The following is a 57,671-nucleotide window of genomic DNA, read 5'->3' on the forward strand; positions in this document are numbered from 1 at the left end:
TTTCCCGTTCTTTTTGTTGATGTTTCCAACGCTCATTATGGCGATCAAGCTTGCTTAAAATATGCACCATCTTCTGTAAAATACCCATTGGAAAAGCCCCCGATCCACAAGCCGGATCGAGAATCTTACAATTATCCAAAGCCTGAATTAAACGCTCTACTTCGGCATCTGTAAACTGGTGTGGCTCATCGGTATAGGAAAGTAAGTGGCGAAGTCTGCCCTCATCCCCCCGGCCCCCTTCTCCCTGGGGAGAAGGGGGAGTAAGACTCTGGCTCTCCTCTTGCTTCTTACCCTCCTCTCCCTGGGGGAGAGGGGCTGGGGGTGAGGGCAAATAATTCTTAAGATAAGCAATTAAACTCTCATCCACCATGTAATTCACAATCTCACGGGGCGTATAAAAAGAACCCGTTTGTTTCCTAGCTGTTGTCTGAGTTTCTGGATTATAAGCCGCCAATAAATTCTCAAAAACTTGACCTAATAATTCAGGATCAAGCGCCACATCTTCCTCAAAAGGTGTATTTTCAGCGATCGTAAACTTATAACTCTTAAAAATTTCGACTAAACCCCGTACCTGATATTTCTTGCGACTCGTCCCAAAATCTGCATTTAGATCCACATCCTGAAAATTACCAAAAAATAACTCATTAGGAACTGACAAAGAATTTTTAGAATTATCACTAAATCCGTCAATTCTAATCTCTGGTTCAGCCTTATTTTTCTGCGGCGGAATATCCAAACACTCAAACAAACCACCATTTAAAAAAGGAATACCCGCAAAATAGCGATCAATTACTTGATCAGGTTCTTGGAAATAGCTCTCATAGCGAAATACATTATGCACCATGTAATGATGACTCTGACTACCAGAACGCTTAATAAACGCCCGATCTTTTTCTGTATTCAGGGTTGCAAAGAATAAATTCTGCAAAATTGCCTTGTAATAGGTGCTTTCCTGCGGTTCTAAACTCTTGAGAAGCGATCGCATATCTTCGTGATCAAACAAAGCATCAGGAACTAAGCCCTTTTCCTTCAAAAACCATACAAACATTAACCGTGTAATTAACCTAATTAAACTCTCTTGATTGTCCTTAGCATCCTTGGGGAAAACCACCTGCTTACAAGCATGAAAATACCAAGCTGAAACCTCTTGATAAAACTTTTTATTTAACAGATTAACATCAAGAACCTTCCGCCAATATTTATATAACTTCTCAAAGGAATCTACCCGATCTTTACCCACAGTTGGAATCTTGAGATCCGCTAAAATTCTTTCATGTCCCGTATGGGGCTGCCTAATATCAATATCCCTTAAGAGTGTCACCTTTCCTGCCTTCTCACCTTCACGATTATCCTTATATTTCAATCTCTCCGTATTGGCAAACGCCAGATATTCACCATACTTAAACACAACTACCACAGGTGTATAGCAAAACTCCCGATTAAAAGCCCGTGATATTTCTGCTAACTGCGATCGCGTTGGCAATAAACTATCATCACACCCCCGCAAAGTTATCCCAAAAATCAATATCCCATCATAATCCGACTTAATTTTATCAATTGCTAAACTCTTACCACCCTTGAATGCTGCATCATCAACCATCCCCAAAAAATAAACATCATCAATGAGACGAAAAGATTCCATATCTTTGTAACTATTTTCCAGAATTTCCCTAGCAGGAATTGGCGCATCCGTTAGAGAAGCGATCGGTACTTGCAACTCCGCAAAAAAAGCCCGTAAAGCAGGCAAAAAGTCTAATTCATTAAAAATAGTGAGTTTCATATCAAAACAAAGCCACAATCACGGATTATGCGGATTAAAGGATTTCACGGATTTTACTTATTTTTATCATATAGCTTTCAACAAAGAAAATCCCTTAATCACTCTTAATCCAAAAAATCCGCGAAATCCGTGTAATCCTCTTAATCCTTGTTTAACTCCTCTCAAAAAATACGGTAAACTGAACAATGGTTAATATAGGCTCCACTTTTCATGACAAATCCTGATCCATCCCAAACTAATCCCAATCTTTGGCCGCAATTATTACAACAACTGTTAGACCGCCAATCCCTTTCTATCACCCAAGCCTCACAATTAATGCAGGGATGGCTCTTAGAAACAATTCCTCCCGTCCTTTCTGGGGCGATTTTGGCGGCGATACAAGCCAAAGGAGTATCAGCGACGGAATTAACCGGAATGGCCTCGGTTTTACAATCCTTTGGCTCCTCGGATACCCTCACCAAAAGCAATTCCGGCATCATTTCTAACTATCGCGTGATTGATACCTGCGGCACCGGGGGTGATGGAGCTTCCACCTTCAATATTTCCACCACCGTTGCCTTTATTGCGACCGCAGCCGGGGTTCCCGTGGCAAAACATGGAAATCGTTCGGCATCGAGTAAAGTTGGCTCTGCGGACGTATTAGAAGCCTTGGGGATTAACTTAAAAGCACCTTCGGAAAAAGTCAAACAGGCATTATCAACTGTCGGAATCACCTTTTTATTTGCCCCAGGTTGGCATCCCGCCCTCAAAGCCGTGGCCCAACTACGTCAAACTCTGAAAGTCCGAACCGTATTTAATTTATTAGGGCCATTGGTGAATCCCCTATATCCAACCGGACAAATTATTGGGGTTTTTGATCCTAAAATGCTCCCAATTATTGCCCAAGCCTTAAACCAATTAGGTACGGAGGTTGCGATTGTTTTACATGGACGAGAAAGACTTGATGAAGCGGGATTAGGAGATATTACCGACTTAGCAATTTTATCCCAAGGAGAGGTTAAAGCAGCCACTCTCAACCCCCAGGAATTGGGGTTAACTTTCGCTCCCCTAACAGCCCTGAAAGGGGGAGAAGTGCAGGAAAATTCGGAGATTCTAAGAAATTTATTGCAGGGAAAAGGTACACAGGCCCAAAAAGATGTCGTAGCCCTGAATGGGTCTTTAGCCTTACAGGTTGCGGGTGTTGTACCTATGGGCGACCATCAGCACGGAATTCGTTTAGCCCAAGAGATTTTACACAGTGGTGCGGCTTGGTCAAAACTGGAAGAATTGGTTAAATTTCTTCAGGATTAATGTTAACGCACGAAACAGGCAACAGGCAACAAGCAACAGGCAACAGGGGGAATGGTTCACTTATATTTAACTGGCTTCTGTAGTTGGTAAAGTTAGGGGAAGATCCGGTTGAATCGGTGGGGCTTGAAAGACATCTCTTAATGCTTCTTCTAAGGTTGGTCGCATCACAATCCGGTTTTCACTAGCAACAATTACTCGAACTAAGGTGGGTAAACTATTTTCCTCTGCTTCTAAATATAAAGGTTCAACATAAAGTAGGGATTGTTCAATGGGAATCACTAATAAATTCCCTTGAATTACCCGTGATCCTTGACGACTCCAGAGGGAAATCTGCTCGGAAATTTCGGGTTCTTGATTAATTAAAGCTTCTACCTGTTCCGGCCCAAATACTAATCGTTGTTTAGGAAAACGATATAATAGTAAACTGCCATAATGTTCGAGATCAGAGCGAGCGGCTAACCAAGCGATTAAGTTATTCCGACTAGCTGGAGTAAAAGGCAGCAGCAGCATAAATTCCTCGGTTTTTTCCGTCGGTAATCGCATGATTAAATAATAGGGTTCCATGGGTTGTTGTTTACTCGCATAAATTTCTACTGGAACCCGCCAGAGGTCTTCCCGATTATAAAAAACAATCGGATCACTCATGTGATAAGTGAGTAAATGTTGAGATTGAACACTAAATAAATCAACGGGATAGCGAATATGTTGACGCAGGGTGAGGGGCATTTCTTCAATAGAATTAAATAAATCGGGAAAAACCTGTTTCAGTGTGGATATGATCGGATCTTGATCTTCCTCTAATGAATAGAATTTAACCTTACCGTTATAAGCATCAATAATCACTTTCACCGAATTTCTAATATAGTTAAATCCGGCTCCTTCAGGATCGGAATAGGGGTACATATTACTGGTAGTATAAGCATCAATCATCCAATATAAATAGTTATGGTCAATGGATGGCGAGTTAGAATCAGCAACTACTAGATAGGGGTTACTATCATAATGTAGAAAAGGGGCGATCGCTTTTACCCTTTCTAAAATATTGCGCCGAAAAAGTAATTTAGTTTCGGGGGTGAAGTTATCCGTAAATAACATTTGCCAATTTTTTAAATAATAGGCAAATAACAACCGTTTCCATCCAGTTCCAATCACAATTCCGCCCTCGCCATTGTAGATGTTATAAACATTCTCATTTCCTAGGGGAAAATCGAGTTCTTTTACTTTAGTTGAAGTCATTATTTGAGTATTGGTAAGTAACCCGTAATAAAGTCGAGGTTTACCAATAGGAATTATATTTTTAATACGGGGAGAAACTTCTAAGGTTGTATCTTGATCTAATCGTGGATCAGCACCAATATTTTTCACAAAAAATTCAGGAAGACCACCCTCCGCAACCCGATTAACCGGGGAGAGAGTAAAACCATAACCATGGGTATAAACCAAATGTTCGTTAACCCAAGTTTTGGCTTTTTCTGGGACTAATTCATAGTTTAATTCCCTGGGAGAAATGAGTACCTGTTGTTTTTGTAAACCTGTATTGAACTTTCCTAAAAACTTATCGGGTAGAATAGAATAGCGATCATAATCGGCGTCGGAAAATTCATAATAGAGGCGAATTTGTTGTAATTGACGATTAGTTTGTAATAACGGTCGTTTATCCCAAAGACGAATATTATCGATCGTTAAATTATTATTTTGAATATCGGTATAACTTAGTTTAGCATTTGGATCAAAAGTTTCAACATTAATTTTATCTAAATTAAATCCTTGGCGAGTATATTTAATACTGTATTTAATATAAGGTAATTCTCGTTCTAATTCATTAGGTTGAACAATTAACTGTTGAACTAAATTTGGTATAATACTTACTACCAGAATCGCAAATCCTAAATACCAAGTAAATATTACTCTAAGGGAATAGCTATCTGCGAATAATTTATCTCGGCGTGAATTTCGGTTTTTAATTAGAGATAGTACCCCTATTTTTCTTAAAAAAATATCAATATATGGTCTAACTTTTTTAACCGAAAAAAGAGATTGCCAAATCAGAAAAATAGAAAGAAATATAGCAATTATAGATAACAATAAATAACTGGGTTTTAAGATATTGACATCAGTAAAATCTGCCCCAAATACTACCCCCTGAGTGGAGTATAAAAGTTCATAACGGGCTAACCAATACCGCATCGCACAACTGAACATCAGAAGCCCTGCTAATCCGTGCAGGTGACGTTGCTGAGGGTGAGAAAAACTTGGGAATCGTCCTTGACTGATACTATTTCCAGAGAGTAAATAGATTAAACTACAAGTAATGAAACTAACTGAAAACAATCCAATTAACCAAAATTCTAGGAGGTGAGCAATGGGGAGACTAAAAATATAAAAGCTAATATCTCGATTTAATAAGGGTTCGATTTGGTTAAAAGAAGTGGGATGAAAATATTGCAAGAAACTTGCCCAATGACTGGATAATAATAAGCTGAAACCAAAACCAAAGATTAAAGCAATAAAACTAAAAATAATTAGAGGATTCCAGATAATAGAAATTACTAAAATTAATAAAACAGGGATTTTCCAACTGTAGGCTTTAAAATTTTTAATCCATTGCTCAAAAATATGAGGTTCAAACTGGGCGGGTAGATTAGAAAATAGAGCTTGACTCGCATCCCAATGCCAATAACTAATAAAAATCTGGCTATAATGAATAATAATCAAACCCAGCAACAGGGATAAACCCATCACCAGCATTAAAAGCGAAGGTAATCCCAAGGAAAATCGAGGTAAATTCTGATGAGATAAATCAAAAAGATGATCGGGAGGTTTATTTTGTAAATGTTGAGGTAAATATCGATGGCGTCGAGCTATAACTAAATTTCCCATTAACCAAGCTACAGTGATTAATAAACCCAATAGTGCTAACCCAACTTCTATCCATAATCTTCCTTTAAAAACCGACAAATAATCGACTTCTTCAAACCAAAGAAATTCACCCCAAAACTTAGCAGTGAAATCGAGGATAAAGCCCAAACTAAATCCCGCTAAAATCACTTTAAAAAACAGATTTTTTCTCGACATGAGATTCAATTAAGCGATGAGAAACTCTTGGGTTTTATTGTAACCGATCAAATCTACATCCTGAATTTAAACAAACCCTAGCATGGAATATTACAACCCTCACTACAGATTGCTATACCCCGGCTAACTCAGAAACGTCTACAATCAAAAGCGTATTCAGTGGAGTTGATTACCAAAAATGGATATTAAATTAATCCTGACCGTATTAACGGTGTTCTTTACCTTGGGCTGTCTGTTCTTTGGAACCAAAAACGGCTTCTATAACAGCGACGATTACCATGGTAACGGTTCCGCTCATTAATTAGAAGGGCAGGGGGCAGGGGGCAGGGGGGCAGGGGGAGCAGGGGGAGCAGGGGGAGCAGGGGGAGCAGGGGAGGTAAACTCTTACCATTACCAATTACCCATTACCCATTTATTGGACTAGCTTTCTGGACACCTTATATGGCACACTGAATTGACTAAGATCAAGATCTGGGAGTAATAATCCTCTGGCCGGGATATCTGATAACACTGTTGACTCTAGGGTTGAGGTCTTCTTCGCCCTTTGTGTCCGGTGGTGAGCTTGAAATCATGGTGTGTGTAGTGAACGAGGACGAAAAAATTGCTGCGGTCAATCAAGGGTTTTGTCAGAAGTTCGGGGCGTGGGAGTCAGTGGTCGCTTGTCGATAGCAAATTATCCCTCAAACTGAATCTGCTCAGTACATTAGTCCGAAGGGACTTAGAGGCACGATACAAAGGTTCTATTCTCGGCAACCTCTGGCCTTTATTGAATCAGTTGTCCCAACTGCTGATTTATACCTATGTTTTTTCCATTGTTCTCAAGGTCAAACTCAATCTTGAGGGTTTTCCCGATAACGAATTAGCCTTTGGCCTGTGGCTATTTGCGGGTTTAATTCCTTGGTTTGCCTTCACAAATGGATTAATTCAAGCAGCCAGTTCCGTTGTCGGACAGCCGAATTTAGTCAAAAAGGTGGTTTTTCCCCTGGGACTATTGCCCCTGGTACCTATTTTCTCCTCCTTTATTGAAAGCTCCTTTGGCTTAGTGGCCTTAATTGGCTTAACCGCCTTGTCTTCTCAAATCCTCCACCCTACCCTTTGGTTACTGCCGTTAGTTTGGATACCCCAAGTCCTATTAACCGCCGGGTTAGGCTACTTAACAGCCGGATTGACCGTATTTTTACGGGATATTCCCCAGAGTTTAGGCGTAATTTTGAACCTTTGGTTTTATGTGACGCCGATTCTATATCCCGTCGGTAAAGTTCCTGAATCCTGGCAATTTTGGATTGTTTGGTGTAATCCGATTACTGGACTTTCAGAAAGCTATCGAGATTTAGTTTTAGTCGGGGAAATGAGACATTGGGGAGAATTAGCCATGTCCTCAATATTCGCCTTGGTTATGTTTTGTTTAGGCCTATGGGTTTATAGACGGTTGCGTCCAGCCTTTGCTGACGTTTTGTAGCGGTGACAGTTCCTCACACAACTCACACACAAACTGATCACTGATAAACCACCGAAATCAACATCGAATGACCGAAATTGCTATATCTGTTAATCACGTCTCTAAATGCTTCAAACGTTATCGCCATCCGGTGGATAGATTGAAGGAAATTTTTGTGCCTGGAAAGAGTCTGGCTCATAATTTTTGGGCATTGCAAGATATTAATTTAGAAGTTTGGAAAGGCCAAACTTTAGGGGTTGTTGGGCGCAATGGTTCGGGAAAAAGTACCCTATTACAAATAATTGTTGGAACTTTAACCCCAACTCAAGGGGATGTGCAAGTTAATGGTCGAGTTTCAGCATTATTAGAACTCGGTAGTGGGTTTAATCCTGAATTTACTGGGCGACAAAATGTATTTTTTAATGGTCAATTATTGGGATTAAAAACCCATGAAATTGAAGCCAAATTTGATAGTATTGCTGCTTTTGCTGATATTGGAGATTTTATTGATCAACCTGTCAAAACCTATTCCAGTGGAATGTATGTGCGTTTAGGATTTGCGGTAGCTACCAGTGTTGATCCTGATATTTTAATTGTTGATGAAGCGTTATCCGTTGGGGATGAAGCCTTTCAACGTAAATGTTTTAGTCGAATTCATGAAATCAAAGATCGGGGTGGAACCATTTTATTTGTCTCCCATTCAGCCCCTTCAATTATTCAACTCTGTGACTCGGCTGTATTAATGGATCGGGGAGAATTGTTACTCGAACATACTCCTAAAATGATCATTTCTAAATATCAAAAAATGATCTATGCCGATGCTGATCAAATGATCATGATTCGAGATGAAATTCAACATTTAACCCGTAAATCCTCCCAACCTTTAGAGGTAATTGAAGAAGATTCTCAAAAAAATCAGTCCCATCCTAAAAACCCAGCCTCTCCCTCCGTCCTACCTTCTTGGAATACAAAAAATGGACATTATAAAGATTATTTTGATCCAAAATTAGTTCCTGATCATCCGATTAAATATCCTTCCCGTGGGGCTGAAATTTTAGAACCCCATATTATTACTTTAGGGGGTGAAACGGTTAATCATTTAGTCGCTCGAAATAGTTATATTTACACCTATTCCGTGAAATTTGATAAACTCGCCTCCCATGTTCGCTTTGGAATGTTAATTAAAACCGTGAGTGGATTTGAATTAGCGGGAGCTTCCTTTTTAGCCACATCTCAGTCGATTAAACAGATTGAACCCGGAACAACCATTGCCATCAAATTTAAGTTTGAATGTCAATTATCACCGGATGTTTATTTCCTGAATGCGGGAGTTTCTGGTATTGTAGAGGGTGAATTCACTTATTTAGATCGCTGTATTGATGTTGGGATGTTCCGAGTTCAACCCTATGAAGATTCCTGTAGCACTGGGGTAGTGGATTTGTTGATTGAACCCAGTTTAAAAATCAAGTCCGGTTTAGTAAAAACAGCATCGGAACTATAGCAATCCGCACCGAGGTTGTAAGAATATTATCTGGTATTCCCTATTCCCCTTTTTGTGATTAAAACGCTGAAATAGAAACCCAAGACAAGAACATGATGGATACAACTAACACCACCTCTCCCGTTATTATTATTGCTGGAATGCACCGTTCAGGAACCTCTTTAACCGCTTCCCTACTGCAAAATCTAGGGGTTAATATTGGTAAACAGTTAGTCGGTGTAGACTATGGGAATATTAAAGGTCATTTTGAAAATGTTGATTTTGTAGACTTTCACAAATCTGTTTTTAAAAGCCATGATATTGATGAACTGGGGTGTGTATTCTCAGGGGAAATCTCTCTCACAGAACAACAGATAGAATCCGCTAAAAAACTGATTGAAATTAATCAAGATTCTTCTTCAGCCTGGGGATGGAAGGATCCTAGAACTACTTTATTTTTAGACTTTTGGCATCAATTATTACCCCAGGCTAAGTTTATTTTTGTCTATCGTTCTCCCTGGGAAGTTATCGACTCTTTGTATCGTCGGGCGACGGATGCTATCTTACTAGACCATCCCGAAATTGCTATCCAAATGTGGAGCAATTATAACCGCAAAATTTTAGAATTTTATCATAAATATCCCGATAATTGCCTATTAGCAAATGTTTATACTGTTGGCAATCAAACGGCTGATTTTATCAAACAAATCAATCATAAATTTAATCTTAATTTACAGGGTGAATTTTCCAATCAATTTGAACCGTCCCTATTAGTAAATCGGATTTTAGCGACTCCAAAACCCCTATTTATTAAAGCCTATTTTCCTGAATCCATCGAACTATATCAGACCTTAGAAAGCAATGCTTATCCATTAAATAGCCATTTAACGGCATTGGAATTAGAGAGTTTAAATCAACCTTTATCAGCCGATTGGGTGTTTGAAGATTGGGCAAAACTTAGAAAATTAGAAAAAAATCAAGCTATTTTGGCAAAAGATTTAGATATATTGCTCAAAGATAGAGATATTTTAGAAACGGATATTCAACAATGGCAAGAACGTTTTGACGATGCCGTTGAACGTTTAATTAAAACTGAAAATCTCCTGGGTGAAACTCAATTAAAACTCAATGGTATAGAAGTTAAAGCCGAGGAAGCTATAACTAAGTTAATCTCTACCGAAGCAGAATTAGGCAAAACCCAAGGGGAATTAGAAGGGTTTAAAACCCGATTTGAGCAGGCGGTAGATAAACTCGTCACCACAGAAATAGAATTAGGTCAAACCCAGGGGCAATTACAAGCTGTAGATGCCAAATATCAAGAAATATTAAGGCGCTGCCTTCAATCAGAAACGGAACTGGGAATTACTCAATTTCAATTCCAAGATTTAAGTATTCAATATCAAGATGGACTGACCAAACTTTTAACCTTAGAAGATGAACTAGGTCGAACTCAAATGAAATTGTTGGGGGCAGAATCTCAATTTGAACAAGCCTTAAATAAAATATTCAGTTTAGAAGATGAACTAGGTAAAGCCCAACAGGAAATTGTCGCTATGAAGTCCTCCAAATTTTGGAAACTGCGAGGAAAATGGCTGGGTGCTAAACGACTTTTAAAACAATTCCGCCGTCGATTTATTTACTCGCTGGATTTTCCCCTGAATTGGGAATTAATTGGATTTACGGAGAAATTTTTGAATATTTCCGGTTGGTGTTTTTATACTGGGAATCAACAACTAAAAGCGGTGAGAGCTAGAATAGGCAAGGATATTTTTGCCGGAGAATATGGAATTGAACGTCAAGATGTGGCGGATATTCATTCAGTTTATTCTCAGGCAAAATCATCAGGATTTTATTTGCAAATTCGCGTTCCTCAAGGCAATTCCTTAGTAGAATTAGAAGCCCAAGATAGTAATGGAAAATGGACGGTATTTGCCCGTTATCCCCTAACGGCTTCTAGCTTGAGAGCCTCCTTTGATGTGCCGTCACAGTGGGAACAACGACAGGGACAAATCCTATTTGCAGGTTGGTGTTGCCATCCGAATCAGCGAATTACACAATTAAAATTAATCCATGGAAATCAATGGGTGATTTGTGCCTATGGGTTACGTCGCGTCGATGTGGGGCAGGTTTTTCCTAATTGGATAGGAAGTGCCGAAAGTGGGTTTGAAGCCTTAATTGATTTACCCCCAGGAACTTGGGAAATTAGTTTAGAAGCGCATTTAGAAAATGGGGAAATTCTGATTTATAACTGTCCCCAAACCTTACAAGTTTCCCGCTACGGACTATTAGAAAAAAGCACCGCAAAAGTCAAACAAGTTTCTCGTTATACCGCAGCCATTCAAAAACGAATAGGAGAACGAAAACAACGTTTAGGGCGTCTTTTACCGATGCCTTGGGAAATCCCAGCAATTCTGCGGCAAATGAGCCTAATGTATCGGCAAACAACTGTTCCTCAAGGTGATTTTTTACCCCCGCAAGGCTTTGAATTACTGCAACCAATTGAACCCTATCAGGCTTGGTTAGTTGCTAATCAATGGACAGAACGCAGTTTAGAGTCTTTAAAAACTCGATTAACAGTTTATTCGCCAGAAATATTGCCTAAAATTTCCGTGGTTATGCCCGTTTATAACCCCCCGATTGAATTCTTGGAAAAAGCGATTCAAAGTGTAATTAACCAAGTTTATACTAATTGGGAATTATGTATTGCCGATGATTGTAGTACCAATACCCAAGTCGTAGAATTATTAACTGAATATGCAGCAAAAGATGCTCGAATTAAAGTCTATTTACGCACCGAAAATGGCAATATTAGCGCGGCTACTAATAGTGCAGCCAGTCAAGCTACCGGGGAATTTATTGCCTTTTTAGATAACGATGACGAATTAACCCCCGATGCTTTAGGGGAAATGGCATTATATTTAATCCAATATCCTGAAACCGATTTTCTCTATTCCGACGACGATAAAATTGATCCCGATGGCAAAAGATTTGCCCCCCAATTTAAGCCCGATTGGTCGCCCCAACTCTTGCTTTCCTATATGTATATGGGGCATTTATTAGTAGTTAGACGAGGGATTTTTGAGAAATTAGACGGATTTAGAATTGGATTTGAAGGGTCACAGGATTATGATTTTGCCCTGCGAGCAACGGAAATTTCTCGCCAGATTGGTCATCTTCCTTTAGTTCTCTATCATTGGCGCACCGCCCCCGGCTCAACGGCCGTTTCTGGAGCGGCAAAACCCGCCAGTTTTGATGCCGGAAAACACGCAATTCAAGAAGCCTTAACCCGTCTTCAAAGTTCAGGAAAAGTTTATCAACCGAATTGGGCCAGTGAACTGAATCTAGGAATTTTTTATCATCAATTTCCCGACCAAGGGCCGTCCGTAACGATTATTATTCCGACTAAAAATCAACTTAAATTACTCCAGGCTTGTGTCGAATCAATTAAAAAAACAACCTATCAAAATTATCGGGTTGTGATTATTGATAACGAAAGCGATGACCCGAAAACCCTAGAGTATTTCAAGAAAATCAGCGACACCGAAAAAATATCAGTTTTAAAAATAGCTAATCAAGGAAAATTCAACTTTGCTGCGATTAATAATCGGGCGGTGGAACAGGTAAATACGGATTATGTATTATTCCTGAATAATGACACGGAAGTGATTAATTCCCATTGGTTAACTCAGATGATGGGTTATGCTCACATCCGAGGCGTAGGGGCAGTTGGGGCGCGGTTAATTTATCCCGATGACCGGATTCAACACGCTGGAATATTACATGGACTCCATCATGGTTTGGCGGGTCATGCTTTTAAGTTAACCCACCGTCAAGATTTCGGTTATTTAGCCTATTCTAAAGTCGTCAGAAATTATTCGGCGGTGACGGCGGCTTGTTTATTAACTCCTCGTCAATTGTTCTTAGATTTAGGAGGATTTAATCAAGTTGATTTTGCCGTTGCTTACAATGATGTGGATTATGGATATAGATTATTTGAACAGGGTTATCAATCGGTTTATTGCCCCGAAGCAGAGTTAATTCACCGAGAAGGAACCAGTCGCGGTTATAAAGATGACCCGAAAGAAGTGGCAAAATTCCGTCGCCAATATGCCGATAAAATTGATCCTTTTTATAACCCTAATTTATCCTTAGATAATGAATGGTTTCAAATTCAACCTCGACGCTATCAATTAAAATTGACTGCTAATTTTGCCCCCATTCCTAAAGTTTTAATGTGCAGTAATGCCCTGGAATATACGGGCGCACCGTTGCATCAATTTGAAATTGTGGTTAAGTTAGTCTCAGAAGGAAAACTAGAACCGACAATTTTCTGTGTTGATGATGGGCCGTTACGCTATGCCTATGAACAGCAGGGAATTAGAGTTATTGTTCGAGAACATCCTCTGGCTAATATTTATCAACAGGAAGCCTATAATACTGCTATTGAAAGTTTGGCAAATGAACTTCAAATAGAACAATTTGATCTAGTTTATGCTAATACTTTAGAAACATTTTTTATAGTCGATTGTGCTAAACAAAAATCAATTCCTTGTGTGTGGAATATCCATGAAAGTCAGGCTTGGCAAACCTATTTTAATGGATTGGGTTCGGAAATTTCAGCCCGAGCCTTAGAGTGTTTTCAATTCCCCTATCGGGTGATATTTGTTGCCGATGCAACCCGCCATCTTTATCACTCTTTAAATAGTCATCATAACTTTACGGTGATTCATAATGGTTTAGATATTCAAAGGTTACTGAAAACATCGGAACAGCTAACTCGAATTGCAGCCAGAACCGCGTTATCAATAGCAGAAGATGAAATTGTGATTCTGTTACTAGGAACGGTTTGTGAACGCAAAGGACAAAAGGATTTGCTCGAAGCGTTACCCCTATTATCAACGGAATATCATCACAAAATTCGTTGTTTTATTGTTGGCGATCGCCCCAGTATTTATAGCACCGAATTAGCTCGATTAAAAACCCAACTTCCCGATGCTTTAAAACAGCGATTAACCCTAGTTCCCGAAACTCCAGAAACCGCCCAATATTTCCTGGCTGCGGATATTTTCGTCTGTACTTCTCGGATTGAAAGTTATCCTAGAGTGATTATGGAAGCCATGGGATATAACCTACCAATTATCACGACCCCCGTATTTGGAATTCCTGAACAGGTGCGTCCTGAAATTAATGGTTTATTTTACACTCCTCACCAACCGGAAGAATTAGCAAAATGTCTTAACTCGCTATTAGAAAACCCCGATTTAAGACAGGAATTTGCTCAAAATTCCCAGTATGTTTTGGAGTCTCTGAATACCTTTGAGGAAATGACTCAAAGTTATTTAGAAATCTTCCAAGAAGCCTATTTTATTAATCCCTATCCGGCTTCTAATTCCTTCTTTTCTTCCCAATCCGTTGAATCCTTAGAGATTCAGATTAACCCCCCTGCTCCGGTCAAGATTTCCGCCGTCGAAGTCAATCATCCTGAACCTGAAATTGCCGAACCTCAAGCGAAAAATTATTGGGAAACAAATCCTAATGCCGCCGCCAGTCAATGGGTTTCTAATCCGATTATTGCGGATACTATCCATCAACGAATGTCTGGAGGTCAAACCCAAAAATATTGGTTACGGTGGTTAATTGAAGATTATTTTGTGGGTCAAAACTTTAATCATCTGATTTCCTTGGGATGTGGGATTGGGAATCATGAAATTTTGATGGCGGAATTGGGATTTGCTCAACACATTGATGCCTTTGACTTTTCGGAATCTTCCTTAGAAATTGCGCGAAAAGACGCTGAAAAAGCTGGAGTTAAGGTTAATTTTTATCAGGAAGATTTTAATACCTTTAACCTGAATCCAGAGGTTAAATATGATGTAGCATTTTGTTCCGGTTCTCTGCATCACGTTCGGGAACTAGAACGCTTTTTAGAAATGGTTCATAAGGCGTTACATCCCCAGGGCTATTTCATTATTAATGAATATGTTGGGGCTAATTATTGCATCTACAATAAACGCCAGGTGGAACTAATTAACCGCCTATACCAATGTTTCCATAAATTAATTCGTTCTGGGATTATGGAAAATAAATTTATTAATCCCAGTATTCATCAAGTCTTTGCCACTGACCCATCAGAAGCGGTTCGTTCTCAACTGATTTTACCCTTTATTGAGTATTATTTTGATATTGAACTATTCAATCCGTTTGGGGGCGCAATTCTTCATCCTCTGTATCCTTTATTAGATCATAATCAGTTTTTACCCGGTGATCCCAAAGGCGAAACACTAATTAAACTTTTGTTGGAATTTGAACAAATATTAATGGAAATTCCTGGGGGTTTAGAATCGGATTTCTGTTTGTGTGTATTGCGTCCTAAACGCTTTTAAATCAGTTATCAGTCATCAGTCATCAGTTATCAGTGAAAGAGTTAAGCTTTTACGAATAAATTCCAGCTACAACTCTTTCGGTGTTACCTGTTCCCTGTTCCCTACTATACTTTTCTGATGATAGTGATCAGTTCATTCCAATTATCAAAAATCTTTTCCAAAGTAAAAGGAAACCCAAGTTGGTGTTTTAAGGTGAGCAGAAAATCCACAAAATCGGCAGTTGTCCAAACATGAAAATGGATACTAAAATCTCGCCTCATCAATTCTTTAACCATCCATTCTGCTTTGGTTTCATCTGTTTCTTTTTCTACTAATTCAATCCATTCTTCATAATGATTTTGTCGAGACCATTCCGCGCCCTGTTGGTAATCTTTTAATAAATGTTCAATAGAAGTGACTGGGCGATCGCAATCAAAACAAGTTCGTTTTTCGGGAACAGCTAAATATAAAATCCCGTCTTTCTTAATCACCCGTAATAAATTTTCAATCGTCAGGATCGGGTTTTGGCAATGTTCAATAAAATGATTTGCAATCACAAAATCCTGGGTTTCATTCTCAACTGTTTTTAGGAATTCACCATTATCAATAATATCGACAGGAACTAAATTAACATCAGCTAACTCAGGATAATGTTTTCTTAAATCAGGAACACTCATCCGATCCACATATTGAACATGAGCGGATAAAGGAACCTCCAGAGGATGATTTAATGCTCCAACTTCAATGCCATTTCCCTGTAAATATCGGTTGGCAAAAAAACGACGAAACGTATAAATTGGAGAAAGTGTTTCAGCATCAGCCGTGAGTGTCATAATTTAATGTCCTCAGCAGTTCATTCTTAATTTACATTTAATTTTCAGTCAATTCATAACCGAAACAGTTAACCCTTTAGAGTATAATCCTAAATTGAGTTGAAAATTTATTCAATTTTGTTCAGTTCCTGCGGTGCGAAGTTATCTTGATTTGGACAGGCGGAAAATTGAACGAATGGGAATTATTCCCGTTGATGATTTAACTCTCAATCTGGAGGCATATCACCGTTGATTCAACAAGCAAGGACAATTGATTCAAAACCGATCACTGCACCCCAGTTTATCATTCTTGGGGTACAAAAGGGGGGAACCAATTCCCTCTATCAATATCTATGTCAACACCCTCAAATTGTAGCGGCAACCCAAAAGGAAATCCATTTTTTTACGCTAAATTATCAGCAGGGTTTAGAATGGTATGAATCCCAGTTTTCCCCGGAAGCTGATGGAAAGCAATTGATTAGCGGGGAAGGTTCTCCCTATTATTTCTTTCATCCCTTAGTACCCCAGCGAATTTATGAATTTTTTCCTAAAACTCGGTTTATTGTATTATTGAGAAATCCGGTAGATCGGGCGATTTCCCATTATTATTGGGAAGTGAAACTGGGGTATGAATCTCTCTCTTTGGAAGATGCGATCGCCCAAGAAACTCAACGGCTACAAGGAGAAGCCGAAAAAATGGGTTCAGATCCGACTTATTTTAGTTTTAACCATCAACATTATTCCTACCTTTCCAGGGGAATATATATTGATCAACTACAAAGATGGATGAATTTTTTTCCCAGGGAACAATTTTTGATTCTGAGGAGTGAAAATTTATATTCAGATTCCGAAAAAGTGGTAAATCAAGTTTTTGATTTTTTAGGGATACCAAATTATCAATTATTGAGTTATGATAAATACAATGTTAATAGTTATCCCAATATTGACCCAATTATTCGTAAGCAGTTACAAGATTATTTTCAGCCGTTTAACCAAAAATTAACAGATTTTTTAGGTCAAGATTGGAGTTGGGAAATCCCCAATAGTTTCTCTAATTCAACGCCTAAATTACTAGATTCATCTGAAAATACAAGTTCTCAACCCATCTTAAACTCAGTTAAAATCATGAAAAAAGTTGATTATGAATCCGCCTGGGATGACTATGCTAAAAATTGGCAAAGTGTCAGATCTGAAGAAGTTTATAGAGGAGATGAATGGATTGGATTTGCTGCGGGTGCAGCGACTTCCTTAGCGGAATATGAAGCCCTAATTGAAAACCAATTTATTGCCCCTTATATTCAGAAACACCATCAGGTTTTAGAAATTGGTGTGGGGGGAGGAAAAACGGCAGCTTTGCTCCTGAAATATTGCGATCGTCTGGTCTGTGCTGATATTTCCAAAGAACTCTTAAAGGCGACCCAAAACCGCTTAGGAGATGAACGGGTTAGATATGTTAAATTAGATGGTTTAACCTTAGATGGAATTGCGCCTAACTCCCTAGATGTTTGTTTTTGTTATGACACCCTGGTACACATAGAACCACGAGATATTTTTAACTATTTAACTCGAATCCCCGCTTTATTAAAAGGCGATCGCATCTGTATTTTTCACCATACCAATCTATTAAGTGAATTAGGCTGGGAAAAATTCTTACAGGATTGGGATAAAAACCTATTGGGAAACCGACATGGAACCGCTTTTTCCTTAATGACTGATACCATTATGGAGAAATTTTTAACCCATCTTAACTATGAAATTATCCGAAAAGATAATGAGTCTGTACCCAGAGATTGCGTTTGGGTTTGTCAAGCACCCGAAGTTATCAGTGATCAGTGATCAGTGATCAGTGATCAGTTTAAGAGTTAAAATTACCAATTACCCATTACCCATTACCCATTACCCATTACCTATTCCCTATTCCCTGTTCCCTATTCCCATGAAAGCATTATTTTTACACCCTAACTTTCCCGCCCAATATCGCCATATTATTACAACATTAGGTGCAGATCCCAATAATCAAATTGTATTTGGGACAAAAAACGAACGTCCTGAATGGAGTATTCCCGGAGTTGAAAAAGCTGTATTTAATCCTAGTCGAGAACCCAGTGCAGACACCCATCAATATGTCCGGGTTTTAGAAAGTGCAGTATTACAAGGACAAGCAGTATTTAGAATGGCTGAACAACTCAAAGCCAAAGGATTTGTCCCCGATATAATTTGCGGTCATTCCGGTTGGGGGCCAACTTTATTTGTCAAAGAAGCCTTTCCAAATACCCCATTATTATGTTATTTCGAGTGGTTCTATCATGCAGAAGGTTCAGATGCGGACTTCGATCCGTCTGACCCCCTGAGCATTGATGATAAAGCCCGAATTCGGGTTAAAAATACCCCAATTTTAATTGATTTATATTCCTGTGATTGGGGACTTTCACCCACCCATTGGCAACAATCCCAATTTCCCCCGGAACTGCGCGAAAAAATTTCTGTGCTTCATGATGGAGTGGATACTAGCTATTTTAAACCGAATCCCGGTGCTAAATTAGTTTTACCAAATTTGGATTTATCCGGTGTAGAAGAACTGGTAACCTATGTGGGACGGGGAATGGAACCCTATCGGGGATTTCCCGAATTTATCGAAGCCGTGGCCTATATTCAGGAACGTAGACCCAAATGCCATGTTGTAGTTGTGGGATCGGAACGAGTTTGTTATGGTAAACCTTTACCCAACGGCATGAGCTATAAAGACTATATGCTCAAGAAAATCCCCTTGGATCTTTCCCGAATTCATTTCGTTGGGCCTCTAGCTTATGGCCAATATCTGCAAGTGATCCAGGCTTCAGATGTTCATATTTATTTAACGCGGCCTTTTGTTCTATCCTGGTCAATGATTGAATCCATGTCAACCGGTTGTTTAGTCCTGGGTTCAGATACCGCTCCCGTGCGGGAAGTGATTCAAGATGGGGTAAACGGCTTACTGGTGGACTTTTTCTCTCCCAAACAGATTGCGGATCGAGTTGATCAAGTCTTGGATCATCCTGATCGGATGGCTCAGTTGCGAGTTAAAGCTCGTGAAACGGCTTTAGAACGTTATGATCTGAGCAAACTTCTATCAAAACATCTGCAACTGATTACCCAAGTCGCCAATCGTTCCCTCCCGGCCACCGTTGGCCGGGTTGAGTCGGCAATGGTTTTGGGGTAGAGTGGGAACTTGATCTGAGTTCCGTTCGTCCACCGGGAAGATATTTTGATTAGAAGATAATAAATGGTCAATGAGGAACATTGTTGTCTATAAACCCGTCTGACGGAGGTAAGCAAGTTAAGATAAAGTGCCTTTTATGAGTTAAGAGTGATGGCTTCAAGACCAGTTGAGGATGAAAATTTTCAATACATAATTGATAATAAAATCCAGCCATCGAAACTGCCATATCTATCAACTAGACAAGAAGGATCACAAAGGACTAGACTTGCTGGAGACAAACAGGTTAAACTACTGCCGAACAAGTTATGGTGTTTTAGGCAGTGTCTGTCATCCCAACAGAGCTAATGACATTATTGCAGAGGAGTGAAATCAAATGGTAACAGCTTTAGGCGCGGGGCCACAATTTTACGATCAGGATGTGGGCTTTGCCCCCAGACCCGATACTATTCTGGGTGAAGCAGGAAATGACACAATCCTTTCTTCTACCCTCGGTGGAAGTCAGGTACAAGGCGGTACAGATAATGATATCCTCACATCCAGAGGCCCTGGCGACACAATTTTCGGGAATGAGGGGAATGATTCCATCCGGTCTCAACAGCTTCGTACCCTTCTGCTCGGTGGCCCAGGCCGGGACACCCTATCGGCAGATTTAACCGCCAGCCTTTATGGGGGGGTAGACCGAGATTTTCTCATAGGTCAGGCTGCCAGTAACTACCTCTTTGGTAATAAAGATGAAGATACCCTACTGGGCGGTATTCAAGGTGGAGATTTCCTGTATGGGGGTTCAGGAGCAGACCTCCTAGGATTTGTGGGTACCAATGGTCAAAGTAACCTCACAGGGGTTGCGGTGAGTGGGGCTATCGGTGGCCTGAACCAAGGAAACAACTATGTTTCTGGAGATATTGGCGCAGATAGTATTGTTGGGATTAACACTGGAGATAGCCTCCTCGGTGGTGACGATAACGACTCCATCGTTGGTGTAGGCAGTCTTAACTTACTTGATGGTGGCAGTGGGAATGACACCGTAAGAATCCAAAACCCTCTCTCAACCCAACAATTCTCAACGAATTTGGCCATTGTTGGTGTAAGCCAAACGACCCTACTGGGTGGGGCTGGTGACGATTCTCTCTACGGTGGTGTAGGTCGCTTTGGAGAAGGCCAGAACTACTTTGAGGGTGGAGATGGTAACGATACAATCCGAAGCTTTGCGCTTCAAGACGTCCTGTATGGGGGTGAAGGCAATGACTTGATTATCACAGCCAATCCTAATATTTTGACCATTCAGGGTAGCACCAGTCAACCGGGCTTTGCCGGTGAAAGCACCCTGTACGGTGGTGGTGGCAATGATACCTTACTAGCCGGCTTTAGTACAGATTTCCTCTATGGTGATGCCGGAAATGACAGCCTGAGTGGAAAATTCTCCCTATTAGACGGTGGCGATGGTAACGATACCCTCTATGGCGGAAATTGGACATTAGATATCCCAGGAGCTACTAAAGTACCTGCTGTTACCTTATCCGGTGGTTCGGGTAGCGACTATATCTACGGTGCCTTAGGGTCAGTGGCTAATATTTATAATGGTGGTCTCGGTGATGACACTATTATCTTTACCACAACCAACGATAGCCTCTTAGGTGAAGGTTCCGTCGAAGGTAATGATAATATCTCCTTCGTGAGTGGTTTAGCCAAGGGAGGCACCGGAGTCAGCTTTGTCTTGTTTGACACCCTCGGCAACAACACCATTTCCGGTAGTGATGGCAACGACAGCATCGTTACTGGTAGTGGGGCTGACTTCCTGCAAGGGGGTAGCGTTGCCGCATCTGCGCAATTGGATGTTGGTTTCGGAGATGACACCCTAATTGCTGGTGGTGGTAATGACTACCTGTTTGGCGGTTCGGGCAGTGATGTCCTGTTCGGTGAAGCGGGTAACGATACCCTGCAAGGTGGTACTCAACGAGATACATTAGTCGGCGGTGAAGGTTCTGATGCCTTCCTGTATCAGTTCAAATCCGATCTTAGCGGTACTATTGCTGACATCATTACTGACTTTAAATCTGGTGAAGATAAACTATTCTTCTCCCGTGGGCCTGGAGGCTTTGCCTTTGAATTGCGCCCAGGTGTCCCGACCACTGAAATTTCCTTTGAGCAATTTATTGTTCTCGATAAAGGCAGTTACGATGGCGGTGGTGCAAATACTCAAGCCCCAACCAGTGTTGGCCCTGTGTTAGTGTACGAGAAAGCCAGTGGAGTCCTATGGTATGACTCCGATGGTGGTGGCTCTAACCCAGCCGATATCGTTGCATTCATGGCACAACCGAACAACACAATTCCGACCATAACCCGAACTGATATTGTGATCGTTCTCTAGTTTGGGTTAACACCAGTAGAGACGTTGCGTGCAACGTCTCTACTCAACTTTCGGGATTTCAATAGATTCAAATATAAAAAAGACCGAGAAATTGTTTCTCGGTTTTTTTATATAGCACTACGCATTACAGTTAGGACACTTTTATTTTACTGAAACTCATTACCTATTACCTATTACCTATTACCTATTCCCCGCCATACTTAACTTGTCGGCCAATCAAATTAATAAAACCAGAACCAAAATGCTGAATTTCTAAGAAATTAGCATGGGAAGCCGTCGGTTTATAAACTTTAAATGTTTTCATAATTCCTAAAGTTGCGGCACTTTCTAATGGCCCAATAAAACCACAATCTCGATCTAAAAAATAGGGTTGCTTTGCCCAATATTCCATTTGTTCAGCATTCAAAAAGAAACAACCGGAATGGGGATTCAAAGGGCGTTTAAAAGCAACCGCCTGTTCCATCACTTTCCCAATAAATTGTGGCTGATCTTGAATATTCTGATAATTAGCTGTGACATGGGGTAAAATGTCTCCATCAATATAGGCTTTAATTGCTTGGCTATGGGGAGAAACTTCATAACGGTTGGGCTGTAATAGACAACTATTTCCAGCATGACGATTAAACCAATTTAACTTCGTAAATAACCAGGGATCACGCAAAATTAAATCATCTTCTAAATAACAATAATAATCATATTTACCCAAATATTCACGCAAAACTTGATGACATTGAAATCCCAGTAACATCGGTTCTACCTGGGTAGGATAATGTTGACAAAACCATGAAGGTAAGGGAATTTGTGCCAGCAAATGATAATCTTGAGTGGTACAAATCACAATATCAACTTGATAATTTTGTTCCTGATTCACAGGAATAGTCTGACATTGAGCAATATCAATCATGCACTGAGATTGACTATAAAGTTCCCGCAAAGCAGTTAAAGCAAATACTAACCCCGTAATTCGAGGGCGTGGATCTTTACTTAAAGATGCGTGTTTCCCATCTCCATCCGGGTTAAAAAAGTGAGGAATTGTAAATAAAATACGCATAATTTATAACTAAACCTTTTAACATTAATTATCCAATATTCCGTAGCACAAATTAGCAGAACTTAAACGAAGCCCAAATATAATCCGTGCCATCCGCGTAATCCCTTAAATCCGTGATCATAATTCTGGGACTCGTTGACGCAATTCCTGATTTAAACTGGGTAAATTATCTCGCATTTTTAAATACCATTCTCGTCGTTGTTGATAATGTTGACAAAGTAAACGATGATCTCGTACCCAAAGATAGGCATTATTGGCGATTTTTTGCCGAAGGGAGGTATTAATAATTAATTCATTCAAATACATTTCAAACTGTTGAATACTGCGATAAATTAAACCTGTTTTTTCATGAATCACCGATTGTTCATAGACCGTTGGACTAGCTAAAACCGCAACCCCATGACCCGCACATTCTAAAAACTTTAAATCCGATTTCATCAGATTAACAGGTGTGGGGGTTAAGGGTAACAAACCAATATCACAGGTTTGCAGAATCTGATGATATTTATTATAACTGCAAAAGGGTTCAAATTCTTTATCAGATATTGCCAAATGATCAAAAAAACGTCGATCATGAATTACCTTAACCTTAACTAAATTTTGATGACGAATTAAAACCCGGTTTAAGGTTTCCATAATAGGTTGCCAATCCTGTTCTCGATTTAATGCTCCAAAAAATAAAGTAACTTTTGAATCAGAATAATTTCGCGGGGGAGGTAAAGTCAATAAATGATTTTTAAAGATAGCAATATGGGGATTAAATTGTTGTAAAAATTCCCCTAAAGGCGCGGTTGAAGTCTGTACACCATGACAACCACGATAGCTGAGATAACGATTATCTGCATACTCCTTCCTTCGTAACGGATTATCGTCAATTTCAGCAATAATTAAATAATCCTGTTGTAACAAATTTCTTAATATTTCTAAGTGATGATCATAGGATAAAATCGTCCGTTGCCAAATAAAAACTTTTTCTTCTTCGGGTAAAATTGAACCATTGGGAATTGATTTAGAGGCGGAAATGGTGCGGGTTCCAGGTATGGTAACACTCAATTGATCGGGTTCCAATACCCGCAGGCGATCGCATCCTGTAGGAGCCATAATCGCTGTTTGAATCAACAAACGACGGGGAGGTTGTAATGATTTAATCGCCCGCACAATATAAAATTCAGCCGCGGTTTGAGTCGCAAAACGATTGGGATCTAAACCCAAAGTATTCCTAAGCGGTTCCACTAATTGCAGAAAATTTTGAAACTGATCATCTTTTTTTCCCCGAGTTTGAATTTCATAAATATATAATCCAGCTTCCCAGAATATTTTTTGAATAGCTTCTAAAGTTAATCCGCTATAATCTATATTTTCTTCAATTGAAATCTCTGATTTTCCCTGTAACAAATCAATAATATTCCGCCAATACTGACTATTAGGAATATAAGCTAAAACCTGACCTTGATCTTTTAACCATCGAGTGTGATATTGTAAAACCTTGAGGGGGTTTCTGATTTGGGGTAAAATCCCATCATAAATTAAACAATCTACGGTTTGTTCTTCTAGTTCTAACCGGATTGTTTCTAATTGATCAATCGAACTCAGAGTAATCTGATCTAGACCTTGAGTTATTTCTGAACTTAACTCAGAATCAATTAAAATTCCCCAATAAAAACTTTGGGGATTAATTCGTTTATAATGATAACCTGTACTTCCATTTCGACAACCTACGTCGATCAGGACTTGAGCATTAGCGGGTAAAAAGTCCAATAACTCTGAGGGTTTCCGGTTCAAATTATGATCATTGACCTGATCTATAGTATCTCTATTCATAACCTTTAGTAAAACTAGAGCTATGTTATAAATAACAGGTTTTAGGTCACACTGGCAAGTTAATTTTAGAATTAAAAACTTTTGATCATATTTTCACCCTAAATTTTATGGCTAGAGTCACCGTTATTATTCCAACTTATAACCAAGATTCCTACATTTCTGAAGCAATTGATAGTGTTTTAAACCAAACCTATCAAGATTTTGAAATTGTGATCACTAATGATGGTTCTACGGATCAAACATTGCAAATTATTCGAGAAAAAAAAGATCCTAGAATTCGCTATTTTTCTTTTGATCAGAATCAAGGAGTGAGTACAGCAGCTAACCATTGTATTCGTCAGGCGAGGGGAGAACTAATTGCTATTTTAGATTCTGACAATATTTTTTTACCAGATAAACTTGAAAAGCAAGTTAGTTTTTTAGATAAAAACCCCGGATTTGATGCGGTTTTTACCCATGCTATTATTATTGATAAAAATGGTGATTTTCACCAGGGTAAAGAATCCTCCTTTCAACAGTTATTTGCTCAAGAAAATAAAAATCGTTTTCAGTGGTTAAATTCTTTTTTTTACTCTGATAATTCCTTATGTAATACCAGCGTTTTAATTAAGAAAAAATGCTATGATCAGGTAGGACTATATGATCCGCGATTACATCAAATTCATGATTTAGATTTTTGGATACGTTTATGTCTGAAATCAGAAATTTATATTCTACCCGAACCTTTGCTTTTATTTCGATTTCATGATCGCAATATTAGTGGTGTAACGGCTGAAAATATGATTCGACATACTTGGGGAATCCCTCAAGTGCTTGAGCATTATCTCTGTCCAGAGGTTAGCCAAAATTTTTATAATATTTTTCCTCAACAGCAACGGATTAATACCCCGATTACCCTTGATGATCTTAATTTTTTAATTGCAAAATTGGCTTTAAAAATTCACCGTCCCAGTCATCAATATTTTGGGATTTTTACCTTATATCGGTTGATGAATAATCCTGAATCGGCTGAATATATTGAAAAACAGTATTCCTTTAAATATACTGATCTAATTCATCTTACTGGAACTCATGATATTTTTAAAATTATCAGTTATAGGAAATTACAGCAAGATATTGATCAAACCAAAAAGCAACTAGAAGCAGTACAAAATCAGAATCTAATTTTACAACAAAAACTAGATATACATAGTGAAACTGAATCTCAACCGCTAGTTAGTATATTAATTCCGACTTATAATGGAGAACAATTTTTATCTAAAGCGATTCAAAGTGCTTTAGATCAAACCTATTCTAACCTAGAAATTATTATTTCTGATGATGGGTCAACAGATGAAACTGTAAAAATTGCCGAATCTTTTAAAGATAATTGTTCTATTCCTTATCGGATTATAACTCATTCTAACTATGGATTAGTCAAAAATCTAAATTTTTGTATTCAACAAGCTCAAGGTAAGTATATCAAATTTATTTTTCAAGATGATTGGTTAGAACCTAATTGTATTGAAGAAATGGTCAATTTAGCAGAACAAGATCCAGAAATAGGATTGGTTTTCTCACCCCGTCAAGTTTTGATTGACCCTGATTCAAAATCTGATTTAACCTGTAAATCTGCTTATAATGGGGCGATTAATTTACATCAAAAATGGTCTGATTTAAAACCAATACAATCAGGTCAAGATCTATTGTCCAATCCTAATTGTCTAATCGGAGGATTAAATAAAATTGGAGAACCGACAACGGTATTAATTTCTAAACAAGTTTTTGAAGAATTAGGAGAATTTGATTCTACACTTCAGCAACTTTTGGATGTTGATATGTGGTTTAGGATTATGGGACGTTATAAAATTGCTTTTGTAGATAAAATATTATCTGCTCTCCTAATTCATAAAAAACAACAAACTCAAGTTAATATTGTTCAAAAAGAAAATTATAAAGATTATGAAAGACTTTATTTAAAACTCTTGCTAGATTCTCGCTATAGTTTTTTGAATCAATCTTTTAAACAGATGGTTTTACAAAAAACTTTATTTAACTCGCAATTTTATCTCAATTTAATCACTAATTTACTGAATCAATACCAAGAAAACCCTACGGAGAGAGTCATAGAGTGTCTGAAATTAGTTCGTCAAACCCTAGTTAAATATTGGTTAAGTTTAACTCCTGGGGATTTAGAAACTCGATATTCTAGCGAAATTCGTCCAATTTATCAACATTTATTGAATAGTAATATTATTGATCAAGGAGTCGGTGAGACTGAACAATCATGGGTTGAATCAATCAGAAAAAAACTTTCTCAAGGTCTGTATTCCTGTGATTTAATTCCTGGGTTGATGGGATTGATGTTATATCAAAGAGCTTATGATATTGATTTTATATACGAAAATGCGATCATTCCTAAATATTTTTTCCCTGAATTTATCAGTTGGCTGTTTGCTCCAGTTCAATGTTTTCGGTGTTCAGAAGACAGATTAAAATATATTAATTTTCAGGAGAATTTATTGGCTTATATTATTCAAAACTTAAATACGGATTCATCTTTTTGTGATTTGTGGATCTATGTCGCCCAGTGTTATCTTAAATATTCTCAGTTGAATTTTGAGGGTTTCGCCGAAATTAATCTCCAGAGGATTTATGATTACAGGAAAAAAATGATTGATTTTTTAGCATTGAACTCAAAGGATAATGTTCTGAACCGATAGCCAGTCTGAATCAACGATAACAATACTAGGGTTCGATCAGCCGAACACCGGAACTTGAAACCATTGATCCGCGTCATATTAGGCAAAAGCAATTTTTTTGAGCAGTTTACCGAAAGTTGAGGTAATTTAAAGATCATCAATTTAAGGTAAGGAGTAGACGGTCTGCTATTATTTGGACAATGTAGATTGGATACAGTAGTCAATTTAGGACTAGCAAGGGTAAATTTGAAAGGGGTAGTGAAAGTGGGTTGGAGAGTTCAATGACAGGATTGTTCAAAGTCGGAGACACTATTATCACAGCAGAGGACTTGCCATCTCTGCTCAAGCGTTATCAGTTAATGCCATTATTTCTGCGAGAAGTGATTTTGGAGCAAGCGATCGCTAAGATCACTTGTACAGAAGCAGAACAGGCGGCGGCCATCGAACGATTTGAAAGTCAACACCAACTCACGTCCCCGGAAGCAAAATCGGCTTGGTTAGCGGCCTATGATATGACCCCAGAACAACTTGTGGAAATGGCAGAACGCCCGGTAAAAGTTGAAAAATTTAAACAAGAAACTTGGGGTGGTCGAGTCGAGAATTATTTTTTGACTCGCAAAGGTGGTTTAGATCAAGTTGTATATTCTTTAATTCGGACGAAAAATCCTGGCTTGGCTCAAGAACTCTATTTCAGAATTTTGGAGGGAGAAAATTCCTTTGCTGAGGTAGCCCATGATCATTCCGAAGGGCCAGAATCTCGATCTGGGGGGGTCTTGGGGCCGGTTCCCGTATCCCAACCTCACCCGGCGATTAGTAAACTGTTATCGGTGAGTCAACCCGGTCAATTGTGGGCACCGCGCCCCTTAGCGGAATGGTTCGTGATTATTCGGTTAGAAAAATTCCTTCCCGCCCAGTTAGATGAATCGATGCGTCGCCGTATGATCGAAGAAATGTTTGAAACTTGGCTACGAGAGCAAATGGCTCAAGTTGGCTCCCTACAACCTGTTCGCACTTCAGTGTCTTCTGTGTCATGACAACATCCGCCGTTTCTCAATCCCAAATTCAGACCTTCTTAGCTGAAACGACTCCCTTTGATCGACTCTCGGAGAAGGCACTTCAGAACCTGTTGCCCAAATGCCAACTCCTGGGCTATCGTACCGGACAACCGATCTTTGAGCGGGATAAATTGCCGACTCAAATCACGATTATTTATCAAGGACAGGCTCGATTGCTGGGGTTTGATCCCAGAGCGCAACGCCATGTTAGTTTGGGCTTGCTCGGAGCCAGAGAAATCATCGGTTGGGCGGGGTTAATTCGAGGAGTTCCCTGTGAAACCGCGATCGCTTCAACCGACACGATTTGTATTACGTTGGCGGCCGCGGATTTTTTGCAATGGGTCGTAAAAGAACAGGCTTTTGGAGAAGCCTTCCGAGATCAAGCCGGGTTGAGCGAAGTTTTTGACCTGTTAAGCCAACATCTACAGGCCCAGGCCGTTCCGGTTAACAATATCAAGAATTTAGCAGTTGATCTAGGGCAGGATGCCGTTGTACTGAACTTGGCGGCGGGTAACAAGAAAACCAAGGAATTGACTAGCTTACTTGATCCTAATCGGATTTGGTTAGTCAGTAGTGGGACTTTGGGGGGTTTTGCCCCAGGTAGCCGGTTTTTATTAGAAGAAAGTAATTCATCTTATAAGATTGAAGGGCCCCAGGGCGTTCGGTTAGTGGGGTTGCGAGAGCCTGTTTATGAAGTGGAAACCTCGGTAGAAACCGCCGATGGAGAGGTGAGTGTTCAAGACTCGAATAATGGCAACGGTAATCGCACCATCGATCTATCGGCGGTGACTTCGGCTCCTGAAGTCCCCCCCACTCCAGAAACTAATGTCCCGAAATCGGCTCTGAAGTTTCCCGTAGTTCGGGGTAGAGGCAAGATTGACGCGCCTCTAGCTTGCTTTAATATGATTGCTAAGTTCTTCGGGATTAGCTTTAAAAAAGATGTTGTTCGTCGTGTTTTAGATAATCAGTTAGCAACGGTTGGTAATATTAGTTTGCAGGCTTGCGGGGCCGTGACCCAAATGTTGGGAATCAATGCTCAGTTAGTCCAGGTGCCATCCAAAGCCATTGGTCGCCTCAAAGCCCCGGCCATGGTGGTCTGGAAAGATAGCTTTGCCATTCTCTATAGCATTACCGAACGGGAAATCATTCTGGCATCCCCGGAAAAGGGTTTAGCCCGGATGCGTCCAGGGCAGTTTGCGGAAATTTGGGGTGAGGAAGGACAGGTACTCCTGTTACAAGCTCCCCGAGTTGACCAAAAAGAACAATTTAGCTTCTGGTGGTTTCTCCCGGCCTTGATGGAGCATCGAGCAACATTTGTGGAGGTGTTGCTGTCTTCGTTTTTCATCCAAGTGTTCGGTTTAGTTAACCCCTTAGTCAGTATGGTGATCATCGACGCGGTGATCGCACAACAGAACTTGGATGCTCTGAACGTCCTGGGGATTCTACTGTTAGGGTTTGCGCTGTTTGAAGGGTTATTAACGGCGTTACGAACCTATCTGTTTGTGGATAGCTCCAACCGCGTTGATATCAAACTCACAGCAGAAATTATTGACCATATGTTGCGGCTACCCTTGGGTTACTTTGATAGCCGCCAGGTCGGGGACTTGATGAGTCGTTTTAACGAGTTAGGAAATATCCGTAACTTCCTAACGGGGACAGCCTTAACGGTGGTTTTGGATGCGGTGTTCTCGGTGGTCTACATCGCCGTGATGGTTGCCCTAAGTCCAACTCTGACCCTGGTGGCTTTAGCTCCCTTACCCCTATTTGCTGGAATTATTTTTGTCTTCTCCCCGGTGATTATGCGGTTAATCCGCAAACGGGCAGGTTTGGGGGGGACATCCATGGCCTATATTGTGGAGGTGATTAGTGGAATTCAAACCATTAAATCCCAAACTATTGAATTAACAGCCCGTTGGCGGTGGCAAGGAATGTATGCCCGTTTCATGAGTGCGAGTTTACAAACCACTCTTACCCAAACGGCCGCGGGAACCATGAGCGACTTCCTGAATAAAATTGGGGGGATTGCCCTGTTATGGGTTGGTGCCTATCTAGTCATTGAACAGCAGTTGACCATCGGGGGATTAATTGCCTTTCGGATTATCTCTGGAAACGTCACGGGCTCGTTATTACGGTTTATTAGTGTTTATCAACAGATCCAAGAGGTGTCGATTTCGGTGGAACGGTTGCGGGATATTATTGATACCCTTCCTGAAGCCGATGAAGCCGATCGCAATAATATTCCCTTACCTGAAATTGAAGGGTCAGTTACCTTTGAGGAGGTGTCCTTCCGATTCAATCCCACGGGGCCCCTGCAACTGGCTAACATCAATTTAGATTTTCCCTCCGGGTCGTTTGTGGCGATTGTGGGGTTGAGTGGATCGGGTAAAAGTACCCTGATGAAGTTATTGCAGCGTCTATATGCTCCCCTATCGGGACGAATTTTAATTGATGGCTACGATATTAATAAAGTGGAACTCTATTCTGTCCGCCGTCAATTGGGGGTGGTATTGCAGGATACCCTCCTATTTAACGGAACCGTTCAGGATAACATCGGCTTGAGTAACCCCGAAGCCAGTAGCGACGAAATTATTCGGGCGGCTAAAATTGCTGCGGCCCACGATTTTATTATGGGTCTTCCCAATGGTTACAATACCCAGGTCGGAGAAAGGGGATCGGCTTTATCCGGGGGACAACGACAACGGGTGGCCATCGCCCGCACGGTATTACAAAATCCTAAACTGTTAATTTTGGATGAAGCCACCAGTGCCCTAGACTATCAATCGGAACGGGCTGTGATCAATCACTTGATGGATGTCTTTCACGATCGCACGGTCTTTTTTATTACTCACCGTCTGAGTGCCGTCAAAAACGCGGATGTAATTATTATGATGGATCAAGGATCTGTGGTTGAGCAGGGAAATCATGATGAGTTAGTTGCCCTGAAAGGACGTTATTACTGCCTGTATCAACAACAGGAAGCGCCCTAATACAGTTATCAGTTACCAGTTATCAGTTATCAGTTTAAGAGTTATCAGTTTAAGAGTTATCAGTTTAAGAGTTATCAGTTTAAGAGTTGAGAGGCAGTTACAATTGCTCTCCATTAGTAAAAATCTTGATTTTATTTCTTGCACTGATGACTGATGACTGATGACTGATTTTGCTGTTTACCAATTAATATTTATGAAATCTGTATCACTTATTGATCAACCGGTTATTCTTGAGAAACCAGCGATGTGGTCTCATCTGTTTCTCTGGCTGATTATGTTAATCACCACATCAGGCGTTGTTTGGGCTTATTTTTCTCAGGTTGAACAAACAGTTCCCGCCGCGGGTGAACTCGAATATAAAGAAGGTGCTAGGGAAATTCAAGCCCCAATAACCGGAGCCGTGGTTAGATTGCACGTTGAAAATGGCGATCGGGTTCAGAAAAACCAGCCGCTTTTAACCTTTAGTCAGACAAACCCCAGCGCGGATATTAAATCTTTAGCTAATTTGCAAGGGACTCTTAATCAAGAAAACGAATTCTATAAGAATATTATTCAGGGGAATGGTCGAGGAACTTTACCGCCTGAATGGGAAACAATGGTTAAAGATCGAGATACCCGAATCCAAGAAAATAACGTTTTAAGTTCTTTGATTAATGAACTTTATAATAATCAAGGTCGAGCGATTAATTATAGTTCTGCTCAGTCAGGTTTAGTCACTAATTACCGAGCCGAATATCAATCGCGTGTGTCTGCGGTGGAAGGGCGAATTATTGAATTTAACAAACAACTGGAACAGACAGCAAATTTGATTCGGGCAACGAGAGAACAAGTGCAATACGCAACCAATCAAATTCGCTATTCCGAAGAACAATTAAATTCAGCCAGGGATCAACTTAATAAGTCTCAAGAAGGTTTAGATCTAAACCAATCTATTTTGGGTCAAATTGCCCCTTTAGTTGATGAAGGCGCCATGTCTGACCTCAATAAAAAACGTCAGGAACAGGAGGTTTTGAGAAGCCAAAATGAATTTTTACGACAACAGGATCAAATCACCACCCGTCAAAGTGAAATTAATGCCCGTAAAGGTGATGTTGAAAAACAGCAATCTGAAATTAAACGCCTAGAAGATGAAAAACAAAAAGTTCTAGCCTCTATTGAGAGAACTCAACAAGAATTGCAAAATACAAAAGATGCTTGGGCAAAAGACCTGTATCTTCGCATTGAAGAAAACAAAAAACAGATTGCTAGTATTGACTCTCAACTCAGTCGATATAAACTGGAAAACGAAAAACGATTAGGCGATGTTAATGCTCAACTGGAAAAAGTTGAAGAACAACGGGATACTCAAGTTTTACGTTCACCAGTGGCGGGGGTAATTTATGATTTAAAACCCTCAAAGAAACAGAATTCGGAAGTTGATATGAATAAGGATGACATTTGCAATTATGTGAATCAGCAAGTGTTAAAATCGGGCGATCCGAAAATGAAGCGCTGTAATGAGGCTTATTATGAAGCGCAACAAACCGAAAAATTGATGCAAATTTTAGCCGATGATAAAGGATTAGAAGGCACAATTTTTATTAAAAATACGGATCTGGCTTTAGTTTTAAATGCCCTACGGGTCAAACGTAAATTCCTACAGCCCTATGATGGAAAAACCGTGGCTGGAGAAGTGATTGAATGTAAAGCAGAAAAGGATTGTATTTGTCCAGATTCTCCAGAAGCTCGAGCAGAAATTGGAATTACTGATCCAGATTGTATTCCGGTGGAAGTCACAATTGATGCTTTTCCCAATGATCAATTTGGGATGGTTTCTGGACAGTTAAAATGGCTGAGTCAAGACGCGATTAAACCTGATCCCGAAAAAGGCCGTCAGTATTTTTCGTTTAAAGGAAAAGTGAAATTGGATAAACAAAGCTTTGTCTTAGACGAGGATAAAAATATTAAGATTGGTTTACAATCAGGGATGTCGGTAAATACTAAGATTAATGTTGGTAAACGCTCGGTGTTAGATATCTTCTTAAACCGCTTTACCGGTCGGATCAACAGTATTACAAACTTGAAGTAGTTTTAATCAGTAGAGACGTGCCAATAGCCTACGGCATCGCTGCGCTCGGGCGCGTCTCTAATAGTTATTGAATTGATAGTTAATGGCTCAAAAATCCCCCTCTTTTGTCACTTTTCCTGCTGTTATTTTATGGCTGATGTATTTAATCCCTATTTTGGGAGTAACGGGATTTATTATTTATTTTGGGGTGAATGTTCCCTTTTATGATCAGTGGGTTTTACCTGCTTTATTTGAAAAAATAGCCACGGGAACATTACAATTTAAAGACTTATTTGAACTGCATAATAATCATCGTATTCTATTTCCGCGATTAATTTTTATTGCTTTAGGATTTATTTCAAGTTGGAATATTAAATTAGAGCTTTTTTTGAGTTTAGGATTGGCAATATTAACCTTTATATTGTTATATAAAATTTCTGCTAATACCTCAAAAAATCAAAATTATTTCTTTCATTTTACTAATTTATTAACAGCTTTAATATTTTTCTCCTTAGCTCAATCAGAAAACTGGCTTTGGGGATTTCAAATTGCTATATTTTTCATAAATTTTTGCGTAATTTTCAGTTGTTTTATTTTAAATAATAATAAAATTAAACCTAAAACAAAGTTATTATTTGCTGCGATTCTTTGTTTGATTGCGAGTTTTTCATCTGCTCAAGGTTTAATGAGTTGGTTGGCTTTAATACCTGGAATTATCATGATTTCAGAATCAGGTTATCAAAGAAGAAAATACCTAATTTTTTGGATGACTTTATTTTTAAGTTCAAGTTTAATTTATTCAATTGGATACACTCAAGAACCGAAAATAATTAATCTCTCTCTCCTTGAAAAGTTATTTACTTTTATTCAATTCTTTTTTAATGTAATTGCTGCGCCCGTGACAAATTCTCAAAATTTTAGTATTTGGATCGGAATAATTATTATCTTAAATTTTATTGTTTTAGGAAGTTACTGTCTGATTAATCTAAAAAACAAAAAATATTTAATAAAATTATGTTCTCCTTGGTTTTCGATTGGAATATTTTCTATCCTATGCTCGATTGTAATTACATTAGGTCGTTATGATTATGGAGCGAATTATGCTATTTATACCTCTCGATATACAACTCATTCTTTACTATTAATTATTGCCGTTATTCAACTTTGGTTTATAATTATTTCAGAAGGTAATTTCTATTTAAAAAATTATTACCCTAAACTGATTTATAGTTTTATTGGGGGAATTTTAGTCTGTTTAATAGCGGTAAAATCAGAAATAGCGATCGCTCAAGCTCAAACGGATGTCATCAATAAACAACGGGGGGAAACCTGCTTAGAACTAATTAACTATTTAGAAGACTCTCAATTCTTTAAAACCCATCCTGAACGTTGCTTATTAAGATTAAGTAAAACAACTTGGTGGATTCAAGATGGGGTTAAACAACTTCAGGGCGTTAATCTTAGAAATTGGGCAAATAATATCACATTCAAAACCGAATCAGAACAACTTTATGGTTATATTGATTTTCCTCTTTTTGGTGATCAACCATTAAAGTTAAAGCCAAAAGATGACCTGACATTAAAAGGATGGGCAATTTTTCCCCAGCAACAAAATCAGCCCCAACTCGTCTTTCTCAGCAGGGGAAATCAACAAACCTTTTTTGCCAATGCTAATATTGGTTTAAATAGTCCAGATATTGCTCAAGTATTGAGTTCTCCCCTCTATAATTATGCGCGATGGGAAGTTACAATTCCTACTGTACAATTGTATAATGATTTGGGAAACACAAGGGTTAAAGCTTGGGTCTATAATCCTGATGGGAATGAATTTATCCCGTTAAAGGGAGAAGTCAATATTATTCTTGAAAAAAACTAACCTTCAATTCAGTTTTGATCAAGTAGCAACAATTTGGTACAATATTTATTCGCTGATCACAATTCCACCTAAAAATGACTATTACTCCTACAAAAATCCCAGATGTTTTCATCATCGAACCCAAAGTATTTGGAGATGAGAGAGGCTTTTTCTTTGAAAGCTTTAATCAGAAAAATTTCACCGAAAAAACAGGAATTACCTCGGAGTTTGTACAAGATAACCATTCCCGTTCCGTACAAGGAGTTTTGAGAGGTTTACATTATCAAATACAACACACCCAGGGCAAATTATTGCGCGTTATTGCGGGCGAAATCTTTGATGTTGCCGTAGATATGAGAAAAAGTTCTCCAACTTTTGGAGAGTGGGTTGGTTGCATTCTCAGTGCAGAAAATAAGCGACAATTTTGGGTTCCCCCGGGATTTGCCCATGGCTTTTTAGTAACTTCAGAAATTGCTGAAGTGTTATATAAAACCACCGACTATTATGCACCCACCTATGAGCGATCTTTGCTTTGGAATGATCCCGATTTAGGCATTGATTGGCCATTAGAGGGAATTACACCCATTTTGTCAGCAAAAGATCAAGCAGGTCAACCTTTGAAAACGGCGGAATTTTTCTCATGAAACCCATTTTATTGATCGGAAAAGATGGCCAACTCGGTCAAGAATTGCAGCCTTTCCTCGCTTCCATGGGGTCGTTAGTGAGTGTCGGACGAGACACCCTGGATTTATCCCAAACCCAAGAAATTGAAAGCTTAATTGAGGAAATTAAACCGGAATGGGTGATTAATGCTGCCGCTTATACCGCAGTGGATAAGGCAGAAAGTGAACCGGAGTTAGCCCTAACAATTAACGGAATTGCACCCGGTATTTTAGCTAAAACCTGTCAAAAATTAGATGCAACATTGATTCATATTTCTACGGATTATGTGTTTGATGGAACCCAAAGCCATCCTTATCTTGAAACCGATCCGACTCACCCTTTAGGTGTTTATGGAGAATCAAAATTAGCCGGAGAAATGGCAATTCAATCATCCCAAGCTAAATTTGCAATCCTCAGAACCGCTTGGGTTTATGGTGTGGGTGGAACCGGAAATTTTGTTAAAACCATGCTACGGTTGGGCAAAGACCGGGAAGAAATTCGGGTGGTCAGTGATCAAGTAGGAAGTCCTACTTGGACGGGAGATTTAGCACAATCTATTGTGCAATTAATGCCCCTTTTGAATGATCAAAACTACGGAATTTATCACTGTACAAATAGCGGTGTTACCAGTTGGTATGATTTTGCGATCGCAATTTTTGAAGAAGCCAAACTATTAGGTTTTTCCCTAAAAATTGAGCGCGTTATTCCTATTACCACCGCCGAATATCCAACGCCTGCTAGTCGTCCCGCCTATTCGGTTTTAAGTGGGAAAAAATTAGCAAATCTTTTGGGAAATCATACTCCCCAATGGCGACAAGGACTGCGGAAAATGTTACAGGAATTAAAACCGTAGAGACGTGCCACGGCGCGTCTATCTTACTCTTGCCTATCAACTACTAACCCTTAACTATTAATTATGAAAGCACTGATTCTTTCCGGTGGAAAAGGAACAAGGTTACGCCCTTTAACCTATACGGGTGCAAAACAACTCGTTCCCGTCGCTAATAAACCGATTTTATGGTATGGAATTGAAGGAATTGTGGCGGCTGGAATTACAGAAATTGGGATTATTATTAGTCCAGAAACCGGAGAAGAAGTTAAAAATTTAACCGGAAATGGCGATCGCTTTGGCGCAAAAATTACCTATATTTTACAAGAACAACCCGCCGGACTCGCCCATGCAGTGAAAGTGGGTCAACCATTTTTAGGAGATTCTCCCTTTATTATGTACTTGGGAGATAACTTAATTGAAAGTCAACTAAGTCAGTTTTCTGAGAGGTTTAAACAGCAACAACTGGATGCTTTAATTTTACTCAGAACAGTGAGTAACCCTAGTGCTTTTGGGGTAGCCGTTGTTGATGATCAAGGACGAGTATTAAAGTTAGTTGAAAAGCCTAAAGTTCCCCCATCTAATTTAGCTCTAGTTGGGGTTTATTTTTTTGATAAAACCATTCATGAGGCGATCGCTAAAATCCAACCTTCTCCCAGAGGAGAACTAGAAATTACCGATGCAATTCAACAACTGATTGATGATCGTAAAAATGTTGAAGCTTGTACCTTAGAAGGGTGGTGGTTAGATACGGGAAAAAAAGATGATTTACTCAGTGCAAATCAAATTATTTTAGATTCCTGTATTACCTACGATGTAGCAGTAGAAATAGATGAAAAGAGTCAAATATTAGGACGGGTTAAAATTGGTAAAAACACGAAATTAGTCAACTGTAGTGTGCGGGGGCCAGTAATTATTGGGGAAAATTGCTATTTAGAAAATTGCTTTGTTGGCCCCTATAGTAGTATTGATAATAAAGTCACTTTAATTGATGCTGAAATCGAACATAGTGTAATCTTAAGTGAAGCTAAAATTATTGGAATTAACCAACGCATTGTAGATACGGTTATTGGTCGTCGGGCTAGTTTAAGTACCGCCCCTCAACGACCCAAAGCCCTACGTTTTATGATTGGAGATGATAGTCAAGTTGAATTAGCGTGATTTACTGGATAACGGTTAATTATTACTCCACCGAATTGATTCAACGGTTAATCAATTCGATTGTAGAGACGTGCCACGGCGCGTCTCCACAGGGGATAAATTATCAGGTAATTATCATTAATAACTCTCCTGACGATCTTTTTATTCATCGGTTAAAATCTCCGTATATTATAGTATTTAACGCACCCAAAAATATTGGGTTTGGTCGAGCCTGTAATATTGGGTTAAATTGGGTTTATCAACAGGATTCTCAAGCCCTTGTTTGGTTAATTAATCCTGATGCTTATTTATCTAAAAATGTGCTATCTCAAGCAATTGATGTCTTTAAATCTTACCCAGAATTATCTATTTTAGGAACAGTTATTTATAATAATAAAGGAGAATTAGAATTTACAGGGGGACAATTTAACCGAAAAACTGGTATAATTAAAGTCTGTAATCAACTATCAGAATCTTTGCAAAATCAACCTTACCAGTTAACAGAATGGGTATCGGGATGTAGTCTGTTAATTAATTTCAAAAACTTTAACGAGTGTCCTCAATTTGATCCTAACTATTTTCTCTATTATGAAGATTTTGATTTCTGTTTAAGGTATCGAAATCAAGGACATAAAATTGGGATTACTGCACAAATTCAAGTATTTCATCAAACTTCATCTATTACCCAGAGAAACCCTAACCTCAAACTTCAATATAGTATTTATAGTTACCTCCTCAGTCTTCATAAACATACCTCTAAAGCTGTTTTTATCTACTGGTTATTTAGAATTAGTTTTATTGGTTTAATTACAATCTTAATTACGCCTCAAACATCTTGGTATAAACTCAAAGGAGTTGTAAAATTTATTGTTAAAATATATCAGAAATAAGCTATTATGGATTTAGTAATATTTTCAATTATAGATTTTTTATGAGTAATTCACTCTTGATTAATTTATCATTTTTAATTCCTGAACCTACGGGAATATCTATTTATGCTAGTCATATTTTACCCGCTTTAAAACCTTTGCAACCTACCTTATTAACCTCTCAAGAAAACCTCGATTATTCCTGTTATTCTGTTCCTAATAATATGACCCCCGACCAAGGAACAAAGGGACATCTTAGGCGGTTACTTTGGACACAGTTTAAACTCCCTAAACTTTATCAGCAATTAAAGGGAAATCTGCTATTTTCTCCGGTTCCAGAAGCTCCTTTATATTCTGGATGTCGGTCAATAGTTATGGCCCATGATATTATTCCGTTAAGATTTCCCAGACGAAGTTCTCGGTTAACAGCTTATTTTAAATATTATATTCCCTTGGTATTATCCCAAGCCGAACATATTGTCTGTAATTCTATCGCCACGGCTGAAGATTTAATCGAATTTTTTAAGATTCCAGAACAGAAAATCACACCAATTCCCCTCGCCTACAACCCGCAACGATTTCAATTTTTAGACTTACCAACCCGCAATTATTTTCTCTATATTGGTCGTCATGATGCTCATAAAAATGTATCTCGATTAATTAGTGCTTTTGCTAGGTTAAAAAAACCATCAGACTATGAATTATGGTTAGCTGGCCCAACGGATGAAACCTATACCCCCGAACTCAAAAGGCAAGTTCAAGAGTTAGAATTAACTCAACAAGTAAAGTTTTTAAATTATGTTCCGACCGATGAATTAACTAAAATTATTAATCAAGCCATTGCTGTTGTTTTTCCCAGTCTTTGGGAGGGGTTTGGTTTTCCTATTTTAGAAGCAATGGCTTGCGGAACTCCCGTAATTACTTCTAACCTATCTTCTTTACCTGAAGTGGGAGGAAATGCGGCATTATATGTTAATCCTTATCAAGTTCAAGAAATTACAGAAGCAATGGAAACTATAGTAAATAATACGGAAATGCGATCGCATTTAAGACAATTAGGACTAACACAAGTTAAACAATTTAGTTGGGAAAAAACCGGAAAAGAAACAGCAAAAATCATCCAAAATCACCTATAAATTATCCCGTTGTTGTGCTTCAGCGCATCTTATTCGTTGTAATATAGCATCAGAAAAGAATGCGCTTGAAGCGCAACAACAGGATTTCCAACCGGATTTGGTTCCCTGGTATAACCAGGGAACCAAAGGCGAAGCAAAAAATATTAGTACACAGAGGTTATTTTATTCGGACTCATGATAAAATTGGGAGACTTCATCAAAGACCAGTCAGCCAGGTTAAAATGAACATAACAACAGCTAACAGATCTGCGCGAATTGCTGAAATTATTCAAAAACGCCAGCCCCTGGCCCAGAGGATCATCAGTGTAGAAGCTAATTTAAAGAATCTGCAAAATGCAATTCAAATTTTAGAGACTGACCGAAAGCAACAACTTAACCAATGGCCAAACGAGGCTAAAATTGTTGATAAGTTAAATAAAATTGATTTTTCTTCAATTTTATCAACAATAGAAAAAGAATTACGAGAACTGTATAAGTTAAGGATTCGTTTCGCTCGTAAAACCCTTAATATCGGCGTGGTTGGACGAATGAAACAAGGGAAAAGTACCCTACTACAAACCCTGAGTGGACTGTCTGATCATGAAATTCCAGCCCGTTCAGGAAAAGCCTGTACTGCGGTTCGTAGCACAATCTACCATCAACCGGAAAATCTAACTGAAGCGTTAGTTACATTTCATACTGAAGAATCATTTTTACAAGAGGTAATTCTTCCCTACTTTGACCATAAAAAACTGGCTAATATTTTACCTAAAACCCCACCTCAGAGCTTAGATGATTTTCCCAGAATCCAACTATCACCGGATTTACTGCAAGGAAATGATGCCACCACTAACACAATCTATAAACGTCTTTATGATGATTATTACTTAAATTTTAACGATTATTCCCCGTTTATTGGTAAACAACCGATACGGATAACCAAAGAAAAAATCCGAGAATATGTTGCTCAGGAAGAAGAAAATGGAAAACTCACCGATAGCAAACATTTAGCTGTTAGGAAAGTAGAAATTTCCTGCCCTTTTCCTAATGCCAATGAAATCGGAAAAATTGCATTAGTTGATTTACCAGGGTTAGGAGATTTTAAACTGGGTGATGAAAAATTAATGTTGACAACTTTAGAGGAAGAAGTTGACGTAGTTTTATTTATTCGTAAACCCGATGAGGATGGTTGGAATTGGGAAACTAATGACACAGAACTTTATAATACGGCCAGTCAAGCTTTAAATGAATTATCAGCTAGATCATTTGTTGTTCTTAACAATAAAGTTAACGAGAATGGGAGTGGGAATTTACAAGGCTGTAAAGATCTTAAAGCTGGTATTGATCAACAGCAAGTTAAAATTAAGGTGGTTGAATGCCTGATTGCTGACTGTCGTAATCCAGAACAAGCGAATCAAGTCTTAGATCAAGTTTTAGATTATTTAGAAACTCAAGTCATTGAATTAGATGCGCGATATGCAAAATCTAATCAAGAGCGTTTAATTCAACTTCATGAACAATTAAAAACTGAGTTAGATCATGCAAAAAATGCTCTGGGTGGAACGGGATCACATTTTTATAAATTTATGGAACAAGAGTTTGGTAAGTTATTTGGAAATAATACAAAAGGTTGGTGGAAAGACGTTATCCTTGGCTTAGAAAACTTGCGCTCAGACCTGTGGTTATATCGGGATAATCCAGATAAAAATTTAGAGGATAAGGTCACTGAAGCGATTCAAAATTGTAACAAAAACAAAGGTGTTTTGTCCTCGGAAAATCCCTTAGAAGAAATTAATGAACGAATCAGAACCAGTGGTGCGTTGATAACCTATGCAGATTATCAAGATAAGTTGCGGGTGTTATTATCCCATCATTTTATCACCTTAGATGATGGACTAAAAAAAATGATAGAAGATACCAAAAAGCAGGTTGCTGAAGTTTTGATTGAAAAAGGTCGGTTGGGAGTCTTAACAAATGCGAGAGGATCGGAATTTATCCGAGAATTGGAAAAAATGATTGTTTTATTCGATCAGGATCAAGACTATTTTCCGCATTTAAAACAAGGATTGAGAATTTTTATTGATTTTGAACTGTCCTATCGAGGATTAGTACAACACCGAATTCGCAAGCATTTAGATCAACTCACGAATGTTTTACCGTCGAATAATTCAACGGGACAATTACTAGATAAAGATGAAATATTGCGTCCTGATGCTTCAACTACGGCACAAGAAATTCTAACGGCACTAGAGATTAAATATGATACTGCGGTGCATCGTATTCAACCTGCTTTGGAAGAATTGCTCTGGGAACCAAATCAAGCCGCTTATGCCATGGTTGAAGAATTTGTTGATAATATTATCCGTCAAGAAGATGTTCAGGAAGAATGGAAAAATTTCTTGCGGGAAGTGCGATCGCAAGTTTGGCCAGAACAACTCGGTCAACTCGAAAATAATCACGAACTTCGTGCTCATTGGCTGCAATTAGTTAAGAACGTAGAAACTACTAATCAGCTTGAATTATTGCAGTTTTTAAACGTTTAAATAGGAGAAAAATTTCATGCTAACTAATGAGTTAAATATTATCATGGTTGCTCCTAGACAGATTGGTAAAACCAGTCTGTTAGCAGCCATGCACGAAGAATTCGATAAAACGTTTGAACAAGCTAATCTTCAAACGTGGACTGATGATACTAGAACATTACAAGCTATAACCGAATGCAAGATAGTTTTAAGAACTATAGATCCTAAATTTCAAAAATCCGTAAAAAGAACTGACATCTTTATTGATCCTTGGGATGATGAAGGATTTGTTTTTGAGCTAGGTAGTGGGAGCAGAAAATTTATCAAACTTAGATTTACTGACCCATCAGGTGATTATTTTGCAACAGATTCAAAACAAACACAGAAAGAGTATATAAGGCAGCAATTATTAGATTGTGATGCTGTAATTATTCCCATTGATGCTACTGCATTAATGGAAAAAAAGACAGGAAGGGTCAGCTATAGCGAAGTGGGAACTTGGCATGAAGAAAAAAACGATCCTGAACGGATCACAACCCTGTTAAAAGATGCCTATGCTGGTTTGAGAGTTCCCAAATTAATCATTTTAGCTCCTGTTAAATGCGAAACCTACATGAGAACTTCTCAAGATGCTGAAAACTTACTTCAGCACGTTCAAATAGGATATCAAAAACTGTTAAATTTTTTAAAATCCGATGGGTTATTTGGTAAAGTTGCAGTTGTGGTGACACCTGTTCAAACTGTTGGAAATGTTGTTTTTGCTTACCATAAAACTCGTGATGATGGTTTCATAAAATTTGAATACAATAAAACGGAGATTAAAGCTCCCTATGCTCCTAAAGATGGGGATCAACCCATGAGATATGTTTTACGGTTTTTGCTGAACCTTTATAATGAGGAAAAAAAACGTCAGTTAGAGCAAGATCAAAAAGAACTAGCTGAACTTGAAAAAAGTCTATCTACCGAAAAAGATAAACTTGATGAAGTTAAACAAAAAGTTGCTCAACGACAGAAAGCATTTAGAGAACAACAGCAACTTTGGTTTCCCTTCAGATCTATAGACAAATTATTTGATGATAAGTACGGAGCTTATAAAACAGCACAAGAAAACCTTAAATCCACGCAAAAAACAGTTCAAGACATTCAAACTAAAGTTCAGAAGTCTAAAACCCAAGTTCAAGCTACGCAGGAGGAAATTAAGATTTTTAATAATGCTATTTTTTCTTTTGCCATTGGCTGTAAAAATAGTGATGGTTTTGCTATTTTGCAAGGTGCTAAATTGTTGCCCATTCCCCATAAATAATATACAAGGAGATTGAAACATGAAAGAGCTAGAGGTTTATGTAAGAAGTTATGCCCTAGGTAAAACTGGAATTCATTGGCGTAAGGTTGAAAATACCCAGTCTATCTTAGGATCTCCTGATATACTTGAAAAAAGGTTAGTTGAGAAACAAAAAGGAGGTTCAGGAACAATTGAATATTTGATAAATTATCAAAATCTTTCGCTTGTTCTCATGCGTTATTCTCAACAATTATTATTCATGGTTGCAGGAATTGAGTCTGTAAAAAAACAAACTAACAAATTTGGAAGTACAATAGAAACCGAAGTATATAATGCAGTTGCTTGGGTTGTTAATCCTGATGAAAGTAACATTATTTCGGATGATAAAGAATTAATGTTACGGCATTTGGCAGCACGGTCATTATTAAGTTTTGTAGGTAAAGAAGATCAAGAGTTTATTAATACAATCAATGAAGCGATTGATTTTGAAGGATTAGAAGAATTTAAGGTTGATCTCGATAAAATCGATCAATTGACTGATAAAAATTCAGCAGATAAGCTCAAACAGTTACTTTCAAATTTAGATAAAGCTGAAGGTGATCAACAAATTTGGGTTTGGGACGAAAAAGTTGAAAAAACAATTAAGGAGCAAGAAATTATTAGTTTGGCCGACAAAATCATTAACACCGAGTTGCCAAAAGATGGTAATTTAGCAATTTTAATCAGTAAGGTTGATGAGAATGCAGTCTCGGTTTTATCTATTGATCTTGATCTTAAGACTGAACAATCTGAAGTTAATCAAGATCAAGAAGATCCAGATTCTGCTTCAACAGAAGGAAATGAAACTGAGAAACCAGATCAAACAAGTCAGGAGGTATCTAACGAAAAAAAGTCAATCAAGCTACTACTAATAATTCTCATCATCACCAGCACATTAGTGGTATTTCTAGTAGTGCTCAACAGCATAAACAAGGAGAAGGAACCGAACAAAATACCCGTGCCCCAGGCGGTGGTCAGCCCCCAAACTACTCATTCAATCCAGTAAAAGAAGTAAAAGATATGATCAACAAATTTCAAAAAGACTGGTTTGAACTTGCTAATTTTTTAATTCGTTATCCAGAATTAAAAAACAAGGAAAAAGAACAGTTAACTCCTGAAGATAATCAGTTATTAGACTCAGTTGAAAAAATTCTGAATGACTTGTTAAAAAGGTTGAAGGAAATTAAAGGTGAATAATCTTTTATCCTGATCAAAAATAAATCGTGGTAATCTCTTTAGGGCTTCAATCCATCCTAGTTACTAATCTGGGGATTAAGCCCTGAAGGGCTTACTACGGGGTTAGGTGTGTCGTTTTTGATGCCAATTCCAAGCATGGGTGATAATATTTTGAATATCGGGATATTCAGGATTCCAACCTAATATTGTTCGGGCTTTTTCTCCACTTCCAACTAAACTTGGTGGATCTCCGGGGCGGCGATCGCATTCAATCGCTTTAATCTCTTTTCCCGTAATTTCTCTAGCGGTTTCTATCACCTCTTTAACGGAAAATCCTTTCCCATTTCCTAAATTAAAAACATCCGTTTTTCCACCATTTAATAAATATTCCAACCCTAAAATATGAGCCGTTGCTAAGTCCGTAACGTGAATATAATCTCTAATACAAGTACCATCGGGTGTGGGATAATCGGTTCCAAAAATAGAAATAGAATCTCGTTTTCCTAATGCTGCTAATAAAATTAAAGGAATTAAATGGGTTTCGGGATTATGATCTTCCCCTAATAACCCTTCTGGGTCGGCTCCGGCGGCATTAAAATAACGGAAACGTACCGATTTAAAATCATAGGCGACATCAAAATCCGATAAAATTCTTTCTACCATTAATTTAGTCGCCCCGTAGGGATTAATCGGATTTTGGGGATGTTCTTCAGGAATGGGAACAATTTCAGGAACCCCATAAGTGGCGCAGGTTGAGGAAAATACAAACTTATTAATTCCCGCCTCTTTCATCGCTTCTAAAAGCGTTAAAGTTCCGACCACATTATTGCGATAATATTTATCAGGATTAGTAACAGATTCCCCCACATAAGCATAAGCAGAAAAGTGCATCACCGCATCAATTTTGCGACTAGAAAATAACTTATCAAGCAACGGACGATCATTAGTATCTCCAATAATTAATTCGGTTTTTAAGACCGTTTCCACTAAGTCTTGATGTCCATAAACTAAATTATCGAGAATAATCACATCATAACCCGAACGTTGTAGCGCCAGGACAGCATGGGAACCAATATAACCCGCTCCTCCAGTAACTAAAATAGTAGTTTTATCTTCAGACATAAATTTATGCTCCTTTGTTTTATTCAATGAATTTAATTTAATCTTCTAACCTTTGAACTGAAACATCAACCGCTTGCACATCAATAGTTCCTGGGGGTGTTAACCGACTAAAACGACCCTGTTCGATTTTTAACGGTTCCCCACAGTTAGGACATTGAAATTGAATGTTATTAAAAGCCGGAAATTCATGGCTACAAACCGGACATTGATCTTGAATTAGATTGCGTTTTAACCACCACTGGACACCCAAAATCACCAAAATCGGAGTAATCGCAATCACCGCAATTAAAATCAGAACGCCCTTGACTAACCAACCCAAACCAATAGAGATTAAAATGCCAATTACAGCTAAAGTAATCAGCCAGTTAGTCAAACCAGAAAGTCTGATTTGTAGAGTTTTGAACCGCTGTTGGTTCACAGCTATCTCCTTAATTATTCAAGCCAGATTTAATCTGATGGAACCCTTAAAAATTTGAACTTTGATATTTTAATTTCTATGATATTATAGCAACCAGCAGGTTAATATTCACAACTTCTTTGTGTCTTCGTGTCTTTGTGGTTAAATTAGGCTTACCCCTGGTTTTGATCCAGCAACTCTTGGACTCGGCCCTCAAAGGCGGGTTTTCCGAAATGGGCCAAACATTGCTCCCGCAACCAAGGGCCATGACAGCGTTGATCCTCACCCTGAAGCAGTTGAATACAAGCCTCTGCAACGGCCTCTACATCGCGGTGAGGGACTTGCCAGCCCAATTTTCCATCCTGCAAAGGATCAACCGAACCATCGCTATCCCCGGCAATAACGGGTTTCTCGCAGGCCATCGCCTCTAAATAAACAATCCCAAACCCCTCTTGAGAGGGCATGACATAACCATCACAAACCCGATAATGATTAACTAATTCCTCGGTAGGAACAAATCCGGCAAAAATGACCCGATCGCTTACTCCCAAATCTTCGGCCAACTGTTGTAATCTGAGTTGGTCATCTCCCCGACCAATAACTAAATATTTGACATTGGGAAAGACTTGGGCAATTTGGGAGAGGGCGCGAATGGTAACATCAACTCCCTTATAGGGGTCGCCTTTCCACAGACGGGCAACGGTCATTAATACCCGAGCATCCTGTAAATCATAGCGTTGAATTAATTGCGGTGGTTTGGAGCCGGGAGTAAATTTTTCCCCATCCACCATACAGGGTAACATTTGAAATTGATTCGGATTTAACTGATTAGCAAGACAGGCTTGATCGCGACTATATCGGCTAATTGTCCAAATTTGATCGGCATTTTGTAGGGCTTTTTGCTGTTTTTTCGGCAGAGGTTCCCAGACTTCTTTACCATAGGTTAATACGGTGTAAGGAATACTCAAGGGTTGACAAATTATTTGCACCAAGGGGGCTAAATTAATATGACCACACAACACCCGTCGAGGTCGATATTGGACTAAATTAGTTAGTAAAGATATTGCTAATTTAATCCTTCCCCAGAGGGGATTTTGAGATTTAAAATACTCAAATTGAAAAGAACTGGATGGGGTTTCAAAAGGGTTAGGACATCCGGGATAATCCCGTAAAATTAAAACCTGATTCTGGGGATTAATATTAATCTTTGAGTCGGGAGAAACGGGTTTAATAGTCTGGGAAGCATCTAAAATATCTTTAACATAGGATTGAATTCCTCCTTCACAAGAAAAAACAGCTAAAAAGCACCAAAGTAATTGATTTTGATCTAGGTTTGGGTATTTTTTTAATAACATAGCCAGGGTTCAAGAATAATATTGTTTTGTATTCCGTCTTTTCCAATTGTTCTTATAAAAAAGGATACCTGTGACGCTCCCAGACCTAGCCTAACAAGCTATTCCGGTAAACCCACAGGTATCATATCATCAAAAATTTTGAGAGGATGTGGTTTAAAAGCCCAAAGTTAAAGACTTATCAATGGGAAGTGCCGCACCAATTCCTAACCACAGCGTTACTAAAGTTCCAAATAAGAAAACAGCCGTTGCCACAGGACGACGGAAGGGGTTTTGGAACTTGTTGACGTTCTCAATTAAAGGAACCGCAATTAAACCCACAGGAATCGAAGACATCAACATAATTCCTAGCAATTTATTGGGAACGACCCGCAAAATTTGGAAGGTTGGCCAGAGATACCATTCGGGTAAAATTTCTAACGGCGTTGCAAAAGGATTAGAAGGTTCTCCCATCATGGCGGGGTCGAGAACCGACAATGCCACCACTAAACCAAAGGTTCCCAAAATTACAATCGGGAACGTATATAACAAATCATTCGGCCAAGCCCGTTCACCATAGTAGTTGTGACCCATGCCTTGAGCCAATTTAGCGCGAAGAACTGGATCACTGAGATCCGGCTTTTTTAAGATGGACATAATTAAAACGTCGCTCCTTTTTGGGAAATTTAACAGGTTGTTGGTTGTCTTTGAATTTGGCAAAGGCTACTCCTAACCCTTGGATGTTTGAGACCCGTTATCGAAAGTTAACTTTCTCGGAACAAACCGCCACCGATGCCGGAGTAGTGCCGAAACGCCAAACCCGATCCACGTCCATTTACAGAGGGCCCGAAATCCCTTGCTTCCGAATCATCAAGAAGTGGGCTAACATAAAGACGGCAATCAGCCAAGGTAGGACAAAGGTATGTAAGCTGTAAAAACGGCTAAGAGTACCTTGACCAACGGCCGTACCACCCCGCATCAGTTCCACAATGGTTGAACCGACAACGGGAATCGCTTCAGGAACCCCAGATACAATTTTCACCGCCCAGTAACCAACCTGATCCCAAGGCAGAGAATAGCCTGTAACCCCAAAAGAAACCGTAATCACGCCTAAAATCACACCCGTGATCCAGGTTAATTCCCGGGGCTTTTTGAAACCCCCGGTGAGATAAACGCGGAAAACGTGCAGGATCATCATTAACACCATCATACTGGCAGACCAGCGATGGATGGAGCGAATTAACCAACCAAAGCTCACATCCGTCATAATGTATTGAACAGAAGTAAAAGCTTCCGCGACGGTCGGTCTATAATAGAACGTCATCGCAAATCCAGTGGCAAACTGGATTAAAAAGCAAACTAAAGTGACTCCACCCAAGCAATAGAAAATGTTGACATGAGGGGGCACATACTTACTGGAAATGTCATCATCAAGTGCTTGGATATCCAGCCGTTCATCAAACCACTTGAAAGTCTGAGATTCTTTGATTCCCTTAGAAAACATGAAGCTAGAATTCCTAAAAATAAATGGCTACCTATCGTTATTCCTTTAAGACATCATTAATAGATATCTTTAGATTAGACTGTCTGAAGCCAGAGAACTCTGGATATCAAAAAGCCATCACCATAAGGAATAGGGAGGTCGGTTTGATCCGATTGACAGATTAGGCTAAAAGACTTGCGTGTTCTCCCCTACTCTAAAAAATGTAACATAACTTCAACTCAATTTTCACAAAACTAGGGAATCAATCTGCCCCGGATCGAATCCCCCAAGGGTGAGGCTGAAAATCAAGCCGTGAAAGGTCTTAAATCGGTTGATTCCCCAATCTAATTTGAAAGCAACGTTAAATCACCACCATGCAAAAGCGCGTTTTTCCCATAGCATTTCTAATTATTCTGCAAGTCTGTTTAACCTGGATCACCTGGACAACCCCGGTTCTGGCCCTGACCGAAGACCAAAAAATCTTTAGCGAAAGTTGGCGAATTATTAATCGCTCCTATGTGGATGAAAGTTTCAACCATCAAAACTGGTGGTCTATCCGCGAGAAACTAATCCGGCAACCCTTCAAAAGCCGCGAGGACACATATTCTGCCATTGAGAAGATGTTAGCCACCTTGGATGACCCATTTACGCGGTTATTGCGACCGGATCAATATCGCAGTTTACAGGTGAATACCTCCGGGGAACTGATGGGGGTGGGGTTACAAATCTCCCAGGACGGGGAAACGGGCAATTTAACCGTTATTGCTCCGATCGATGATTCTCCCGCAGAACGGGCGGGTATCCAACCCCAGGATCAGATTGTGAAAATTGATGGCTTTTCTACTTCTGAGTTAACCCTGGATGAATCCGCGGCTCGGATGCGGGGGCTAAGGGGTAGCCAAGTTACTTTAACGGTGTTAAGAAATAGCAATAAAACCACGGAAGATATTATTTTAGTTCGGGATCGGATTGCCCTGAACCCGGTGATCACGGAACTACGTTCTGATTTGAAAGACACTCCATTAGGTTATATTCGTTTAAATCAATTTAATGCCAATGCCACGGAAGAAGTAGCTCAAGGGATTCAATCTTTAGAAAAAAAAGGGGCAAAAGCCTATATTTTGGATCTCAGAAATAATCCAGGGGGATTATTACAATCTGGCATAGAAATTGCCCGACTTTGGTTAGATGAAGGGACGATTGTTTATACGGTTAATCGTCAAGGTTTATTGGGAAGTTTTGAAGCGGTGGGTTCGGCTTTAACTCAAGCTCCTTTAGTGGTTTTAGTCAACCCAGGAACCGCTAGTGCCAGTGAAATTTTAGCCGGGGCTTTACATGACAATCATCGAGCAACTTTAGTGGGAGAAAAAACCTTTGGCAAGGGATTAATTCAATCTTTATTTGATTTATCCGATGGTTCGGGATTAGCAGTAACAGTTGCTAAATATGAAACTCCCAATCATACTGATATTAATAAATTGGGAATTATGCCCGATCGGGTAATTCCTTCGGAACCTTTACTTAGAAATCAAGTGGCAACGGAGGCAGATCACCAATATCAAACAGCTTTGGAATTGCTATCTTCTCAATTGGTGGTGGCTCAAAATTAATAGGTAATGGGTAATTGGTAATAGGTAATGGGTAATGGGTTTTAGACTGATAACTGATAACTGATAACTGATTTTTGTATGTTGGATTATGATTTGGTGATTTTAGGAGGGAGTTTAACCGGACGTTATGCAGCATTATTAGGCAGTCAAATACAAGGACGAATTGCTTTAGTTGAGCCGGAAAAAACTGGGAATTCGGGGTTATTTTCGATGGCTTTATCCCTCCCTAAACTTGAGTTAATACCCACCTGGTGCGGGTCGGATATTAGGAGAAAACCGATCAAACCTTGGATTGATTTAGTTAGAAATAATTGTGAGGAAATTTATTCCCATCAACGGTTAGGGGCAGGGGGAGTGGATGTGATTGTTGGTGAAGGTGAATTTATCAAATCTCCCCGTCTGGGATTTAAAGTTAATAATAGAATATTGCGATCGCGCAATTATTTATTAGCCCCAGCTTCCACCCCTAAAATTCCCCCCATTGAAGGGTTATTATCCACAGGATTTATTACTCCAGAAACCTTGGATTTATTTTTAGAAAAATTACCTAATTTATCAGAAATAATTCCCCAGAGATTAGCAATTATTGGGGGTGATCCCAAGGGAATTGAATTAGCCCAATATTTCGCTCGTTTGGGTTTAGAGGTGATTATAATTACCCCAGCTACTCAAATTTTAGCCCAGGCAGATCCCGATGCGGTGCAGTTGATTCAATGTCAATTAGAAGCCGAAGGAGTAAAAGTTTTAACCCAAACTCCAATTATTCAGGTTAAAAAAATTGCCGATAAAAAATGGATTCAAGCGGGAAATACTGCTATAGAAGTCGATGAAATTTTGGTGGCTTATGGCTCTCAAACCGACGTCGAATCCTTAAATTTAAGCCTGGTCGGTGTTGAGTTTAAAGGGAATCATTTATGGGTGAATCAAAAACTACAAACCACCAATCCTAGAATTTATGGGTGTGGACAAATTTTAGGGGGATATCCCTTTGAACATATCGCCCAATATGAAGCACAAATTGCCCTCAAAAATTCCCTATACTGGCCGAAGTTTCAAGTTGATTATCAAAGCATTCCTTGGGCTATTTTTTCTGACCCCCAATTAGCACAGGTGGGGTTAACAGAAACCCAAGCTAAACGACGCTATGGAACTCAAGTAATTGTAGAGCAACAACCCCTAAAAATGATCGCTCAGGCGCAAATTTCCGGGGAAACAACGGGATTTTGTAAACTTGTGGGTTTGGCGAATGGTAAACTCTTAGGGGCTACGGTGGTCGGTTCCCAGGCAAGTGAATTAATCAATACCCTAGCTTTGGCAATTCGTCAAGGGGTAAACCTTAAAACCTTAGCTGAATTTCCTCCGATTTTTCCCACGTTTTCGGAGGTTTATCATCAAAGTGCGATCGCTTGGATTGATCAACGCCGTTGTCAAAATAGGATATTATTTAATTGGACAGAAAATCTGTTTCATTGGCGACGATATTGGGGAAATTAAGAATTAAAATGTCTAACATGAAAGTTCAAAAAATACGAGTTTTTAACCGGGCAACGATTATCGGTTTTAGTGTTTTATTATTAACTGTTACGGGTTGCCAAAAACCACCTGCTCAAGTTAAGTTAGGTCAAGATCAAGAATGTTTTGGATGTGATTTTAGCGGAAAAAGTTTGCAAGGGCAAAATTTAACCGGGGCTAAACTGAATAATTCTAACTTTAGTAAAGCGGATTTAAAAGGAGCTAATCTCAAGGGAGCATTTTTAGATACTGTTGATTTTACTGGAGCGAATTTAGCCGGGGCAGATTTAAGTGAAACTACTTTAAATCAAGCTAATTTAACAAATGCTAATTTGAGTCAAGCGAATCTGACTGGGGCATTTATTCGAGGAGCTAAACTGAATAATGCCAAACTGAATGGAGCAATCTTTAAAGATGCGGATTTGAACTCAGCCGATTTAACCGGAGCAGACCAGAAAGGAGCTAATTTTCAAGGGGCAATTATGCCGGATGGTTCGATTCAAAAATAATGTGTAGAAGGGAATAGGGAATGGGCAATAGGCAATAAATAGGATTGCTATGGGATTAAATTCGGTTAAAAACTCCAGTTTCTATACTTTATACAATCATGCTCAAAGCGATTTTATTTGATTTAGATGGAACTCTCGTTAATAGTGACCCATTGCACTATTTAACTTGGGCAAAGGTTTTAGAGATTTATCAATTTAATATTGATCATCGTTTTTATCAAACTCGAATTAGTGGCAGAACAAATGCTGAAATTGTAGCGGATTTATTTCCTGAATTTTCCGATGAAGATATAGTAAAAATGGTGGATTTAAAAGAATTAAAATTTCGAGAACTAGCTATTGATTTACAGCCCTTACCTGGGTTAATAGAGTTTTTAGATTGGGTGAATCAGCAAGGCTTTAAAACAGGTTTAGTTACCAATGCACCTCGGAAAAATACGGATTTTATCCTAGAAATTCTGAAGTTATCAGATTATTTTGATAGTGTGGTTTTGTCCGATGAAATTGGTATTGGTAAACCCGATCCTGCGCCTTATCAGTATTGTTTGGAACAGTTGAATATTTTACCAGAAGAAGCGATCACTTTTGAAGATTCTCCCTCTGGAATTCGTTCGGCAATGGCGGCAGGGATTAAAACCATTGGAGTTGCATCTACCCACAATCCCAATAGTTTAAAAGATTTGGGTGTGGCATTTGTAATTGAAGATTTTAACCATTCTGACCTACAAAAAATTAATGCTAAAATCTAAGAGTATCTTGAATCTATGTAAACCGGAGGATTCCATCCGAGAGTAGAAAAAACTATTTTTTCGCTGGTTTAGTCGAAATATTAGTTGGAAATTAAAAATTCCTCCCAATCTTGATAACTATTGGGAAGAAAATATGGGCAGTAAGGTGAGTTGTACTATTTATTTTGAAGCCTATCTCTTTTCCACTATTAGAACCAATAATGATTCCGGTTTACAAAATCTTCCTAGTTTGCCAGTTGTTATCCTCAAAGATTTAATTAGATAATGAGGAACAATAAAGCGATTCTATCGACTATTAGGTTATAAGAGTTAAATCAGAACTTGAAAAAATAAGGATGTTTTGGTATATGTTAAAGGCGTGCGATTCGTTTAACCTAAAGTAAGCTGAAAAGATTACGGGACGGTTAACCCAGTTGATGAAACTGGTTAACTGATTACATTTGTGGGTGAAATTCGGTGAATTAAGTCCCACCCCTCAAGTGCTGAGGTGAAAGCATAACCCCTAGTCTGTTTGGGTAGCATCCAACAGACTAAAGCGGGGTTAAAAGGTAGAACTACTGGTAGCCAAATCTGGTAACTATCGAGCAAGAAGTCCATGCGTAGCGCAAGCAAAGATGTGTCTGAACCATCGAAACATAGCAATGGTGGAATGGCTAAATCAAAAGATAAACCCGTTGAGAAATACGGTAAAGACTGATTAACACCAAGCCAAAAGGCAAGGCTAGGGCATAAGCGGTGGTCGTTCCGACTTATAAGCACCGCCCAATAAACCCGGTGGAAAGCATCACGCTAAAGACTTCAAACAAATGTGTAATCGGAACGAAGTAACCCCTATATATCTCTGGAAAAGGTCGAAATCCAGTAAGTAGCTAACGAACGATATATAGAGGAGGGATGGTGTCAAAAGCGAATGCCCTTGGTAATGCAAGGGATATGCTGACAGACGCTCGGTAATTCCAAAGAAATAGAACAAGTAGCAATGAATATATCTAAAACGCAGAACAATCTGACGGTGGAGTGGAAAGACCTTAACTGGCGCAAGTTAGAAAAGGTAACTTTTAAGTTGCAAAAGCGAATATTTCAAGCGAGTGAACGAGGCGATGTTAAAGCAGTTCGCAAACTTCAAAAGACCCTGATTAGGTCTTGGTCGGCAAAATGTATAGCGGTTCGTCGGGTAACACAAGATAACCAAGGTAAAAATACGGCGGGTGTGGATGGGGTTAAATCTCTGACCCCAAAGCAACGTATAAACCTTGTAGGACGATTAAAGTTAACCAATAAAGTCAAACCAACTCGTAGAGTTGAAATACCTAAACCTGGTTCAACAGAAACCCCCCCCCAAGCCCCCCGTGCACGGGGGGTTTGGGGGGGCGGAATACCCACAATCAACGACCGCGCATTACAAGCGTTAGTCAAACTAGCGTTAGAACCAGAATGGGAGGCGCTCTTTGAGCCAAACAGTTATGGCTTCAGACCAGGACGTTCCTGTCACGATGCAATTGAAGCAATATTTAACAGTATTAGAAGCAAACCCAAATTTGTACTCGATGCTGATATCTCAAAATGCTTTGACCGCATAGACCAAAAAGCATTAATCTCCAAAATACACACATACCCCACATTAAGCCGTCTTATTAAAACATGGCTTAAAGCAGGGTACTGTGACGGAAAAGAAATTTTCCCCACTAATGATGGTACACCACAAGGCGGGGTAATTTCACCCTTACTTGCCAATATTGCCCTACATGGTATGGAAGAAAGAGTCATGCAATTCGCAGAAACTCTAAAAGGAGCAAAACGGGATAACCGTCAAGCCCTCAGTCTAATCCGTTACGCCGACGACTTCGTAATCATCCATGAGAATTTAAACGTTGTCAAAAAGTGTCAAAAGATAATCGCCGACTGGTTGAGTAACATGGGACTGGAATTAAAACCAAGTAAGACAAAATTAACCCATACCCTCAATGAAATCGATGGAAATGTCGGGTTTGAGTTTTTAGGGTTCCATATCCAACAACACAAAGTAGGGAACTACCGATGTGCCAACAACAGGAATGGAACACCGCTAGGTTTTGGTACATTAATCACACCCTCAAAAGCCAAAATCAAAACCCACCTTGTCAAAATAGCTGAAGTAATAGATGCCCATAAGACCGCCCCACAAGCTGCTTTAATTAGCAAGCTGAATCCAATTATAAGAGGCTGGTCAAACTATTACTCAACAGTTGTTAGTAAAGAAACCTTTAACAAGGTTGACCATCTAACTTACGACAAGTTAAGAGCTTGGGCAAGAACGAGGGGAAAAGGGAACATCAATAAAGATAAATACTGGAGAACAGTAAATGACAGAAATTGGTGTTTCAGTACAGAAGACGGAACGGAATTACTCACCCATAGCAGTACGCCAATCGTAAGGCATACAAAAGTTAAGGGTGAAACCAGTCCGTTTGATGGAAACTGGATTTATTGGAGCAAGCGTAGAGGCAAATATCCTGAAACTCCTATAAGGGTTTCTAAACTAATTAAGAAACAAAAAGGTATTTGTTCTAACTGTGGTTTGTATTTTACAAGTACAGACATTGTAGAAGTTGACCATATTAAACCCACATCATTAGGTGGGAAAGACACTTATGATAATCTACAACTTCTACACAAACATTGTCACGACATAAAGACGGCAAATGATGGTTCTCTAACGAAAAATAAGAAATTATCAATAGTTGAGAATTATGACAATAATCCGTTTTGAATCGTACCTATAACAAAGGTGGAGTTATCAAGGAGCCGTGTGAGGTGAAAGTCTCATGCACGGTTCTGAAGGAGAGGTAGGAGTGGTAACGCCCCTATCGACTCTAACTAAATTATCACGTTCAGGACTATCGGTTTTCCTCGCCTTGGGTTTAACAACAGCCGTAGCCACACCTCTGCTGCAAGCTATTCCCGCCACAGCCCAAGCCTTCCCCAATACCTTACAACGGGATAGAATTTTAGCCGGAACCGAGATTCCGGTAGAATACTTCCAAGCGGAAAAAATTGTGGTTATGCCGAACGAAACCGTTTCCATAACAATCACGGTAGCACGGGATATTGTTACCAGTCAGGGACGGGTTTGGATTCCGGCAGGAGCTGAAATTGTCGGACAATTAAAACCCGCTTCCGGGGGGTCTCAATTTGTAGCGAGTGAGGTGATTCTCGGTGTCGGAAAACGGTTTCGCCTAGATGCGAATTCTCAGGTTGTCACCCACACCGAAACCGTCCGCAAAGGGGCTTCGGCGAAATCTATTGTCGGTGGGGCAGCTATTGGGGCGGCGGCGGCGGCAGCTATTGGGGCAGTAGCCGGGGATAATGCGATCGCAACGGAAGAAGTTTTAGTAGGTGCGGGACTCGGCGCGATTACCGGAGTCTTTGTTGGACGGAGTAAAGTGGATGTGGTGGTGATTAATCCGAGTCAAGACCTCAGTTTAACCTTACAATCGGATATCATCTTCCGCTAAATTGTAGTGAGGCGTTCACGCCTCCTTCTTTCTTTCAAGACAGCCCTGAAGGGCTCACTACCTATGCGGATTTCCACGGCTAAAAAATACGCGATCGCATTCTGCCTAACTTTAGGGTTATAGCAGTCGCCACATCTATTAGGACATTCTTGAAGGCTAAAAGCTGCTCACAGTAAGTATTTACCTATAGCGAGATTGCCTATTCCCTATTGCCTCTTGCTATAACTGATAACTGATGACTGATTACTCATCTTCCCAATCATCTAAATAACGCTTTAATAACGGTTTAATATCTGCTGCGATGGGTTGTTCTTCTTCCTCTAATTCAGTATTATTAAAATTCAGGGGTTCAATAATTTTAGCAAAGGCATCCTGAACAAATTGTTTCACAAATTCATCCCGACGGGTTAACTGAAATTGTCGTTGTACTACTTCTGTCATCCCTCCATCTCCCCAGTCTTGATCCTGGCGGAAATATTCAATAAAACTTTTACCTGCAATTCGGGTTAAATAAGCAGCACTCACCGC

At 39.2% G+C, this 57,671-nt stretch carries 39 protein-coding genes and 1 pseudogene (2 of these 40 running past the window's edge); 29 read left to right on the top strand and 11 right to left on the bottom strand.

The window, feature by feature from the left end; genetic code table 11:
- A protein-coding gene (locus NMG88_RS07635) for an Eco57I restriction-modification methylase domain-containing protein (RefSeq protein ID WP_235751243.1) crosses the window boundary here: on the bottom strand, positions 1–1,780 show its 5' portion. It extends 1,826 nt beyond the left edge of the window; only the first 1,780 of its 3,606 coding nucleotides appear in the window; it begins with the start codon at positions 1,778–1,780; its stop codon lies beyond the left edge, outside the window.
- A gap of 210 nt (positions 1,781–1,990) precedes the next feature.
- Here NMG88_RS07635 and trpD point away from each other — a divergent pair, with 210 nt between their 5' ends.
- A complete protein-coding gene (trpD, locus tag NMG88_RS07640) occupies positions 1,991–3,070 on the top strand; it encodes an anthranilate phosphoribosyltransferase (RefSeq protein ID WP_042153214.1) in 1,080 nt (359 codons plus the stop codon).
- 66 nt (positions 3,071–3,136) lie between these two features.
- Here the strand turns inward: trpD and NMG88_RS07645 are convergent, their stop codons facing one another.
- Entirely contained in the window at positions 3,137–6,145 is a 3,009-nt protein-coding gene (locus tag NMG88_RS07645; protein WP_227365970.1) for a UPF0182 family protein, read from the bottom strand.
- Between the two features lie 178 nt (positions 6,146–6,323).
- Between NMG88_RS07645 and NMG88_RS22820 the strand changes: the two genes are divergently transcribed.
- The 4 genes from NMG88_RS22820 (at position 6,324) to NMG88_RS07660 (ending at position 15,446) form a co-directional block, all read left to right on the top strand.
- Positions 6,324–6,446: a hypothetical protein gene (locus tag NMG88_RS22820; RefSeq protein WP_087882202.1), complete on the top strand. Its 123-nt coding sequence runs from the start codon at positions 6,324–6,326 to the stop codon at positions 6,444–6,446.
- 312 nt (positions 6,447–6,758) lie between these two features.
- Positions 6,759–7,604, top strand: coding sequence for an ABC transporter permease (locus tag NMG88_RS07650; RefSeq protein WP_413466164.1), 846 nt, complete (start codon positions 6,759–6,761; stop codon positions 7,602–7,604).
- Between the two features lie 67 nt (positions 7,605–7,671).
- Positions 7,672–9,084: an ABC transporter ATP-binding protein gene (locus NMG88_RS07655; RefSeq protein WP_026788900.1), complete on the top strand. Its 1,413-nt coding sequence runs from the start codon at positions 7,672–7,674 to the stop codon at positions 9,082–9,084.
- A 95-nt stretch (positions 9,085–9,179) separates the two neighbouring features.
- Positions 9,180–15,446: a glycosyltransferase gene (locus NMG88_RS07660; protein ID WP_254035809.1), complete on the top strand. Its 6,267-nt coding sequence runs from the start codon at positions 9,180–9,182 to the stop codon at positions 15,444–15,446.
- A 104-nt stretch (positions 15,447–15,550) separates the two neighbouring features.
- Here the strand turns inward: NMG88_RS07660 and NMG88_RS07665 are convergent, their stop codons facing one another.
- Positions 15,551–16,258 (bottom strand): methyltransferase domain-containing protein, encoded by a 708-nt coding sequence (locus tag NMG88_RS07665; RefSeq protein WP_227350367.1) that lies wholly within the window; start codon positions 16,256–16,258, stop codon positions 15,551–15,553.
- Between the two features lie 228 nt (positions 16,259–16,486).
- On the opposite strand from NMG88_RS07665, the gene NMG88_RS07670 reads away from it, so the two are divergent.
- The 3 genes from NMG88_RS07670 to NMG88_RS07680 all read left to right on the top strand — a co-directional run bounded on the left by NMG88_RS07670 (position 16,487) and on the right by NMG88_RS07680 (position 21,804).
- Complete coding sequence (locus NMG88_RS07670) at positions 16,487–18,073, top strand: sulfotransferase domain-containing protein (RefSeq protein WP_227350368.1); 1,587 nt, start codon at positions 16,487–16,489, stop codon at positions 18,071–18,073.
- 100 nt (positions 18,074–18,173) lie between these two features.
- Entirely contained in the window at positions 18,174–19,436 is a 1,263-nt protein-coding gene (locus tag NMG88_RS07675) for a glycosyltransferase family 4 protein (protein ID WP_042153223.1), read from the top strand.
- 373 nt (positions 19,437–19,809) lie between these two features.
- Positions 19,810–21,804, top strand: coding sequence for a calcium-binding protein (locus NMG88_RS07680; RefSeq protein WP_227365968.1), 1,995 nt, complete (start codon positions 19,810–19,812; stop codon positions 21,802–21,804).
- A gap of 184 nt (positions 21,805–21,988) precedes the next feature.
- Here the strand turns inward: NMG88_RS07680 and NMG88_RS07685 are convergent, their stop codons facing one another.
- Positions 21,989–22,855 carry a calcium-binding protein gene (locus NMG88_RS07685; protein WP_254035276.1) on the bottom strand — a complete coding sequence of 289 codons (867 nt, stop codon included), beginning with the start codon at positions 22,853–22,855 and terminating at the stop codon, positions 21,989–21,991.
- A 117-nt stretch (positions 22,856–22,972) separates the two neighbouring features.
- Positions 22,973–24,676, bottom strand: a complete 1,704-nt coding sequence (locus NMG88_RS07690) for a glycosyltransferase family protein (protein WP_227350370.1) — start codon at positions 24,674–24,676, stop codon at positions 22,973–22,975.
- A gap of 107 nt (positions 24,677–24,783) precedes the next feature.
- Between NMG88_RS07690 and NMG88_RS07695 the strand changes: the two genes are divergently transcribed.
- The 14 genes from NMG88_RS07695 to NMG88_RS07760 all read left to right on the top strand — a co-directional run bounded on the left by NMG88_RS07695 (position 24,784) and on the right by NMG88_RS07760 (position 44,957).
- Complete coding sequence (locus tag NMG88_RS07695; protein WP_051339994.1) at positions 24,784–27,378, top strand: glycosyltransferase family 2 protein; 2,595 nt, start codon at positions 24,784–24,786, stop codon at positions 27,376–27,378.
- A 260-nt stretch (positions 27,379–27,638) separates the two neighbouring features.
- Positions 27,639–28,391: a peptidylprolyl isomerase gene (locus tag NMG88_RS07700; RefSeq protein WP_042153235.1), complete on the top strand. Its 753-nt coding sequence runs from the start codon at positions 27,639–27,641 to the stop codon at positions 28,389–28,391.
- A complete protein-coding gene (locus NMG88_RS07705; protein WP_227397666.1) occupies positions 28,388–31,399 on the top strand; it encodes a peptidase domain-containing ABC transporter in 3,012 nt (1,003 codons plus the stop codon). The genes NMG88_RS07700 and NMG88_RS07705 overlap by 4 nt, the downstream gene beginning before the upstream one ends.
- A gap of 193 nt (positions 31,400–31,592) precedes the next feature.
- Entirely contained in the window at positions 31,593–33,467 is a 1,875-nt protein-coding gene (locus NMG88_RS07710) for a beta-barrel domain-containing protein (RefSeq protein ID WP_227357844.1), read from the top strand.
- Positions 33,468–33,549: 82 nt separating this feature from the next.
- Positions 33,550–35,322 carry a hypothetical protein gene (locus NMG88_RS07715; protein ID WP_227357845.1) on the top strand — a complete coding sequence of 591 codons (1,773 nt, stop codon included), beginning with the start codon at positions 33,550–33,552 and terminating at the stop codon, positions 35,320–35,322.
- A 74-nt stretch (positions 35,323–35,396) separates the two neighbouring features.
- Positions 35,397–35,945, top strand: a complete 549-nt coding sequence (gene rfbC / locus NMG88_RS07720; RefSeq protein ID WP_214559879.1) for a dTDP-4-dehydrorhamnose 3,5-epimerase — start codon at positions 35,397–35,399, stop codon at positions 35,943–35,945.
- Complete coding sequence (gene rfbD / locus NMG88_RS07725; protein WP_227357846.1) at positions 35,942–36,817, top strand: dTDP-4-dehydrorhamnose reductase; 876 nt, start codon at positions 35,942–35,944, stop codon at positions 36,815–36,817. The genes rfbC and rfbD overlap by 4 nt, the downstream gene beginning before the upstream one ends.
- A gap of 63 nt (positions 36,818–36,880) precedes the next feature.
- Positions 36,881–37,954: a glucose-1-phosphate thymidylyltransferase gene (locus NMG88_RS07730; RefSeq protein WP_227397667.1), complete on the top strand. Its 1,074-nt coding sequence runs from the start codon at positions 36,881–36,883 to the stop codon at positions 37,952–37,954.
- Complete coding sequence (locus tag NMG88_RS07735) at positions 37,951–38,823, top strand: glycosyltransferase family 2 protein (protein WP_254035277.1); 873 nt, start codon at positions 37,951–37,953, stop codon at positions 38,821–38,823. Before NMG88_RS07730 ends, NMG88_RS07735 begins: the two co-directional genes overlap by 4 nt.
- 41 nt (positions 38,824–38,864) lie before the next feature.
- Complete coding sequence (locus NMG88_RS07740; protein WP_042153254.1) at positions 38,865–39,938, top strand: glycosyltransferase family 4 protein; 1,074 nt, start codon at positions 38,865–38,867, stop codon at positions 39,936–39,938.
- Between the two features lie 221 nt (positions 39,939–40,159).
- The gene (locus NMG88_RS07745) at positions 40,160–42,460 is read left to right on the top strand and encodes a dynamin family protein (protein WP_254035278.1); all 2,301 of its coding nucleotides are present in this window, start codon (positions 40,160–40,162) and stop codon (positions 42,458–42,460) included.
- Positions 42,461–42,476: 16 nt separating this feature from the next.
- On the top strand, positions 42,477–43,742 hold the full coding sequence (locus NMG88_RS07750; protein WP_254035279.1) for a coiled-coil domain-containing protein: 1,266 nt from the start codon (positions 42,477–42,479) through the stop codon (positions 43,740–43,742).
- 19 nt (positions 43,743–43,761) lie between these two features.
- Positions 43,762–44,766, top strand: coding sequence for a hypothetical protein (locus NMG88_RS07755; protein ID WP_254035280.1), 1,005 nt, complete (start codon positions 43,762–43,764; stop codon positions 44,764–44,766).
- A 14-nt stretch (positions 44,767–44,780) separates the two neighbouring features.
- Complete coding sequence (locus NMG88_RS07760) at positions 44,781–44,957, top strand: hypothetical protein (protein WP_254035281.1); 177 nt, start codon at positions 44,781–44,783, stop codon at positions 44,955–44,957.
- 102 nt (positions 44,958–45,059) lie between these two features.
- Here the strand turns inward: NMG88_RS07760 and galE are convergent, their stop codons facing one another.
- The 5 genes from galE to petB form a co-directional block, all read right to left on the bottom strand.
- Positions 45,060–46,058: a UDP-glucose 4-epimerase GalE gene (gene galE, locus NMG88_RS07765; protein WP_227397674.1), complete on the bottom strand. Its 999-nt coding sequence runs from the start codon at positions 46,056–46,058 to the stop codon at positions 45,060–45,062.
- 37 nt (positions 46,059–46,095) lie between these two features.
- Positions 46,096–46,476, bottom strand: coding sequence for a hypothetical protein (locus NMG88_RS07770; RefSeq protein ID WP_026794528.1), 381 nt, complete (start codon positions 46,474–46,476; stop codon positions 46,096–46,098).
- 152 nt (positions 46,477–46,628) lie between these two features.
- The gene (locus NMG88_RS07775) at positions 46,629–47,810 is read right to left on the bottom strand and encodes a glycosyltransferase family 4 protein (protein ID WP_254035282.1); all 1,182 of its coding nucleotides are present in this window, start codon (positions 47,808–47,810) and stop codon (positions 46,629–46,631) included.
- A 153-nt stretch (positions 47,811–47,963) separates the two neighbouring features.
- Entirely contained in the window at positions 47,964–48,443 is a 480-nt protein-coding gene (gene petD / locus NMG88_RS07780; RefSeq protein ID WP_026788873.1) for a cytochrome b6-f complex subunit IV, read from the bottom strand.
- Between the two features lie 178 nt (positions 48,444–48,621).
- Positions 48,622–49,290 carry a cytochrome b6 gene (gene petB / locus NMG88_RS07785; RefSeq protein ID WP_026788872.1) on the bottom strand — a complete coding sequence of 223 codons (669 nt, stop codon included), beginning with the start codon at positions 49,288–49,290 and terminating at the stop codon, positions 48,622–48,624.
- A gap of 353 nt (positions 49,291–49,643) precedes the next feature.
- Here petB and ctpA point away from each other — a divergent pair, with 353 nt between their 5' ends.
- From ctpA to NMG88_RS07820, 7 genes and pseudogenes are all read left to right on the top strand, one after another.
- On the top strand, positions 49,644–50,879 hold the full coding sequence (gene ctpA / locus NMG88_RS07790) for a carboxyl-terminal processing protease CtpA (protein WP_042153271.1): 1,236 nt from the start codon (positions 49,644–49,646) through the stop codon (positions 50,877–50,879).
- A gap of 78 nt (positions 50,880–50,957) precedes the next feature.
- Positions 50,958–52,373 (top strand): dihydrolipoyl dehydrogenase family protein, encoded by a 1,416-nt coding sequence (locus NMG88_RS07795; RefSeq protein ID WP_227350374.1) that lies wholly within the window; start codon positions 50,958–50,960, stop codon positions 52,371–52,373.
- 8 nt (positions 52,374–52,381) lie between these two features.
- Positions 52,382–52,900: a pentapeptide repeat-containing protein gene (locus NMG88_RS07800; RefSeq protein WP_227350375.1), complete on the top strand. Its 519-nt coding sequence runs from the start codon at positions 52,382–52,384 to the stop codon at positions 52,898–52,900.
- A gap of 98 nt (positions 52,901–52,998) precedes the next feature.
- On the top strand, positions 52,999–53,649 hold the full coding sequence (locus NMG88_RS07805) for an HAD family hydrolase (RefSeq protein ID WP_042153280.1): 651 nt from the start codon (positions 52,999–53,001) through the stop codon (positions 53,647–53,649).
- Positions 53,650–53,713: 64 nt separating this feature from the next.
- Positions 53,714–53,914: pseudogene (locus NMG88_RS07810) on the top strand (AAA-like domain-containing protein); the annotation flags it as partial.
- A gap of 714 nt (positions 53,915–54,628) precedes the next feature.
- A complete protein-coding gene (gene ltrA, locus NMG88_RS07815; protein WP_254032352.1) occupies positions 54,629–56,398 on the top strand; it encodes a group II intron reverse transcriptase/maturase in 1,770 nt (589 codons plus the stop codon).
- A gap of 55 nt (positions 56,399–56,453) precedes the next feature.
- Positions 56,454–57,143: a hypothetical protein gene (locus NMG88_RS07820; RefSeq protein ID WP_254035283.1), complete on the top strand. Its 690-nt coding sequence runs from the start codon at positions 56,454–56,456 to the stop codon at positions 57,141–57,143.
- A 243-nt stretch (positions 57,144–57,386) separates the two neighbouring features.
- Here NMG88_RS07820 and NMG88_RS07825 read toward each other — a convergent pair whose 3' ends face one another.
- A protein-coding gene (locus NMG88_RS07825) for a YcjF family protein (RefSeq protein WP_235765648.1) crosses the window boundary here: on the bottom strand, positions 57,387–57,671 show its final stretch. Its footprint extends 1,314 nt past the window's final position; only the last 285 of its 1,599 coding nucleotides appear in the window; its start codon lies beyond the right edge, outside the window; its stop codon occupies positions 57,387–57,389.

Origin of the sequence: Planktothrix agardhii (genome assembly GCF_904830935.1) — a bacterium.
Taxonomy (GTDB): Bacteria; Cyanobacteriota; Cyanobacteriia; order Cyanobacteriales; family Microcoleaceae; genus Planktothrix; species Planktothrix agardhii.

Excerpts from the sequence above, each read along its gene's own strand:
- trpD (WP_042153214.1), top strand. The coding sequence starts at position 1,991 with ATGACAAATCCTGATCCATCCCAAACTAATCCCAATCTTTGGCCGCAA.
- NMG88_RS07645 (WP_227365970.1), bottom strand. The coding sequence starts at position 6,145 with ATGTCGAGAAAAAATCTGTTTTTTAAAGTGATTTTAGCGGGATTTAGT.
- NMG88_RS22820 (WP_087882202.1), top strand. The coding sequence starts at position 6,324 with ATGGATATTAAATTAATCCTGACCGTATTAACGGTGTTCTTTACCTTG.
- NMG88_RS07655 (WP_026788900.1), top strand. The coding sequence starts at position 7,672 with ATGACCGAAATTGCTATATCTGTTAATCACGTCTCTAAATGCTTCAAA.
- NMG88_RS07660 (WP_254035809.1), top strand. The coding sequence starts at position 9,180 with ATGGATACAACTAACACCACCTCTCCCGTTATTATTATTGCTGGAATG.
- NMG88_RS07665 (WP_227350367.1), bottom strand. The coding sequence starts at position 16,258 with ATGACACTCACGGCTGATGCTGAAACACTTTCTCCAATTTATACGTTT.
- NMG88_RS07675 (WP_042153223.1), top strand. The coding sequence starts at position 18,174 with ATGAAAGCATTATTTTTACACCCTAACTTTCCCGCCCAATATCGCCAT.
- NMG88_RS07680 (WP_227365968.1), top strand. The coding sequence starts at position 19,810 with ATGGTAACAGCTTTAGGCGCGGGGCCACAATTTTACGATCAGGATGTG.
- NMG88_RS07685 (WP_254035276.1), bottom strand. The coding sequence starts at position 22,855 with ATGCGTATTTTATTTACAATTCCTCACTTTTTTAACCCGGATGGAGAT.
- NMG88_RS07690 (WP_227350370.1), bottom strand. The coding sequence starts at position 24,676 with ATGAATAGAGATACTATAGATCAGGTCAATGATCATAATTTGAACCGG.
- NMG88_RS07695 (WP_051339994.1), top strand. The coding sequence starts at position 24,784 with ATGGCTAGAGTCACCGTTATTATTCCAACTTATAACCAAGATTCCTAC.
- NMG88_RS07700 (WP_042153235.1), top strand. The coding sequence starts at position 27,639 with ATGACAGGATTGTTCAAAGTCGGAGACACTATTATCACAGCAGAGGAC.
- NMG88_RS07705 (WP_227397666.1), top strand. The coding sequence starts at position 28,388 with ATGACAACATCCGCCGTTTCTCAATCCCAAATTCAGACCTTCTTAGCT.
- NMG88_RS07710 (WP_227357844.1), top strand. The coding sequence starts at position 31,593 with ATGAAATCTGTATCACTTATTGATCAACCGGTTATTCTTGAGAAACCA.
- NMG88_RS07715 (WP_227357845.1), top strand. The coding sequence starts at position 33,550 with ATGGCTCAAAAATCCCCCTCTTTTGTCACTTTTCCTGCTGTTATTTTA.
- rfbC (WP_214559879.1), top strand. The coding sequence starts at position 35,397 with ATGACTATTACTCCTACAAAAATCCCAGATGTTTTCATCATCGAACCC.
- rfbD (WP_227357846.1), top strand. The coding sequence starts at position 35,942 with ATGAAACCCATTTTATTGATCGGAAAAGATGGCCAACTCGGTCAAGAA.
- NMG88_RS07730 (WP_227397667.1), top strand. The coding sequence starts at position 36,881 with ATGAAAGCACTGATTCTTTCCGGTGGAAAAGGAACAAGGTTACGCCCT.
- NMG88_RS07740 (WP_042153254.1), top strand. The coding sequence starts at position 38,865 with ATGAGTAATTCACTCTTGATTAATTTATCATTTTTAATTCCTGAACCT.
- NMG88_RS07745 (WP_254035278.1), top strand. The coding sequence starts at position 40,160 with ATGAACATAACAACAGCTAACAGATCTGCGCGAATTGCTGAAATTATT.
- NMG88_RS07750 (WP_254035279.1), top strand. The coding sequence starts at position 42,477 with ATGCTAACTAATGAGTTAAATATTATCATGGTTGCTCCTAGACAGATT.
- NMG88_RS07755 (WP_254035280.1), top strand. The coding sequence starts at position 43,762 with ATGAAAGAGCTAGAGGTTTATGTAAGAAGTTATGCCCTAGGTAAAACT.
- NMG88_RS07760 (WP_254035281.1), top strand. The coding sequence starts at position 44,781 with ATGATCAACAAATTTCAAAAAGACTGGTTTGAACTTGCTAATTTTTTA.
- galE (WP_227397674.1), bottom strand. The coding sequence starts at position 46,058 with ATGTCTGAAGATAAAACTACTATTTTAGTTACTGGAGGAGCGGGTTAT.
- NMG88_RS07775 (WP_254035282.1), bottom strand. The coding sequence starts at position 47,810 with ATGTTATTAAAAAAATACCCAAACCTAGATCAAAATCAATTACTTTGG.
- petD (WP_026788873.1), bottom strand. The coding sequence starts at position 48,443 with ATGTCCATCTTAAAAAAGCCGGATCTCAGTGATCCAGTTCTTCGCGCT.
- petB (WP_026788872.1), bottom strand. The coding sequence starts at position 49,290 with ATGTTTTCTAAGGGAATCAAAGAATCTCAGACTTTCAAGTGGTTTGAT.
- ctpA (WP_042153271.1), top strand. The coding sequence starts at position 49,644 with ATGCAAAAGCGCGTTTTTCCCATAGCATTTCTAATTATTCTGCAAGTC.
- NMG88_RS07795 (WP_227350374.1), top strand. The coding sequence starts at position 50,958 with ATGTTGGATTATGATTTGGTGATTTTAGGAGGGAGTTTAACCGGACGT.
- NMG88_RS07800 (WP_227350375.1), top strand. The coding sequence starts at position 52,382 with ATGTCTAACATGAAAGTTCAAAAAATACGAGTTTTTAACCGGGCAACG.
- NMG88_RS07805 (WP_042153280.1), top strand. The coding sequence starts at position 52,999 with ATGCTCAAAGCGATTTTATTTGATTTAGATGGAACTCTCGTTAATAGT.
- ltrA (WP_254032352.1), top strand. The coding sequence starts at position 54,629 with ATGAATATATCTAAAACGCAGAACAATCTGACGGTGGAGTGGAAAGAC.
- NMG88_RS07820 (WP_254035283.1), top strand. The coding sequence starts at position 56,454 with ATGCACGGTTCTGAAGGAGAGGTAGGAGTGGTAACGCCCCTATCGACT.